Origin of the sequence: Aureimonas sp. Leaf324 (assembly GCF_001423245.1) — a bacterium.
Lineage (GTDB): Bacteria > Pseudomonadota > Alphaproteobacteria > Rhizobiales > Rhizobiaceae > Aureimonas.
This window is the reverse complement of sequence record NZ_LMOH01000006.1, coordinates 1-57,671: the sequence shown is the minus strand read 5'-3', so window position 1 is coordinate 57,671 and position 57,671 is coordinate 1. Positions and strand designations below refer to the sequence as shown.

General features: G+C 68.8%; 46 protein-coding genes, 1 pseudogene and 1 riboswitch (1 of these 48 running past the window's edge). Of the genes and pseudogenes, 29 read left to right on the top strand and 18 right to left on the bottom strand.

Annotated elements, in window-relative coordinates; translation table 11 throughout:
* Positions 1-365, top strand: partial view of a phosphotransferase gene (locus ASF65_RS05755; protein WP_055886475.1) — the end only. The gene continues 1,123 nt to the left of window position 1, outside the view; only the last 365 of its 1,488 coding nucleotides appear in the window; its start codon lies beyond the left edge, outside the window; its stop codon occupies positions 363-365.
* Positions 362-2,587, top strand: coding sequence for a 1,4-alpha-glucan branching protein GlgB (gene glgB / locus ASF65_RS05750; RefSeq protein WP_082505206.1), 2,226 nt, complete (start codon positions 362-364; stop codon positions 2,585-2,587). The genes ASF65_RS05755 and glgB overlap by 4 nt, the downstream gene beginning before the upstream one ends.
* A gap of 4 nt (positions 2,588-2,591) precedes the next feature.
* On the opposite strand, the gene ASF65_RS05745 is transcribed toward glgB, so the two are convergent.
* From ASF65_RS05745 to ASF65_RS05730, 4 genes are all read right to left on the bottom strand, one after another.
* Positions 2,592-3,728 carry a diguanylate cyclase gene (locus ASF65_RS05745; protein WP_055886473.1) on the bottom strand — a complete coding sequence of 379 codons (1,137 nt, stop codon included), beginning with the start codon at positions 3,726-3,728 and terminating at the stop codon, positions 2,592-2,594.
* Positions 3,729-3,825: 97 nt separating this feature from the next.
* A complete protein-coding gene (locus ASF65_RS05740) occupies positions 3,826-4,725 on the bottom strand; it encodes a transglutaminase family protein (protein ID WP_244486570.1) in 900 nt (299 codons plus the stop codon).
* 2 nt (positions 4,726-4,727) lie between these two features.
* Positions 4,728-7,106 carry a circularly permuted type 2 ATP-grasp protein gene (locus tag ASF65_RS05735; RefSeq protein WP_244486569.1) on the bottom strand — a complete coding sequence of 793 codons (2,379 nt, stop codon included), beginning with the start codon at positions 7,104-7,106 and terminating at the stop codon, positions 4,728-4,730.
* A complete protein-coding gene (locus tag ASF65_RS05730) occupies positions 7,096-10,416 on the bottom strand; it encodes a transglutaminase family protein (protein WP_055886466.1) in 3,321 nt (1,106 codons plus the stop codon). Before ASF65_RS05730 ends, ASF65_RS05735 begins: the two co-directional genes overlap by 11 nt.
* Positions 10,417-10,611: 195 nt before the next feature.
* Between ASF65_RS05730 and ASF65_RS05725 the strand changes: the two genes are divergently transcribed.
* From ASF65_RS05725 to ASF65_RS05675, 11 genes are all read left to right on the top strand, one after another.
* The gene (locus tag ASF65_RS05725; protein ID WP_082505205.1) at positions 10,612-11,763 is read left to right on the top strand and encodes a putative zinc-binding peptidase; all 1,152 of its coding nucleotides are present in this window, start codon (positions 10,612-10,614) and stop codon (positions 11,761-11,763) included.
* A gap of 191 nt (positions 11,764-11,954) precedes the next feature.
* The gene (gene treZ / locus ASF65_RS05720) at positions 11,955-13,832 is read left to right on the top strand and encodes a malto-oligosyltrehalose trehalohydrolase (RefSeq protein ID WP_082505204.1); all 1,878 of its coding nucleotides are present in this window, start codon (positions 11,955-11,957) and stop codon (positions 13,830-13,832) included.
* Positions 13,832-15,691, top strand: a complete 1,860-nt coding sequence (gene malQ / locus ASF65_RS05715) for a 4-alpha-glucanotransferase (protein WP_055886465.1) — start codon at positions 13,832-13,834, stop codon at positions 15,689-15,691. The genes treZ and malQ overlap by 1 nt, the downstream gene beginning before the upstream one ends.
* Complete coding sequence (gene treY / locus ASF65_RS05710) at positions 15,688-18,396, top strand: malto-oligosyltrehalose synthase (protein WP_055886462.1); 2,709 nt, start codon at positions 15,688-15,690, stop codon at positions 18,394-18,396. Before malQ ends, treY begins: the two co-directional genes overlap by 4 nt.
* Before the next feature lie 70 nt (positions 18,397-18,466).
* Entirely contained in the window at positions 18,467-19,252 is a 786-nt protein-coding gene (locus ASF65_RS05705) for a ThuA domain-containing protein (RefSeq protein WP_055886459.1), read from the top strand.
* Positions 19,249-20,307, top strand: a complete 1,059-nt coding sequence (locus tag ASF65_RS05700) for a Gfo/Idh/MocA family oxidoreductase (protein WP_055886456.1) — start codon at positions 19,249-19,251, stop codon at positions 20,305-20,307. The genes ASF65_RS05705 and ASF65_RS05700 overlap by 4 nt, the downstream gene beginning before the upstream one ends.
* A gap of 307 nt (positions 20,308-20,614) precedes the next feature.
* Complete coding sequence (locus tag ASF65_RS05695) at positions 20,615-21,505, top strand: DMT family transporter (RefSeq protein WP_055886453.1); 891 nt, start codon at positions 20,615-20,617, stop codon at positions 21,503-21,505.
* Between the two features lie 121 nt (positions 21,506-21,626).
* The gene (locus tag ASF65_RS05690; protein WP_055886450.1) at positions 21,627-22,022 is read left to right on the top strand and encodes a VOC family protein; all 396 of its coding nucleotides are present in this window, start codon (positions 21,627-21,629) and stop codon (positions 22,020-22,022) included.
* Positions 22,023-22,145: 123 nt separating this feature from the next.
* Positions 22,146-25,610: a pyruvate carboxylase gene (gene pyc, locus ASF65_RS05685; RefSeq protein WP_055886448.1), complete on the top strand. Its 3,465-nt coding sequence runs from the start codon at positions 22,146-22,148 to the stop codon at positions 25,608-25,610.
* 97 nt (positions 25,611-25,707) lie between these two features.
* A complete protein-coding gene (locus tag ASF65_RS05680; protein WP_055886445.1) occupies positions 25,708-26,523 on the top strand; it encodes a DeoR/GlpR family DNA-binding transcription regulator in 816 nt (271 codons plus the stop codon).
* The gene (locus ASF65_RS05675; RefSeq protein ID WP_055886442.1) at positions 26,520-27,731 is read left to right on the top strand and encodes an MFS transporter; all 1,212 of its coding nucleotides are present in this window, start codon (positions 26,520-26,522) and stop codon (positions 27,729-27,731) included. Before ASF65_RS05680 ends, ASF65_RS05675 begins: the two co-directional genes overlap by 4 nt.
* 28 nt (positions 27,732-27,759) lie before the next feature.
* Here the strand turns inward: ASF65_RS05675 and ASF65_RS20750 are convergent, their stop codons facing one another.
* Together ASF65_RS20750 and ASF65_RS21245 are read right to left on the bottom strand one after the other, a co-directional pair.
* Positions 27,760-27,918 (bottom strand): DUF3309 family protein, encoded by a 159-nt coding sequence (locus ASF65_RS20750; protein WP_082505214.1) that lies wholly within the window; start codon positions 27,916-27,918, stop codon positions 27,760-27,762.
* 88 nt (positions 27,919-28,006) lie between these two features.
* A complete protein-coding gene (locus ASF65_RS21245; RefSeq protein WP_139224747.1) occupies positions 28,007-28,165 on the bottom strand; it encodes a DUF3309 domain-containing protein in 159 nt (52 codons plus the stop codon).
* 198 nt (positions 28,166-28,363) lie between these two features.
* Here ASF65_RS21245 and ispG point away from each other — a divergent pair, with 198 nt between their 5' ends.
* Genes ispG through ASF65_RS05660 form a run of 3 tightly spaced genes read left to right on the top strand, consistent with a single transcriptional unit; the run spans position 28,364 to position 30,935 of the window.
* Positions 28,364-29,629: a flavodoxin-dependent (E)-4-hydroxy-3-methylbut-2-enyl-diphosphate synthase gene (gene ispG, locus ASF65_RS05670; protein ID WP_055886438.1), complete on the top strand. Its 1,266-nt coding sequence runs from the start codon at positions 28,364-28,366 to the stop codon at positions 29,627-29,629.
* Positions 29,626-30,474, top strand: coding sequence for a lytic transglycosylase domain-containing protein (locus ASF65_RS05665; RefSeq protein WP_055886436.1), 849 nt, complete (start codon positions 29,626-29,628; stop codon positions 30,472-30,474). The genes ispG and ASF65_RS05665 overlap by 4 nt, the downstream gene beginning before the upstream one ends.
* 5 nt (positions 30,475-30,479) lie before the next feature.
* The gene (locus ASF65_RS05660) at positions 30,480-30,935 is read left to right on the top strand and encodes a GNAT family N-acetyltransferase (protein ID WP_055886433.1); all 456 of its coding nucleotides are present in this window, start codon (positions 30,480-30,482) and stop codon (positions 30,933-30,935) included.
* On the opposite strand, the gene ASF65_RS05655 is transcribed toward ASF65_RS05660, so the two are convergent.
* From ASF65_RS05655 to ASF65_RS05645, 3 genes are read right to left on the bottom strand one after another with little or no spacing between them, the layout of a single operon-like run.
* Positions 30,932-31,228, bottom strand: a complete 297-nt coding sequence (locus ASF65_RS05655) for an AzlD domain-containing protein (RefSeq protein WP_055886430.1) — start codon at positions 31,226-31,228, stop codon at positions 30,932-30,934. The two genes, ASF65_RS05660 and ASF65_RS05655, sit on opposite strands and share 4 nt — an antisense overlap.
* Positions 31,225-31,926 (bottom strand): AzlC family ABC transporter permease, encoded by a 702-nt coding sequence (locus ASF65_RS05650; protein WP_055886428.1) that lies wholly within the window; start codon positions 31,924-31,926, stop codon positions 31,225-31,227. Before ASF65_RS05650 ends, ASF65_RS05655 begins: the two co-directional genes overlap by 4 nt.
* Positions 31,923-32,780, bottom strand: coding sequence for a polyprenyl synthetase family protein (locus tag ASF65_RS05645; protein WP_244486572.1), 858 nt, complete (start codon positions 32,778-32,780; stop codon positions 31,923-31,925). Before ASF65_RS05645 ends, ASF65_RS05650 begins: the two co-directional genes overlap by 4 nt.
* Before the next feature lie 214 nt (positions 32,781-32,994).
* Between ASF65_RS05645 and mtgA the strand changes: the two genes are divergently transcribed.
* Positions 32,995-33,678: a monofunctional biosynthetic peptidoglycan transglycosylase gene (gene mtgA, locus ASF65_RS05640; RefSeq protein WP_055886423.1), complete on the top strand. Its 684-nt coding sequence runs from the start codon at positions 32,995-32,997 to the stop codon at positions 33,676-33,678.
* A 230-nt stretch (positions 33,679-33,908) separates the two neighbouring features.
* The gene (gene rpmF, locus ASF65_RS05635; protein WP_055886420.1) at positions 33,909-34,094 is read left to right on the top strand and encodes a 50S ribosomal protein L32; all 186 of its coding nucleotides are present in this window, start codon (positions 33,909-33,911) and stop codon (positions 34,092-34,094) included.
* 123 nt (positions 34,095-34,217) lie between these two features.
* Here rpmF and phaR read toward each other — a convergent pair whose 3' ends face one another.
* On the bottom strand, positions 34,218-34,808 hold the full coding sequence (gene phaR, locus ASF65_RS05630) for a polyhydroxyalkanoate synthesis repressor PhaR (RefSeq protein WP_055886417.1): 591 nt from the start codon (positions 34,806-34,808) through the stop codon (positions 34,218-34,220).
* 303 nt (positions 34,809-35,111) lie between these two features.
* Here phaR and ASF65_RS05625 point away from each other — a divergent pair, with 303 nt between their 5' ends.
* From ASF65_RS05625 to ASF65_RS05585, 9 genes are all read left to right on the top strand, one after another.
* Positions 35,112-36,299, top strand: coding sequence for an acetyl-CoA C-acetyltransferase (locus ASF65_RS05625; RefSeq protein WP_055886414.1), 1,188 nt, complete (start codon positions 35,112-35,114; stop codon positions 36,297-36,299).
* Positions 36,300-36,474: 175 nt separating this feature from the next.
* The gene (gene phbB, locus ASF65_RS05620; protein ID WP_055886412.1) at positions 36,475-37,200 is read left to right on the top strand and encodes an acetoacetyl-CoA reductase; all 726 of its coding nucleotides are present in this window, start codon (positions 36,475-36,477) and stop codon (positions 37,198-37,200) included.
* 124 nt (positions 37,201-37,324) lie between these two features.
* Positions 37,325-37,666, top strand: coding sequence for a hypothetical protein (locus ASF65_RS05615; protein WP_055886409.1), 342 nt, complete (start codon positions 37,325-37,327; stop codon positions 37,664-37,666).
* A gap of 137 nt (positions 37,667-37,803) precedes the next feature.
* Entirely contained in the window at positions 37,804-38,148 is a 345-nt protein-coding gene (locus ASF65_RS05610; RefSeq protein WP_055886405.1) for a PepSY domain-containing protein, read from the top strand.
* A 61-nt stretch (positions 38,149-38,209) separates the two neighbouring features.
* Positions 38,210-41,470 (top strand): helicase-related protein, encoded by a 3,261-nt coding sequence (locus ASF65_RS05605; protein ID WP_055886399.1) that lies wholly within the window; start codon positions 38,210-38,212, stop codon positions 41,468-41,470.
* A gap of 12 nt (positions 41,471-41,482) precedes the next feature.
* On the top strand, positions 41,483-41,791 hold the full coding sequence (locus tag ASF65_RS05600) for an RNA-binding S4 domain-containing protein (RefSeq protein ID WP_055886397.1): 309 nt from the start codon (positions 41,483-41,485) through the stop codon (positions 41,789-41,791).
* Between the two features lie 183 nt (positions 41,792-41,974).
* Complete coding sequence (fdxA, locus tag ASF65_RS05595; protein WP_055886394.1) at positions 41,975-42,313, top strand: ferredoxin FdxA; 339 nt, start codon at positions 41,975-41,977, stop codon at positions 42,311-42,313.
* A gap of 421 nt (positions 42,314-42,734) precedes the next feature.
* Positions 42,735-43,337: a CarD family transcriptional regulator gene (locus tag ASF65_RS05590; RefSeq protein WP_055886391.1), complete on the top strand. Its 603-nt coding sequence runs from the start codon at positions 42,735-42,737 to the stop codon at positions 43,335-43,337.
* Between the two features lie 297 nt (positions 43,338-43,634).
* Entirely contained in the window at positions 43,635-44,501 is an 867-nt protein-coding gene (locus tag ASF65_RS05585) for an RNA polymerase factor sigma-32 (protein WP_055886390.1), read from the top strand.
* Between the two features lie 76 nt (positions 44,502-44,577).
* Here the strand turns inward: ASF65_RS05585 and ASF65_RS05580 are convergent, their stop codons facing one another.
* The 4 genes from ASF65_RS05580 to thiB form a co-directional block, all read right to left on the bottom strand.
* Complete coding sequence (locus ASF65_RS05580) at positions 44,578-46,065, bottom strand: M48 family metalloprotease (RefSeq protein ID WP_156369184.1); 1,488 nt, start codon at positions 46,063-46,065, stop codon at positions 44,578-44,580.
* 209 nt (positions 46,066-46,274) lie between these two features.
* Positions 46,275-47,000 carry a thiamine ABC transporter ATP-binding protein gene (gene thiQ / locus ASF65_RS05575; RefSeq protein ID WP_055886385.1) on the bottom strand — a complete coding sequence of 242 codons (726 nt, stop codon included), beginning with the start codon at positions 46,998-47,000 and terminating at the stop codon, positions 46,275-46,277.
* Positions 46,997-48,640: a thiamine/thiamine pyrophosphate ABC transporter permease gene (gene thiP / locus ASF65_RS05570; RefSeq protein ID WP_082505203.1), complete on the bottom strand. Its 1,644-nt coding sequence runs from the start codon at positions 48,638-48,640 to the stop codon at positions 46,997-46,999. Before thiP ends, thiQ begins: the two co-directional genes overlap by 4 nt.
* Positions 48,616-49,629 carry a thiamine ABC transporter substrate binding subunit gene (gene thiB, locus ASF65_RS05565; RefSeq protein WP_055886381.1) on the bottom strand — a complete coding sequence of 338 codons (1,014 nt, stop codon included), beginning with the start codon at positions 49,627-49,629 and terminating at the stop codon, positions 48,616-48,618. The genes thiP and thiB overlap by 25 nt, the downstream gene beginning before the upstream one ends.
* 49 nt (positions 49,630-49,678) lie before the next feature.
* A riboswitch (TPP riboswitch) is annotated at positions 49,679-49,779 on the bottom strand.
* Positions 49,780-49,876: 97 nt separating this feature from the next.
* Here thiB and ASF65_RS05560 point away from each other — a divergent pair.
* Complete coding sequence (locus ASF65_RS05560) at positions 49,877-50,509, top strand: thiamine diphosphokinase (RefSeq protein WP_055886379.1); 633 nt, start codon at positions 49,877-49,879, stop codon at positions 50,507-50,509.
* 565 nt (positions 50,510-51,074) lie between these two features.
* Here the strand turns inward: ASF65_RS05560 and ASF65_RS05555 are convergent.
* Genes ASF65_RS05555 through ASF65_RS05545 form a run of 3 tightly spaced genes read right to left on the bottom strand, consistent with a single transcriptional unit; the run spans position 51,075 to position 56,471 of the window.
* On the bottom strand, positions 51,075-51,779 hold the full coding sequence (locus ASF65_RS05555; RefSeq protein ID WP_055886377.1) for a hypothetical protein: 705 nt from the start codon (positions 51,777-51,779) through the stop codon (positions 51,075-51,077).
* Entirely contained in the window at positions 51,772-54,804 is a 3,033-nt protein-coding gene (locus ASF65_RS05550; RefSeq protein ID WP_055886375.1) for a VPA1269 family protein, read from the bottom strand. Before ASF65_RS05550 ends, ASF65_RS05555 begins: the two co-directional genes overlap by 8 nt.
* Before the next feature lie 47 nt (positions 54,805-54,851).
* The gene (locus ASF65_RS05545; RefSeq protein WP_055886373.1) at positions 54,852-56,471 is read right to left on the bottom strand and encodes a site-specific integrase; all 1,620 of its coding nucleotides are present in this window, start codon (positions 56,469-56,471) and stop codon (positions 54,852-54,854) included.
* 222 nt (positions 56,472-56,693) lie between these two features.
* Here ASF65_RS05545 and ASF65_RS21235 point away from each other — a divergent pair, with 222 nt between their 5' ends.
* On the top strand, positions 56,694-57,182 hold the full coding sequence (locus tag ASF65_RS21235) for a hypothetical protein (protein WP_156369181.1): 489 nt from the start codon (positions 56,694-56,696) through the stop codon (positions 57,180-57,182).
* Between the two features lie 152 nt (positions 57,183-57,334).
* Here the strand turns inward: ASF65_RS21235 and ASF65_RS21975 are convergent.
* Positions 57,335-57,424, bottom strand: a pseudogene (locus ASF65_RS21975) (glutaredoxin); the annotation flags it as partial.
* Positions 57,425-57,671 lie beyond the last annotated feature (247 nt).

The following is a 57,671-nucleotide window of genomic DNA, read 5'->3' as shown; positions in this document are numbered from 1 at the left end:
CGGGCCGGCCTTTGTCCGAGCGCCGCGCCAAGACCTCGCCGCTGCGCGACGTCGCCGGCATGCTGCGCTCGTTCGATTACGCCGCCTTCGCCGCGCGCGACCGCCTCGGCTCAGATGCGGGCGAGGCGGCCCGCACGGCGTCCGACGCCTGGCGCGATCGCACGAGCGCCGAGTTCCTGAAGGCTTGGGAAGCGGCGAGCGGCGTCTCGCTCTCTTCGGCCGCGAACATGAAGCTTCTCGATCTCTTCGTGTTGCAGAAGGCTTTCTACGAACTGCGCTACGAGGCGGCCATGCGGCCGGCGTGGCTGTCCATCCCCCTGCGGGGCATCGTCTCCCTTCTCGAAAAGCGTCAGGTCCTCCGATGAGCCAGACTGAAACCAACCGTTCGTCGGCCGTCGCCGGCTTCGACCACGCGCTGCACGGGGACGAGGCGCGGGCGCTCGGCGTCGGGCGGCACGAGAACCCGTTCTCCGTGCTCGGCATCCATCGCACCGAGGGCGGCGCGGTGATCCGCACCATGCGCCCCGGCGCCGAGCGCGCCGAGGTGATCGACACGCAAGGGCAGGTGATCGGCACGCTCGAGCGCGGCGAGGTCGACGGCCTGTTCTCCGGCTTCATCGCCGGCGACGTGCCGACCCATCGCTTCCGCTTCACCCATGGCGACGTGACCTGGGAGGAGGACGACGCCTACCGCTTCGGCACGCTCCTGTCCGATTTCGACGCCTATCTTCTGGCCGAGGGGCGGCACTACAAGCTCTACGAGAAGCTCGGCGCTCATCCCCGCGAGATGGACGGCGTGAAGGGCGTCGCCTTCGCGGTCTGGGCGCCCGACGCGCGCCGCGTCTCGGTGGTCGGCAACTTCAACGCCTGGGACGGCCGGCGCCACGTCATGCGCAAGCGCCTCGACACCGGCGTCTTCGAGATCTTCATCCCGGGCCTCCAGCGCGGCGAGGTCTACAAGTACGAGATCATCGGCAAGCACGGCGAGATCCTGCCGCTGAAGGCCGATCCGGTGGGCTTCCGCCAGGAACTCGCCCCCTCCACCGCCTCGATCGTCGACGGCCTCGTCGAGCACGAGTGGAAGGACGATGCCTTCCGCTCCAAGTCGCGCGACTGGCAGGACCGCGAGAAGCCGGTCTCGATCTACGAGGTGCATCTCGGCTCGTGGAAGCGAGGCGACGGCGACACGTTCCTCGACTACGACGCGCTGGCGCGCGAACTGACCGCCTATGTCAAGGACATGGGCTTCACCCATGTCGAGTTCATGCCGGTGTCCGAGCACCCGTTCTACGGCTCGTGGGGCTACCAGCCGATCGGCCTCTACGCGCCGACCGCCCGCTTCGGTGATCCGGCCGGCTTCGCGCGTCTCGTCGACGCGCTGCACCAGGCCGATATCGGCGTCCTTCTCGACTGGGTGCCCGGCCATTTCCCGACCGACGTCCACGGCCTCGGCCGCTTCGACGGCACGGCGCTCTACGAGCATGCCGACCCGAGGCGCGGCTTCCACAAGGACTGGAACACGCTGATCTACGACTACGGGCGGACCGAGGTGAAGAACTACCTCGTCGCCAACGGTCTCTACTGGCTCGACCGGTTCCACGTCGACGGCCTGCGCGTCGATGCGGTCGCCTCGATGCTCTACCTCGACTACTCGCGCAATCACGGCGAGTGGGAGCCCAACATCTACGGCGGGCGCGAGAACCTCGAGGCCATGGCCTTCCTGAAGGAGACCAACGAGCAGGTCGGCGGCCAGTATCCGAACGCCTCGACCCATGCCGAGGAATCGACCGCCTTCCCCGACGTGTCGCGCCCGACCTATGCCGGCGGCCTCGGCTTCCACTTCAAGTGGAACATGGGCTGGATGCACGACACCCTGCATTTCATGCAGGAGGACCCGATCAACCGCAAATACCACCTGCACCACATGACCTTCGGCATGGTGTATGCGTATTCCGAGAACTTCGTCCTGCCGCTGTCTCACGACGAGGTGGTCTACGGAAAGGGTTCGATCCTCGGCAAGATGCCGGGCGACTGGTGGCAGAAGTTCGCCAACCTGCGCGCCTACTACGGTTTCATGTGGACCCATCCCGGCAAGAAGCTGCTCTTCATGGGCGGCGAGTTCGGGCAGTCGGCGGAGTGGAACCACGACCAGTCGCTCGACTGGCATCTCCTGCAGTATCGCGAGCACGAGGGCGTGCAGCGCCTGATCCGCGACCTCAACGCGCTGTATCGCGGCGTTCCGGCGCTCTACGAGAACGACTGCGAGCCGGCCGGCTTCGAATGGGTCGACACGTCCGACGTCGACCAGTCGATCCTCTCGTTCCTGCGCAAGGACAAGCACGGCGGCGCGGCGCTGGTGGTCTGCAACTTCACGCCCAACGTCCATCACGGCTATCGCGTCGGCGTGCCGCATGGCGGCTTCTGGGCGGAGGCGATGAACACGGACGCGGAGATCTACGGCGGCTCGAACGTCGGTAACCTCGGTGGCCAAGACGCTGAGGAGGTCCACGCCAACGGCCGGCCGTTCTCGCTGTCGCTGAGCCTGCCGCCGCTCTCGACCATCGTGCTGGTGCCGCGCGGCGCCTGAGGCGTCAGGCCGCCAGCGCCTCCGGCTCGACCCGGTTCCGGCCGAGCCGCTTGGCGCGATAGAGGGCGCGGTCGGCGGCCGCCATGGTCTCGTCGAGGCCGCGCCCCATCGTGGAGGCGACGCCGACGCTGACGGTCACGGGGATGGCGCGCGCGCCGGCCTCGGACGCGTCCCGGAAGCGGCGGCGGAGGCGGTCGGCCATGTCGGCCCCCTCGCGCATGTCGCAGGCGGGCACGAAGGCGACGAACTCCTCGCCGCCGAGTCGCCCGATCACGGCGCTCGACTTCATTTCGCTTTCCGCCACCCGGGCGAAGAGCTTCAGCACGTCGTCGCCGGCCTGATGGCCGAACGTGTCGTTGACCTGCTTGAAATGGTCGAGATCGAAGACGAGGAGGATGCCGGCCGGCAGATCGGGTCCGATCCGCTCGTTGGCCTGCTGGGTGAAGCTGCGGCGGTTGGCGAGCCCCGTCAGGAAGTCGGTCTGGGCCGCCACCACGAGGCGGTTCTCGCCCTCCTCGCGCACCATGGCCAGCAGCGCCATCGGCGCCGCGACGGCGTAGAGGACGCCTTCGCCCATCGTCAGGATCGACAGAAGCTTGATCGCCGCCGCGTCGGTCACCGTGTCGAGAAGCGGCATGGCGATGACGCGGACCATGTAGATCGCACCATGGATGGCGAAGACGGCGACGGCGAGCGGGCGCGAGCGCATGGCACCGAGCGTCGGCGACAGGAGCGCGGCGACGCCCGCGAACTGGATGCAGGCGATCACGAGCGCCGCCATCGCATGCCAGATCGGCAGCGGCAGGTTGGGCCCCGCCCAGAGCCAGAGGCCGGCGCCACCCGCGACGGCGGCGAGCGGCGGGGCGACGTCGCGGCCGCCGATGCGGGTGATGCCGGCGACCATCAGCCCGTAGCCGGTGAAGATCAGGATGTTCGACAGACCGGACCCGATGACGGTCGGCAGTTCCTCGCGCCAGGACACGAGCATCGAGCCGGCGAGAAGAAATAGATAGGCGAGCGACCAGAGCCGCAGGACCCGCTGGTGGCGCGGGTTGAACAGGCTTTCGCCGAAGGCCATGGCGCTGGCGACGCCGAGAACGGCCGCGCAGAGGACGTAGATGGTGAACAGGTCGATCTGCATGGGCCCCGCGCCTTTCCGATCGGCGGGACTGTGTGCCTCGATCCGCGAAGGAAGTCTTATGGCCCGTGGCCGGGCGGCGTGTCGGATGCCGGTGTCGTTAAGACGCCGTTACCTCGGGCTCGACCGGCACCATGTCGACGGCGTGGTGGTGCTTCTGAGGGCCCGCCGTGATCAGGACGCCGTCGATCGGCGCGACGTCGGCATAGTCGCGGCCGAGCGCGACGAGGACGTGGTCTTCGCCGGCAAGGCAGCCGTTCGTCGGATCGAGGCCGATCCAGCCGGCGTCCGGGCCCGCCCAGGCCTCGACCCAGGCGTGCATGGCGTCGGCGCCCGCCAGACGCGGCCGGCCGGGCGGCGGCTCGGTGCGCAGGAAGCCGCTGGCATAGGCGGCGGGAACGCCGCAGCCGCGAAGGCCCGCGATCATCATGTGCGAGAAGTCTTGGCAGACGCCGCGCCGCGTCGCGAAGGTCTCCTCGACACGCGTCGCCACCGACGACACGCCGGCCTGGAAGCGGAAGTCGGACCGGATGCGCCGGGAGAGCATGAGGAGCCCGAGGCCGATCGCAGGCGCCGCCTCCAAGGTCTCGGCCACATAGGCGGCGACCTTGGCCGACGGCGAGACGAGGCGGCCGGCCCCGCCGAAATGGATCGGGCTGTCGCCCTCGCTCTCGAGAGAGGACGCGCTCCACTCGCGGACCTGTCGCAGCGTCGGCGTGTCTTCGAGGCGCGGTGCGGGGCGCTCGACGCGAACGCGGGTCTCGAGTTCGACCCGCAGCGCATCGTGCGGGCGCGCGATCAGGCCATGAGCGGTGCGGTTGCCGAAGAAGTCCGTCTCGCGCTGCAGTTCGCTCGGGGTCGGCTCGAACCGCAGCCGGCTCGCGAGGACGCTTTGTCCGCGATCCTCGCGCGGCTCGACGCGCAGGATGTGGCGGGCGTCCGCCACGAAGCCGGGATAGTGGTACGCGATCAGAAGGCGGATGTCGTAGATCACGGCCACGCCTATTCGCTGCCCGAGCGTTCGATCGACCCTTGCGGGGCGACGGCGAAGTAGCGCTCGGAGAGAAGGTCCGAAATGTCCCGCAGATCGCGCGCCACGCGGGTGAGGAAGGCAGGCGTGATCTCGGCGGGCACGGCCGTCTCGAGGCGCACGTGGAGACGGGCGATGCGCCGCGCCGCCAGATCGAGGCTCTCGCCGGCATGGGTGCCGGGCAGGTCCGCCATCGCGCGGCGCGTCGCGGCGACCTGATAGGCGACGGAGCGCGGATTGAGCGGATCGAGAAGGCAGAGATCGAGGACCGTCTCGGCATGGAGCTCGACCGAGAAGCGACGTCGGTAGGTGAGGCGGCTGTCGGTGAATTCGAGCAGAGCCTCGAAGACGCCCTCGCCGCCGGCGGCGAGAAAGTCGGCGGTCGCGGTCGCCGTCGCCTCGCCGCGCTCGATGCGGCGTCCGCACTGGAGGAAGCGCCAGCCGGAGAACTGGTACATGTTCTCTTCGACGAGACCGGAGAAGCCGGCGAGCCGCGTCAGCAGGCGACCGGCCAGCGCCGGATGATCGGCCGTCTCCTTGCGGCGTCGGGCTTCGTCGAGAAGTTCCACCACCTCGGCGAGGACGCGCCAGGCGTCGGGCGAGAAGCGGTCGCGGATGCGCGAGGCGATGTCGAAGGCCGAGCGCGCGGTGCGGTGCAGCCCGGCGAGCGGGTCGTCGTCGCGAACGCCGGAGCGCTTGAGGAGCGCGCGGCGCGCGGCATCGACGGCGGTCTCGCGCTCCTCGCCGCGACGCTCCAGCGCCGCGCGCCAGAGGCGGATCGCGACCTCGACGCGCTCGGCGCTGCGGCCGAGCCAGAACAGGTTGTCGGCCGCGCGTGCCGGAAGCGAGCCCGGCAAGCGGCGGCGGAACTCGCGGCCGGAGCCGAGCAGCGTGATCGGCGCGTCCGGTTCGTCGCCGGGAATCCAGACGTCCATCGAGCGTCCGCCGGCACCGATCGCGGGCGTCGCCTCGCCCTGATGCGCGGCCCGCGCGAAGCCGCCGGGCATAACCTCCCAGCCCTCGCCCGAGCGCGCCAGGAAGACACGCAGCGTGACGGGCTGGCCCTCCATCGCGCCGTCCGCCTCGACGGGGACGCAGGATAGGGGCGGGGAGCTGCGGGCGACGAGATGATCGGCCTCCCCGCTCGCGGGAAGCCGGGCATCGGCGGGATCGATCGCCTGTCCGGGAAAGGCGGGGCCGAGCGTCCAGCCGGGCTCGGCGGCGGCGCGCGCCCGCGAAGCGGCGTCGCCACACCAGAGCGTTTCCACCGAGCGCAGCGCCAGCGGCTCGCCGACGAGCCGCGTTGCCATGGCCTCCTCGAAGGCGGCGAAAGCCGGCGTCTCCAGGATGCCGGAGCCGAGCGCATTGACGAGTTCAAGATGACCGGCGCGCACCGCGCGAAGAAGGCCGGGCGTGCCGATGCGGGACTGCGAGAACAATTCCAGCGGATCGGCGTAGTCGGCGTCGAGGCGCCGCCAAAGAACGCCGACCGGGCGCAGGCCATCCACGGTTCGCAGCTTGGCGCGGTCGCCCTGCACGACGAGATCGCCGCCCTCCAAGAGGTGGAAGCCGAGATAGCGAGCGAGATAGGCGTGTTCGAAATAGGTCTCGTTGAAAGGGCCGGGCGTCAGCAGCCCGACGCGGGCACCGTCCTGGTCGTTCAGTCCCTCCAGCGTCTCGCGGAACCGCGCGAAGAAGCCGGCGAGGCGGCGTACGTGGAGCTGGCGCGCGAGATCGGGCAGGGCGCGCGAGGTGGCGACACGGTTTTCCAACGCGAAGCCCGCGCCCGACGGCGCCTGCGCCCGGTCGCCGAGAACGCGCCACGCGCCGTCCGGCCCGCGTCCGAGATCGACCGCGATGAAGCGGATCAGCGGACGCCCGCTCATGCCCTGCCGCGCCAGCGGTCGCAGGAACTCCGGATTGCGGCCGAGGAGGCGGCCGGGAAGGATGCCCTCGCGCACCAGCGAGCGCTCGCCGTAAAGGTCGGCGAGAAGGCGCTCCAGATAGGTCGCGCGCTGGCGCAGCGCCGCTTCGAGGTCGCGCCACTCCGCCGGGTCGATCACGAAGGGCGGAAAGGCGAGCGGCCACTGGCGCGCGCCGCCGTCCTCGCCCGCCCGGTAGTAGACGCCGGCTTCGCGCAGGTACTGCTCGGCGGCGCCGAACCGGGCCTCGCGCTCGGGTCGCGAGAGGGCGGCGAGCGCCTCGACCACCGGTCGGTAGACCGGCCGCACGCTGCCGTCCGGCGCGAGCATTTCGTCGTAGGCTCCCGCGACGGGGCGGCTCGGGGGCTCGACGGCCGCCCCGAGCCGCCCCTGCGACTGCGACTGGCGCTGGGTCCCTTCAGTGCGCAAGCGAGGCCGGCCGCCGGAGGTCGAGCGTCGTCGGAAAGCTCGGATCGGGCATCTCGGACGCGGGCCGGAACGCCCCCGGCGTGTGGCCGATGTCCTCGAAGCGCGCAAGGCGCCGCGCCTCGGCCTCGTAGGCGTTGACCGGGAACGTGTCGTAGTTGCGCCCGCCGGGATGGGCGACGTGATAGACGCAGCCCCCAAACGAGCGACCGGACCAGCGGTCGAAGATGTCGAAGGTCAGGGGCGCATGGACCGGGATCGTCGGGTGGAGGCCCGAAGCCGGCTGCCACGCCTTGAACCGCACGCCGCCGACCGCCGTACCGGCCTCGATGCCGGGCGCGAGGGGGACGGGACGCCGGTTGCAGGTGACGACGTGGCGCGACGGATCGAAGCCGGCGAGCTTCACCTGCAGCCGCTCGACCGAGGAATCGACGAAGCGCACCGTGCCGCCGATCGCCCCCGTCTCGCCCATGACGTGCCACGGCTCCAGCGCCTGACGCAGTTCCAGCGACACGCCGCCCTCGCGGGTCACCTTGCCGCAGAACGGGAAGCGGAACTCCCACTGCGCCTCGAACCATTCGGAGCGGACGGGATAGCCGGCAGCGGCGAGTTCATCGAGCACGGACAGGAAGTCGGCCCAGACGAATTCCGGCAGCATGAACCGATCGTGGAGCTGCGTTCCCCAGCGCGCGAAGCGGCCCGCCAGCGGCCGACGCCAGAAGGCGGCGATCATCGCGCGGATCAGGAGCTGCTGGGCAAGGCTCATGCGCGCGTCCGGCGGCATCTCGAAGCCGCGGAACTCGATGAGCCCGAGCCGTCCGGTCGGCCCGTCCGGCGAGTAGAGCTTGTCGATGCAGATCTCGGAGCGGTGGGTGTTGCCCGTCACGTCCACGAGGAGGTTGCGGAACAACCGGTCCACCAGCCAGGGCGGGGGCGCCGCGCCCTCGCCGGGGGCGGGCACCTCAGCCATCGCGATCTCGAGCTCGTAGAGCTGGTCGTGCCGCGCCTCGTCGATGCGCGGCGCCTGGCTGGTCGGGCCGATGAAGAGCCCGGAGAAGAGGTAGGAGAGCGACGGGTGGCGCTGCCATTGCAGCACCAGCGACTTCAGGAGGTCGGGCCGGCGCAGGAACGGCGAGTCGGCCGGCGTCGCGCCGCCGACCACCACGTGGTTGCCGCCGCCGGTGCCGGCGTGGCGGCCGTCCACCATGAACTTGTCGGTGCCGAGCCGCGACTGTCGCGCCGCGTCGTAGACGGCGGTGGTGATCTCGACCGCATCGCCCCACGATCGGGCAGGGTGGACGTTGACCTCGATGACGCCGGGATCGGGCGCGACGCGCACGACATCGAGCCGCGGGTCGAAGGGGGGCGCGTAGCCCTCGATGCGCACGGGTTGCCCGAGCGCGCGGGCCGCGTCCTCGATCGCGGCGAGAAGGTCGAGATAGGCCTCCACCGTTTCGAGCGGCGGCATGAAGACGTGGAGAATGCCGTCGCGCGGCTCGATGCCGAGCGCGGTGCGCACGGCGCCCACGATCTCGTCGTCGGCCGACGCTTCCGGGGGCGTCCAGGTCGGCGGGTCCTGCTTGTCGATGCGCGCCTGCGCTTGTCCGAGCGCTTGCGGCTCGGGCAGGGGGGCGAAGGACTGCTGCGGGTCGGCCGGGTGGGTGTAGGGGTAGCGCGCCGGCGGCAGGTGGGCGAGCGAGGAGAGGGGCAGGCGATAGCCCATCGCGCTGTCGCCCGGCACCAGGAACACGTGGCCGCGCCGCGTCGTCCAGCGCTCCGACATCCAGCGCCCGGGCAGGGCCTGCCACGCCTGCACGGGCAGCAGCACGCCGACCGGCCGGCCGAGCCCCCGGTCGAAGACCTTGGCGAGGCGCGAGCGTTCCTCGGCGTCTTCGAGGCGCGAGTCGCCGGGCGTCACGTTATCGGGCAGCTTCGCCTCTCGCGCGATCCAGTAGGACGGGTCCTCGAAGGTCTGGAGCGCGTTCTCGGGATCGATGGCCAGTCGTTCGGCGACACCGCGGATCAGCGTCTCGGCCGCCTCGACGGTGGCGCCGGCGGGCGGCGCGTCGTCGGCGGCCAGCAGCGCCGGGTCCCGCCAGATCGGCTTGCCGTCGCGCCGCCAGTAGATCGAGTAGGTCCAACGCGGCAGGGTTTCGCCGGGATACCACTTGCCCTGGCCGTGGTGCAGGAAGCCGTTCGGCGCAAAGCGCGCCTGGAGGCGGCGCAGCAGCCCATCGGCGAGCCCCGCCTTGGCCGGGCCGGTCGCGTCGGCGTTCCATTCGGCGCCCTCGAAGTCGTCGATCGACACGAAGGTCGGCTCGCCGCCCATCGTCAGCCGCACGTCCATCGCCCGCAGGTCTTCGTCGACGGCCTGCCCGAGCGCGTCGAGCGCTTCCCAGCTTTCGTCGGAGAAGGGCTTGGAGACACGCGGCGCTTCCGACACGCGCGTCACGCTCATGTCGAATTCGAATTCGACGTCGGCCGGGTCGACGCCGCCGACGATCGGGGCGGCAGAGCGGTAGTGCGGGGTCGCGGCAAGCGGCACGTGGCTCTCGCCGGTCATCAGGCCCGAGGTCGGGTCGAAGCCGATCCACCCAGCGCCCGGCACGTAGACCTCGACCCAGGCATGGAGGTCGCAGAAGTCGTGGGTCGCGCCGGCGGGGCCGTCGAGCGCCACGAGATCGGGCTTCAGCTGGATCAGGTAGCCCGACACGAAGCGCGCGGCGAGGCCGAGGTGGCGGCACGCCTGGACGAGGAGCCAGGACGAATCGCGGCAGGAGCCCGACGCCTTCTCCAGCGTGTCCTCCGGCGTCTGGACGCCCGGCTCCATGCGGATCGTGTAGTCGACCGCCGCATCGACCTTGCGGTTGAGGGCGACGAGGAAGTCGATCGTGCGCACCGGCGTCCGGTCGACGGAATGCAGGAAGGTCTGGAGCCGCGGGCCTGCCGCCTCGGTCTGGAGGTAGGGCTTGAGGTCGGTCGAAAGGTCGTCGCCATAGGCGAAGGGATAGGTCTCGGCCCATTCCTCGACGAAGAAGTCGAACGGGTTGTAGACCGTCATGTCGGCGAGGAGATCGACCTCGATGCGCAATTCGCGCGCCTTTTCGGGGAAGACGACGCGCGCCAGCCAGTTGCCGAACGGGTCCTGCTGCCAGTTGATGAAGTGATCGGCCGGCTCGATCGTCAGGGAGTAGGCCGGCGTTCTCGTGCGCGAGTGCGGCGCGGGCCGCAGCCGGATCGTCTGGGGCCCGAGCGTGACCGGCCGGTCGTAGCGATAATGGGTCAGGTGACGGAGCGCTGCGAGGATCGGCATCGGTTCCCGGACTCGACGAATGGATCGGACCGTTCGCAGTCTATGCACAAGAGGCGCCGTCTGGAACTGCTGCAATGCGGCAAGACGAGATTTCCTCGATCGATCCGGCCCTTCGGGTCGCGGGAACCGTTTGGGCACGCCCGTGTTACCGCGCCACACCCGCCGACCGGCCGGCGGGGGCGCGAGGGATCCCCGATGAAGCTGTTCTCATGCCCGTCCTGTGATCAGGTCGTCTTCTTCAACAACGTGCGCTGCGAGCGCTGCGGCCATGCGCTGGGCTACGAGCCGCGCACCAACCGCGTCCTGGCGCTGGAGCCGACCGGCACCGACTTCGTGTCGGTCGGGCGCGGCAGCGACGGGTCGCATTGGCGCTACTGCGACAACTACCAGTACGGCGTCTGCAACTGGCTGGTGCCGGCGGACAGTTCCGACCTCTACTGCCTGGCCGACCGGCACAACCTCATGGTGCCGGACCTGTCCAACCCCGACAACCAGGCGCTCTGGGCCAAGATGGAGGCGGCCAAGCACCGGCTGTTCTACACGCTCCTGCGCCTGCGCCTGCCGCTCTACACGCAGGCCGAACACCCGGAAGGGCTCGGCTTCAAGTTCCTCGCCGACGATCCGGCAAGCGGCGAGAAGGTGATGACGGGGCATGCCGACGGCGTGATCACCGTGGCGTTGGCGGAAGCCGACGACGCGGAGCGAGAGAAGCGCCGCAGCGCGATGGGCGAGCCCTATCGCACCCTTCTCGGCCATTTCCGCCACGAGGTCGGCCATTGGTACTGGGACATTTTGGTGCGCGACGGCGGCGCGCTCGACGAGTGCCGCGCGATCTTCGGCGACGACCGCCAGGACTACGGCGAGGCGCTGAAGACGCACTACGCCAACGGGCCGAAGCCGAATTGGCAGGAGGAGTACGTCTCGTCCTATGCCGCGGTGCACCCGTGGGAGGACTTCGCCGAGACCTGGGCGCACTACCTCCACATCGTGGATTCGCTGGAGGTCGCGGGGTCCTGGGGCATGACGATCCATCCGCGGCTCGACCGCGACGGCATCCTCACGACCGACCTCGACTTCAAGGTCTACGACGAGGCGACGACGATCGAACAGATCAACGACGGCTGGCTCGCCGTCAGCCAGGCGCTGAACTCGATGAACCGGGCGATGGGCCTGCAGGACCTCTACCCGTTCGTCCTGTCGCCCACGGTCATCGGCAAGCTCGGGTTCATCCACGATCTCGTGCACGGGCGGGTCGGCCACGCCGCCCGGCCGGCCGAGCGCGCGGCGTCCGTGGAGCCTGCGCCGGCGGGCGCCACCGCCTCGGCCGAGCAGCCTGTCGCGGCCTGACGGAGGGCTGCCGAAGGGCGGTGCACGATCCTCGTATCTTGCTATGCAATAAAGCGTCGCCCGGCCCCTGCCGGACGACGCCCACGCCCCACTTACCCACACGCTGGCCGGGCACCGAGGGGGATCCGGCGCGGCGTTCAGCGCGGGCGCTCGGCGTGCCCGCTCCCCCATCGACATGAGGCACAGCGGGCATGAGCGGCGGCGACACCTTCTCCTTCGACACGAGCTGGGGCGCGCGTTACGCGCCCGAGGGCAGCCGGTTCCGCCTGTGGGCGCCGAGCGCCAAGAGCGTCGAACTGGCCGTGGCGGAAGTCGATTCCACAGAGCCCGACCACTTCCATCCGCTGACGAAATCGGACGACGGCTGGTGGGAGACGGTCGCGACCTCGATCGGGCCCGGCATGTCCTACGGCTATCGCCTCGACGGCGAGACGCTGGTCGCCGATCCCGCGGCGCGCGCCCAGTCCGGCGACGTGCACTGGCTGTCGCGGCTCGTCGACCCGCGCGCCCACCAGTGGCGCACGGCCGACTGGAAGGGCCGGCCGTGGCACGAATGCGTCTTCTACGAACTGCATGTCGGCACCTTCACCGAGGAAGGCACGTTCGACGCCATCATCCCGAAGCTCGACTACCTCAGAGACGTCGGCATCACCGCGATCGAGCTGCTGCCCGTCGCCCAGTTCGGCGGCCAGCGGGGTTGGGGCTACGACGGCGTGCTCCTCTACTGCCCGCATCAGGTCTATGGCGGGCCGGAGGGCCTGAAGCGCCTCGTCGACGCGGCGCACGAGCGCGGCCTCATGGTCTTCCTCGATGTGGTCTACAATCACTTCGGACCCGACGGGAACTATATCCCCTCCTATATCCCGGAGTTCTTCCATCAGGAGATCTCGACGCCCTGGGGCGCGGCGATCGCCTATGACGAGAAGCCGGTGCGCGACTTCATGATCGAGAACGCGCTCTACTGGATGACCGAGTACCGGATCGACGGCCTGCGGCTCGACGCGATCGACTCTATCAAGGACACGACCGACACCCCGCTGGTGAAGGAACTCGCCGCGCGGGTGCGCGAGGTGATGTCGGACCGTCACGTCCACATCACCACCGAGGACGACCGCAACATCACCTGGCATATCGAGCGCGGCGAGGATGGCTCGATCCCGCTGGTCTCCGGCGAGTGGAACGACGACTTCCACCACACGGCCCACGTTCTGGCGACGGCCGAGCAGGAGTCCTACTACTCCGACTACCGGCGCGAGACCGCCGCGCAGATGGCGCGTTCGCTCGCCACCGGCTTCGTGTTCCAGGGCGACATGTCGAAGCATCGCGAGCGCGAGGTCGGCAATCCGTCGGCGCACCTGCCGCCGACGGCCTTCGTCAACTTCATCCAGAACCACGACCAGATCGGCAACCGGGCCTTCGGCGACCGCCTGCGCTCCCTGTCGTCGGCCCGGATCTACGACTGCGTGCAGGCGATCCTTCTCCTCTCGCCGCAGATCCCGCTGATGTTCCAAGGCGACGAGTTCGGCGACTGCAACTCCTTCTGCTTCTTCACCGACTTCGACGGCGAACTGGCGAGCGCGGTGTCGATGGGCCGCCGCAAGGAGTTCCGCAAGTTCGCCGCCTTCGAGGACGAGGAGGCCGCCGAGGTCTTCCCGGACCCCAACTCGGAGCGCACCTTCGAGATCTCGCGCATCGACTGGGACCTCGTCACCCGCCCGATCCAGCGCCGCCGCCTGCAGGTCACGACCAAGCTCCTGAAGCAGCGCCAGGACGTGCTGATGCCGCTGCTCGACGGCGCGCGCGGGGGCTGCGGCAAGGCGTTCGTGGACGGTCTCGGCTTCGTGGTGTCCTGGGAACTCCAGCCCGGGCGCGTCTATCACCTCTTCGCCAATCTGTCGGACGAGGCGTGGACCATTCCGGAAGGCCTCGACACGGGCAAGCTATCGGGCGCCGAGATCGTCTACGCCAACCACAAGCAGTCGCACGAGGAACTCAGCGCCGGCCGCGTGCCGGCCATGACCGTCGTCTTCGCGCTCGCCGACGGGCAACTCTTCGGCGGGGTGCAGTGATGGCCGGTGTCCCGCTCGACGATCTGGCGGAAAGCCACGGCATCCAGATCCGCTACAAGTCCGAGCTCGGCGAGGCCAAGGCGATCCCGGACGAGGCGAAGTCGGCGCTCCTGAAGGCGCTGAAGGTCGATCCGGCGTCGGGTGAGGCGGGGGCGTTCGCCGAGGCCGAGCACCGCCCGTCGCTCGCCTGCGCGCTGCCCGACGCCGCGCGCGCCAAGCGCTGGGGCGTGACGTGCCAGCTCTACGCGCTCCGCTCGGCCCGCAGCCTCGGGATCGGCGACTTCCAGGATCTCGGCCATCTCGCCGAGATCGCGGCGGCCGAGGGCGCGAGCTTCGTCGGCGTCAATCCGCTGCACGCCTTGTTCCTGTCGGATGCCGGACGATACAGCCCGTATTCGCCCTCGACCCGGCGGTTCATCAATCCCTTCTATCTCGCGGTCGACGATCTGGCGGGTGGCCCGGAGGCGATCGCGAAGGCTCGTGCGACCGATGCGGCCGCGTTCGAGGCGCTCGGCGGCGATCTCGTCGACTATCCCGCGATGGGCCTTCTGAAGCATCGGCTCCTGCGCACGGCTTTCGAGAGCGTGCGCGGCGGGCTCGATGCAGACGAAACCTTCCGAGCCTTCCAGGAAAAGGGCGGTCCGGCGCTTCGCGACTTCGCGCTGTTCGAGGCGATCTCGGCTCACATGCGCGGCGAGGGCGGCAGCGCCGGCTGGCACAACTGGCCGGACGCGTTCCACAAGCGCTCGAGCGATGCCGTGAAGGCGTTCGAGGCGAGCCACGCCGACGACGTCCTCTTCCACGAATGGCTGCAGTTCGAATGCGACCGGCAGCTCGGCGAGGCGCAGCGCCGCGCCAAGGCGGCCGGAATGGCGATCGGGCTTTATCTCGACTTCGCGGTCGGCGTGTCGCCGGACGGCGCCGAGACCTGGGCAGATCCCGAGCTGACGGTGCGCGAGGCGCGGGTCGGATCGCCGCCCGACATGTTCAACTCCGACGGGCAGGACTGGGGGCTCGCCCCGCTGTCACCGCGCGCGCTGGCCGAGCGCCACTACGCGCCGCTGACGTCCGCCTATGCGGCGCTGATGGAGCACGCGGGGGCGATCCGCATCGACCATGCGATGGGCCTCGCACGGCTCTGGTGGATCCCCGAGACCAGCCGCTCCGGCGGTGGCGGCTACGTGCGCTATCCGCTCGGCGAAATGGTCGATGCGCTGGCGCGCGTCTCGCAGGACAACCGGTGCCTCGTGATCGGCGAAGACCTCGGCACCGTGCCGGAAGGCTTCCGCGACGTGATGCACGACGCCAACATCCTCGCCTACAAGGTGCTCTACTTCGAGCGCTGGGACGACGGCCTGTTCAAGGCAACCGGCGAATATCCCGAGCGCTCGCTGGCCTGCGTCTCGACGCATGATCTGGCGACGCTTGCGGGCTGGTGGCGCGGCGCCGACATCAAGCTGCGCTCCGAGACCGGGCGGCAGGACGAGGCGGCGACGGCGCGAGACCTGAAGGGCCGGGCGCGCGAGCGCATGACGCTGCTCGCGGCGCTCCAGCACGAGAGCCTGCTGCCGCCCGAGTGGCATGCCGCGGCGCGCGGCGAGGCGGACCTGCCGGCCGAACTCGGACAGGATCTGGCGCTCGCCGTCCACCGCTTCGGCGCCCGCACCGGCTCGATGCTCTTTGCGGTGCAGGTCGAGGACATGGTTCTGGCCGAGCGCCAGCCCAACCTGCCGGGCACGATGGACGAATACCCCAACTGGCGCATTCGCTCCGACGTGGCCCTCGAGGACCTCGGCGCGGACGAACGCTTCCAGGCGATGGCGCGCGCGATGCGCCAGGAAAGACCGGAGATCGCATGAGCCGACCCCTCGTCGCCACGTACCGCCTTCAGTTCCGCGAGGGCACCGGCTTCGGGGAAGCCCGGGACCTGATCCCCTATCTCCAGACGCTCGGCGTCAGCCACCTCTACGCCTCCCCGATCTTCTCGGCTTCTCCCGGCTCGACGCATGGCTACGACGTCGTCGACTACAACCATTTCGAGGAGGATCTCGGGGGCGACAAGGGCTTCAACACGCTGTCGGACGCGCTGAGCGCCGCCGATCTCGGCCTCATCCTCGACTTCGTGCCCAACCACATGGGCGTCTCGCCGGCCAACGCCTGGTGGGAGGACGTCCTGCGCTGGGGCCAGGATAGCCATTTCGCGCAGACCTTCGACATTTCGTGGGAGGCCGAGAAGATCCTCGTGCCGACCCTCGGCAAGCCCTATGGCGAGGCGCTGAAGGATGGCGACCTGTCGGTGGTCTACAACGAGGACCGCCGCGAGCTGCGCTTTTCGGCCGGCGGCTACGAGCTGCCGCTCGACCCGCGCACGCTGAGCTATGTCTTCGCCTTCGTCGACCATGCCGAGCGCGACCGCATGGTACGCCGCTTCTCGGCCGCCGTGCCCGCCGACGGCGAGGAGCTGAACGAGCGCTTCGCCGAGCACGTCGCCGATCCTGCCTTCCTCGCCGCGCTGAAGGCCGGCGTCGCAGCGATCAACGCAGACAAGACAGCCCTTCACGCTCTGCATGAGGCGCAGGCCTGGCGCCTCGCGTGGTGGCGGCTGGCGCGCGAGAAGCTGTCCTATCGCCGCTTCTTCGAGATCGCCGACCTGATCGGCGTCCGCCAGGAGATGCGCCGCGTCTTCCGCGAGTCGCACCGCACGATCCTGCGGCTGGCCCGCGAGCGCCGGCTCGACGGCATCCGCATCGACCACGTCGACGGCGTCGCCGACCCGAAGAACTATCTGGCGGATCTCCACCGTGCCTTCGAGACGATCGGGCGCGACGTGAAGATCCACGTCGAGAAGATCCTGACGGGCCCCGAGCGCCTGCGCCGCGACTGGAACATCGCCGGCACCACTGGCTACGAGTTCATCACGGCGCTGTCGGGCCTCTATGTCGACGCCTCGAAGGAGGAGGCGATGACCAAGGCCTATGCCGACTTCATCGGCACGGAGGAGGACCTCCGCCAGATGATCGTCGAGCAGAAGCGCCTGATCTTCGGCCACAATCTCGCGGGCGAACTCGCCTTCCTCACCGACACGGCGCTGTCCGTTGCCGCGCGCGACCTCGACACGCGCGACTTCGGCCGCGACGCGATGATGCGCTCGATCGTCGAGGTCGCCGCCGCGCTGCCGGTCTATCGCACCTATGCGAGCGTCGACGGGGTGCCGGAGCCCGACATCCAGGTGATCGACGACGCCGTGGCGCTTGCCCAGTCCCGGCGCGAGGTCGAGGCCAACCGGCCTGTCGCCTTCGTCGGCCGCCTGTTGAAGCTCGATTTCGAGGATGGGCAGGACGTGACGGGCGCGCTGACCTTCGCCCGCCGCTTCCAGCAGACGACGGGCGCAGTCATGGCGAAGGCCGTCGAGGACACGACCTTCTACCGCTACAACCGCCTGATCGCCCTGAATGAGGTCGGCGGTGAGCCGGATCACTACGGCGCCGACGTGCCGGCCTTCCACCGTGAGATGGCGATCCGGCTCGAGGACCAGCCCGAAGGGCTGATGGCCTCCTCGACGCACGACACCAAGCGCGGCGAGGACGCCCGCGCGCGCCAGTACACGATCAGCGAGGCGCCGGAGCGCTGGGCCGAGATCGCGGCGAAGGCGGCCGAGACGCTGGCGCCGTGGCGCAAGGATGTCGGCGAGACCGGAGTGTCGCCCGATCCGGCGACCGAATGGGGCTTCTATCAGGCCCTCGTCGGCGTGATCCCGGCCGACTTCGATCCCGCCGACGAGGCGATGCGCCGGGAATTGTCCGAGCGGCTCSCCGCCTTCGCCGAGAAGGCGGCGCGCGAGGCTAAGCGCTTCACGACCTGGACCGCGCCGGACGAGGCCTACGAGGGGGCGCTGAAGGGCTTCGTCGAAGCGGCGCTCTCGAAGCGGGAGAGCGGCGACTTTCTCGAGCACTTCTGGCAGGATGTCCAGCCGTTCGTCGTTGCCGGCGCGCTGACGTCGCTGTCGCAGACGCTGGTGAAGCTGACCGCGCCCGGCGTGCCGGACATCTACCAGGGCACGGAGTTCTACGACCTCAGCCTTGTGGACCCCGACAACCGTCGCAAGATCGACTTCAAGGCCCGCGAAGCCGCGATGACCGACGGGCACGGCGTCGCCGAAGCGTTGCCGCACTGGCGGGACGGCCGCGTGAAGGCGAAGCTGACGGCGGCCGCCCTCAAGGCACGCATCAAGGCGCCGGAGCTCTTTACGACGGGCAAGTACATGCCGCTCGAGGTGACGGGCGAGAAGCGGGACCACGTCCTCGCCTTCGCGCGCAGCGACCGGGAAGGGCGGTTCGCCGTCACGGTGGTGCCGCGGCTGGCGCTTGGACTTCTCGGCGACCGGGCGAAGATGCCGATGCCGGATGCCGCCGCCTGGGGCGACACGGCGGTTCGGCTGCCCTCGAAACTGTCCGGCGCGCGCTTCGAGGACATCCTCAACCTCAAGCCGGTCGCGGGCGCGGCGTCGCTGCCGCTCTCGACGCTCCTCGCCGACCTGCCGGTCGCGCTGCTCGTCGCCGACTGATGGCAGCCGGCGGCCCACTGCCGCCGGCTCCGCCCATCCCTCGCGCTTCTGCCTTTGAAGGAGGCATGTCATGCCGATCCGCACCGTCGTCTGGAACGAGTTCCTACACGAGAACGAGAACGAGGCGGTGCGCTCGATCTACCCGCACGGCATTCACCGCACCATCGCCGACGCATTGGGCGAGGACCCCGAGATCGAGGCGTCGACCGCGACACTCGAGGAGCCCGAGCACGGCCTGCCGCAGTCGCGGCTCGACGAGACCGACGTTCTCGTCTGGTGGGGGCACAAGGCCCATGGCCGCGTCGCCGACGAGATCGTCGATCGCGTGCAGCAGCGGGTGAACGAGGGAATGGGGCTCGTGGTGCTCCATTCCGGGCATTTCTCCAAGATCTTCAAGCGGATGATGGGGACGCCCTGTTCCCTGCGCTGGCGCGAGGCGGGCGAGCGGGAGCGGCTCTGGGTGATCAACCCGTCGCATCCGATCGCGCGCGGCATCGACAAGGCGATCGAGCTGCCGAACTCGGAAATGTACGGCGAGCCGTTCCTGGTGCCCGAGCCGCTGGAGACGGTGTTCGTCTCCTGGTTCGAAGGGGGCGAGGTGTTCCGCTCAGGCCTGACTTACCAGCGCGGGGCGGGGCGCATCTTCTATTTCGAGCCCGGCCACGAGACCTATCCGATCTATCACGACCGGCAGGTCCAGGCCGTTTTGCGCAACGCCGTGCGCTGGGCCTACAACCCCGCGCAGCCTTGGAAGGACGTCTCGAACGCTCCGAACGTGCCGATCGAGGCGGCGCGCGAGCGGATCATGAAGAAGGGCCTCTCGCTGCACCAGGCCGGGGAGGAGGGCTTCCGGTGAGCGCCGAGAAGCGGATCCTGATCCTCGGCACGGGGTCGATCGCCCATCGCCACGCGGAGCATTTCGCCACCATTCCCGGATGCCGACTGGCGGCCGCCGTCGACACCAACGAGACGCGCGCCCGCGCCTTCGCCGAGGAGCATGCGATCCCCGAGGCTTTCGGCTCGCTCGACGCGGCGATCGCGTGGGGTGGCTTCGACGCGGCGGTGAACTCCACGCCGGACGGCGCGCACAAGGAGACGAGCCTCAAGCTCATCGCGGCCGGCAAGCCGGTCTTCTGCGAGAAGCCGCTCGCCCTGAACCACCCGGATGCGATGGAGATGACCGAGGCGGCCGAGAGCGCCGGCCTCGTCAACATGGTCAACCTCACCTATCGCAACGCGCACGCGATCCAGTTGGCGCGGCGGCTGGTCGAGGATGGCCGGATCGGCACCATCCGGCACTTCGAGGCGAGCTACCTCCAGAGCTGGCTGACGAGCCCGCACTGGGGGGACTGGCGAACCGACGAGCGTTGGCTCTGGCGCCTGTCTTCGGCCCATGGCTCGAAAGGGGTGCTCGGCGACATCGGCATCCACATCCTCGACTTCGCCTGCTTCGGCACGACGCTCAGCGTCGCGGCGCTTCAGGCGCGCATGAAGACCTACGACAAGGCCGAGGGGGGCAAGATCGGCGACTACACGCTCGACGTCAACGACAGCGTCGCGATGACGGTCGAGATGGAGAACGGCGCGCTCGGCACCGTCCATATGACGCGCTACGCCACCGGCAATCTCAACGATCTGAACCTTGCGATCTACGGCGAGACGGGTGCGCTGCGCATCTGGGCGAACCACAAGGACTCGCGGCTCGAGGCGTGCCTCGGGGAGGACATCGAGACGCAGACATGGCGCCCCGTGGAATGCCCGGTCACGCCGCGCAACGAGCATCGCTTCGCCATGGCGCTGATGACCGGCGAGAACGGCCAGCCGGACTTTCGCCACGCCGCCGAGATCCAGAAGCTTCTCGATCTCTGCTTCGTCTCGGACCGGGAAGGGCGCTGGCTCCAAGCGCTCTGAGCGGCCTTCTCCGCTCGCCTGCAACACCTGCGCATTTCTTTTGGCCGACATGCCGTTTCCATGCTTTCGCCGCAATGACGGCGGGGCTTGGAGCGTCATCACGCGTCATGCCGCTCGGTAAGAGAAGATGATCGGAATCAGGCATTTGGCGGCGTTGTCGCAGCCGAGATAAACGGACTATCAACCGACATGCGCGATGTTGCGCATGCCGACCGCCTCAACACGAAAACGCGCCCTCCGGGGCAGATGATCGCCAGATCGCGACGCCGGCTCGTCCCTGTTCCCGCACCCTCGAAGCCGCACTGCGATGCATACCGGAATCCTTCTCGCCTTCCTGGCATATCTCGCCTATTCCTGCTCGGACGCCGCCGCCAAGGCCCTCGGCTCCTCCTCGATGCCGGTCTTCGAAATCGGCTTCTTCATCTCCCTCTTCGCCCTGTTCCCGGCGCTGCTCTCCAAGCGACCCGAGGACACCTGGCGCTCGATCGTGACGCCCAAGCGTCCCTGGCTGGTGCTGGCGCGCATGGCCACCGGCACGATCGGCGGCATGACCGCGACCTACGCCTTCGTGTCGCTGCCGCTGGCCGAAGCCTACGCGTTGATCTTCCTCCTGCCGGTCTTCGTCGCGGTGCTCTCGGCGGTCTTCCTGAAGGAGGTCGTCGGGCTCGGGCGCTGGGCGTCGCTGCTCGGCGGTCTCGCCGGCGTCCTGCTCGTGGTGCGTCCGGGCTTCAATGCTCTCTCGCTCGGGCATCTGGCGGCGCTGGCCTGCGCCTTCGTCGGCGCGCTGACCGTCATCATCCTGCGCACGCTCGGACCCACCGAAAAGCGGCTGACGCTGGTCGGCGCCGTGCTTCTGGCGGCGGTCTGCGTCAACGGCCTCCTGATGATCCCGCATTTCGTCGTGCCGACGGTACGCGACATGCCGATCCTCGTGTTCGGCGGCCTGTGCGCCGGCATCGGTCACATCGCGATCGTGATGGCGGCCCGCGTCACGCAGGCGAGCCAGATCGCGCCGACGCAGTACAGCCAGATCGTCTGGGCGGCGGTGCTCGGCGCCCTGTTCTTCGGCGAGGTGCCCGATCCGATCGCGGTCGCCGGCATGGCGCTCGTCGGCTTCTGCGGCCTGTCGACGCTGGGTGGCGGTTCGTCGAGCGCGACGCCGGCCCGCAGCTGGCGAGCCCGGCTGCTGCGCGCCTGATCCCGCGCCACGCCGACACGGATCTTCGAAAGCCCGCCCGCGCCCCGCGCCGGCGGGCTTCGTCTTGCGCGCAGGCTGGCCTATCTCCCGCTGCCCAACCGGCAGCACAGGAGCCCGCATCGTGGCCAAGCTCATTCACTCGATGATCCGCGTTCGCGACGAGGCGCGCTCGGTCGACTTCTACGCCCGCGCCTTCGGGCTGGCGGTCGCCGATCGCATCGACTTCGACGCGTTCACGCTGATCTACTTGTCGAACGCGGAAACGGGTTTCGAGCTGGAGCTGACGGTCAACAAGGACCGCACCGCGCCCTACGACCTCGGCGACGGCTACGGCCATCTCGCCGTCAGCGTCGCCGACCTCGAGGCCGAGCGGGCGCGGCTGGAGGCCGAAGGTCTGGGCCCCCAGGCCATCCGCGAGCTCACGCCACCGACCGGGGGCAAGGCCCGGTTCTTCTTCATCGCGGACCCGGACGGCTACAAGATCGAGGTGTTGGAGCGCAGCTGGCGCTTCGCCTGAGCGCTCTTTGCCGAAATTTGGTCGCAAGCGATCCTTCCGCGCTGCGCTCGCTGCATTGCAACGAGCGCGGTTTCGTATTCAACTCGCGAGTTGAAGAATCTGCGCAGTCCGGGGGGAGCGTTCGTGCCCATATCCAAGATCCTTGTCGCCAATCGCTCCGAGATCGCGATCCGCGTGTTCCGTGCGGCCAACGAGTTGGGCCTGAAGACGGTGGCGATCTGGGCGGAGGAGGACAAGTATGCCCTTCATCGGTTCAAGGCGGACGAGAGCTATCAGGTCGGCCGCGGGCCCCATCTGTCCCGCGACCTCGGGCCGATCGAGAGCTACCTGTCGATCGAGGAGGTGATCCGCGTCGCGAAGGAATCGGGCGCGGACGCGATCCATCCCGGCTACGGCCTCCTGTCGGAGAGCCCGGAATTCGTCGACGCCTGTGCGGAGGCCGGCATCACCTTCATCGGCCCGACGGCCGACACGATGCGCCGCCTCGGTAACAAGGTGGCCGCGCGCAACCTCGCGGTCGAGGTCGGCGTGCCGGTGGTGCCCGCGACCGATCCGCTGCCCGACGACATGGAGGAGGTCAAGCGTCTCGCCGAGACGGTCGGCTATCCCGTGATGCTGAAGGCCTCGTGGGGCGGCGGCGGGCGCGGCATGCGCGCGATCCGGAAGCCCGAGGATCTCGCGCGCGAGGTGACGGAGGCCAAGCGCGAGGCCAAGGCCGCCTTCGGCAAGGACGAGGTCTATCTCGAAAAGCTCGTCGAGCGCGCGCGCCATGTCGAGGTGCAGATCCTCGGCGACACGCACGGCACGGTCGTCGATCTCTTCGAACGCGACTGCTCGATCCAGCGCCGCAATCAGAAGGTCGTGGAGCGCGCGCCGGCCCCTTATCTCGACGATACGAAGCGGCGCGAGCTCGCGTCTTACGCACGCGCCATCTGCGCGGCGACGAGCTATGTGGGCGCCGGCACCGTCGAGTTCCTGATGGATGCCGATACCGGCGCATTCTACTTCATCGAGGTGAACCCGCGTATCCAGGTCGAGCACACCGTCACCGAGCAGGTGACCGGCATCGACATCGTGAAGGCGCAGATCCACATCCTCGACGGCCATGCGATCGGGACCCCGGAAAGCGGCGTGCCGCGGCAGGAGGACATCCGTCTCAACGGCCACGCCCTCCAGTGCCGCATCACGACGGAAGACCCCGAGCAGAACTTCATTCCCGACTACGGCCGCATCACCGCCTATCGCGGCGCGACGGGCTTCGGCATCCGGCTCGACGGCGGCACGGCCTATTCGGGCGCCGTCATCACCCGTTTCTACGACCCGCTGCTCGAAAAAGTAACGGCCTGGGCGCCGAGCCCGGAAGAGGCGATCGCGCGCATGCACCGCGCGCTGCGCGAGTTCCGCATCCGCGGCGTCGCGACGAACCTCACCTTCCTCGAAGCGATCATCACCCACCCGGCCTTCGCCGACAACTCGTACACGACGCGCTTCATCGACACGACGCCGGAGCTCTTCGCGCAAGTGAAGCGCCGCGACCGCGCGACGAAGCTCCTGACCTATCTCGCCGACGTCACGGTCAACGGCCATCCCGAGACGCGCGGTCGCCCGAAGCCGCCGGCCGACGCCCGCAAGCCCGTCGCACCGCGCTTCGACCGGCCGATCCAGCCCGGCTCGCGCCAGCGGCTGGAGGAACTCGGCGCGAAGGGCTTTGCCGACTGGATGCTCCAGCAGCGCGAGGTGCTCGTCACCGACACGACGATGCGCGACGGCCACCAGTCGCTGCTCGCGACCCGCGTTCGGACGCACGACATCGTCGGCATCGCGGATGCCTACGCCCGCGCATTACCGCAGCTCCTCTCGCTCGAATGCTGGGGTGGGGCGACCTTCGACGTCGCCATGCGCTTCCTCACCGAGGACCCGTGGGAGCGGCTGGCGGGGATCCGCGAAAAGGCGCCCAACATCCTCCTCCAGATGCTGCTGCGCGGCTCCAACGGCGTCGGCTACACCAACTATCCCGACAACGTGGTCAAGCGCTTCGTGGCGGAGGCGGCCGCCGGCGGCGTCGATCTCTTCCGCGTCTTCGACTGCCTGAACTGGGTCGAGAACATGCGCGTCTCGATCGACGCGGTGATCGAGTCCGGCAAGCTGTGCGAGGGCGCGATCTGCTACACGGGCGACCTCTTCGATCCCGCCCGCTCGAAATACGATCTCAAGTACTACGTCAGCCTCGCCAAGGAGATGGAGCGCGCGGGCGCCCATATCCTCGGCGTCAAGGATATGGCGGGCCTCCTGAAGCCGGCGGCGGCCCGTGTTCTCATCAAGACGCTGAAGGAGGAGGTGGGCATCCCCATCCACCTCCATACGCACGACACGTCGGGCATCGCGGCGGCGACGATCCTCGCGGCGGTGGATGCCGGCGTCGACGCCGTGGACGCGGCGATGGACGCTCTGTCCGGCAACACCTCGCAGGCCTGCCTCGGCTCGCTGAACGAGGCGCTGAAGGGCTCGGAGCGCGACCCCGGCCTCGATCAGGACGCGATCCGTCGCATCTCCTTCTACTGGGAGGCCGTGCGCAACCAGTACGCCGCCTTCGAAAGCGACCTGAAAGGGCCGGCGTCCGAGGTCTATCTCCACGAGATGCCGGGTGGCCAGTTCACCAACCTGAAGGAACAGGCCCGCTCGCTCGGCCTCGACACGCGCTGGCACGAGGTCGCCAAGGCCTATTCCGAGGCGAACCTGATGTTCGGCGACATCGTGAAGGTCACGCCCTCCTCCAAGGTCGTCGGCGACATGGCGCTGATGATGGTGGCGCAGGACCTGTCCGTCGCCGATGTCGAGAACCCCACGCGCGACATCGCCTTCCCCGAGTCGGTCGTCTCCATGCTGCACGGCGATCTCGGCCAGCCACCGGGCGGCTGGCCGGAAGGGCTTCAGAAGAAGGCCTTGAAGGGCGAAGCGCCGATCACCGAGCGTCCGGGATCGCTGATCCCCGATGCCGACCTCGCGGCGGAACGCGCTAAGGTCGAGGAGAAGCTCGGCCGCAAGGTGAGCCCCCGAGAGTTCGCCTCCTATCTCATGTACCCGAAGGTCTTCACCGACTTCGCGGTTGCTGCCGACACCTACGGCCCCGTCTCGACCCTGCCGACGCCGAACTACTTCTACGGCATCGAGACGGAGGAGGAGATCCTCGTCGACCTCGAGCCCGGCAAGACGCTCGTCATCCGCTCGCTCGGCTTGGCCGATACGGACGAGAAGGGCAAGAAGACGGTGTTCTTCGAACTGAACGGCCAGCCGCGCCGCATCAAGGTGCCAGACCGCGCCAAGGGATCCGGCTCGGGTGCCGCGCGCCCGAAGGCCGAACCCGGCAACGCGGCGCATGTCGCGGCGCCGATGCCGGGCGTCGTCTCGACGCTGGCCGTGCGGCCCGGCCAGAGCGTCAAGGCGGGCGACGTCCTTCTGTCGATCGAGGCGATGAAGATGGAGACCGCGCTCCACGCGGAAGCCGACGGGACGGTGGAAGCCGTCCACGTCAAGGCCGGCGACCAGATCGACGCCAAGGACCTGCTCGTCGTGTTCGCCGCCGGGTAGCGCGTGTCCCACACGGGGCCCGGCCTTGGTGCCGGGTCTCGCGTGTTTGACGAACCGTGCATGATCGTGCATGAGGGCTCCTCGACGAGGAGGCCGCATGAACGAAGTCCTGCCGCATCTCATGGCCGAGCAGCGTCAGGCCGTGATCCGCGAATGGCTGAAGCGGGACGGGCGCGTGCTCGCCGCGCAGCTTGCGGCCAACTTCGGCGTCTCGGAAGACACGGTCCGGCGCGACCTGCGCGAGCTGGCCGCGCGTGACGAATGCCGTCGCGTCTACGGCGGCGCCCTACCGCCCGCGCCCTTGGACGGGTCGCTGACCACGCGGCGTTCGCAGGGGCAGGACCGCAAGGCGTTGCTAGGTCATGCGATCGCGCGCACGCTCCTGCCGGGTTCGTCCGTCTTCATCGATGCCGGCTCGACCAACATCGCGGTGGCCGAGGCGCTGCCGCCGGACTCGGGCATGACCGTCATCACCAACGCCCCGTCGATCGCCTGCGCCCTGCAGGACAAGTCCGGCCTGACGGTGGTGCTGCTCGGCGGACGGCTCGATCCCGGCAGCGGCGCCTGCCTTGGCAGCCAGACGTTGCGCGAGGCCGAGCGCATGCGCCCGTCCGTGCTGGTGCTCGGCGTCTGCGGCGTCGACGCGCGAGCCGGCGTGACCTCGCACGATCTGGAGGAGGCCGATCTCAAGGCGCTTCTGGCGTCGCGGGCCGGCGAGATCGTGCTGGCCGCCACCAACGAGAAGATCGGCACCGCCGCATCCTTCTTCGTCGCCCCGATCGACCGGCGCGCGCGCCTGTTCGTGGAACACGATTGTCCGGCCGAGCACCTCGCGCCCTTCGAGGCGTTGGACATCCCGATCACCCGCGCGGCAGCCGCCGGCTCGCGCATGCCGGCAAGGACCGTCCGATGACCGCCGACGCCCTGTCCCGTCCCGCCTCCTGGCGCGATGCCTGGCCGCGCGAGCGACTGGCCGTCTCCGGCGCTTTCCTTGCCAACGGGTTCGTTCTCGGCAACTGGACGCCGCAGATCCCCCTGTTCCAGCAGCGGCTCGGCCTGTCGGAGGCGCATCTCGGCTTGCTGATCCTCGCCTTCGGCATCGGCGCCGTGGTGGCGATGCCGCTTCTGGGCGCTGCCACCGCGCGCTACGGCTCGCGCCGCGCGACGCTCGCGATGCACGCGATCCTCGCTCTGTCGTTGCCCCTTCTCGTGCTGGCGCCGAACGTTCCGGTCGCGGCGCTCGCCATCCTCCTTTTCGGGGCGTCGATGGGCGGTATGGACGTTGCGATGAACGCCAATGCGGTGTCGGTCGAGCGCCAGCGTCCGCGCGCCATCATGTCGTCCTGCCACGGCTTCTGGTCGATCGGCGGCTTCATCGGTGCGGCGACGGGCGGGTTCCTGATCGTCTCGCTTGGGCCGGTCGGGCACTTCGTCTTCGTGGCGGCGGTGCTTCTCGCCGCGCTCTGGCCGATCGGCCGCGCGATGCTCGAGGACCGCGACCTCGCTGGCGTCTCGGCGCCCGCCAACGCGGAAGGGGAGGGACCTGCGGCGCCGTCCGCGGCACGCCTTGCCGTTCTCGGCATCGGCATCTGCGCCCTGTTCGGCATGGTGCCGGAGGGAGCGACGATCGACTGGAGCGCGATCTACCTGCGCTCCGAACTGGGGGCCGACGTCGCGGTCTCGGGCTTCGCCTTCGCCGCGTTCTCGGCGGTGATGGCGCTGTTCCGGTTTCTCGGCGACGGCATCCGCGACCGGCTCGGCGCCGTGCGCACCCTGCGATTGTCGGCGCTCGCCGCCATTGGCGCGCTTCTCGTCGTCGGCCTCGCGCCCAATCTCGGCGTGGCGATCCTCGGCTTCGCGCTTCTCGGGATCGGGCTTTCCAACATCGCCCCGATCGCCTTCTCGGCGGCGGGCAACGTGCCGGGCCTGAAGCCCGGCGTCGGCATCTCGATGGCCACCACCATCGGCTATTCCGGCATTCTGATCGCGCCGTCGGCGATCGGCTATCTCGCCGAACACTTCGGCTTCCAGACCGTGTTTCTCGGCCTCAGCCTTTGCCTCGTCGGCATCCTTGCCCTGTCACCGCTCACCAGAGGCGCCGACGGTCCGCCGGCGCCCTGACGGACGCCGGCGAGCATTCAGGCGTGCGTCAGATCCGCCCGAGGAGGAGCAGGATCAGGACGACCACCAGGAGGAAGCCGAGGATGCCGCTCGGCCCGTAGCCCCACGACCGGGAGTAGCCCCAACCCGGAAAGGCGCCGATGAGAAGCAGGATCAGGATGATGAGGAGGATGGTGCCGAGAGACATGTGCGACTCCATGACGCGTGACGATACGCGATCACAACGGCGTCATCGCCACGCGCGTTCCATCGTTTCGTCACGCCATCGTCACGATTCAGATCAGCACCGTCACCCAGACCATCACCGCTGCCGTGAACAGCACGCCGAAGGCGATCGCCGGACGCCAGCTCCAGCCGCGCGACCACGGCCAGACTGGAACGAGCGCGGCGAACATCAGGAGCGCGAAAAGGGCGAGCGCGGCGCCAGGCGTCATGTGGGTTCCTTCGCGGGAGGCAACTCGGCGTCGGGATACGGGGCGGCCGGCGCCATCGCAAGCCTTTGCGACGCCGCTGTCACGGTCGCGACACGATGATCCTCTTTTCATGGCTTCGCCGAACGGCGATATAGCTGTCGATCCCAGCCGAGGCGGAGACGCCCGGCTTATTCTGTCGATCCGCGAGACGAGCCCCCGATGACGCTCCAAGCCCCCGTCGAACCGGTTCTGGCCGATCCCCTGCCGCGCCGCCGCACCGTGGGCGTGTCCGTCGGCGGCGTGGTCGTCGGCGGTCCGGCCCCGGTCGTCGTGCAGTCGATGACCAACACCGACACGGCCGACATCGACGCGACGGTGGCGCAGGTGGCGCAGCTCGCCAAGGCGGGGTCCGAGATCGTGCGCATCACGGTGGACCGCAACGAGTCGGCCGCCGCCGTGCCGCGCATCCGCGACCGCCTGGAGCGGCTCGGGATCGACGTGCCGCTGGTGGGCGACTTCCATTATATCGGGCACAAGCTCCTCGCCGACCACCCGGACTGCGCGGCGGCGCTCGCCAAGTACCGCATCAATCCTGGCAATGTCGGCTTCAAGGACAAGAAGGACCGGCAGTTCGTCGAGATCATCGAGATGGCAATCCGGCACGACAAGCCGGTGCGCATCGGCGTCAACTGGGGCTCGCTCGATCAGGAACTCCTGACGCGGCTGATGGACGAGAACTCGAAGCTCGCGCAGCCGCTCGGCGCGCGCGCGGTGATGCGCGAATCGATCATCCAGTCGGCGCTCCATTCGGCCGCGCTCGCCGAGGAGACGGGCCTCGCGCGCGAGAAGATCATCCTTTCGGCCAAGGTCTCGAACGTCCAGGACCTCATCGCCGTCTATCGCGACCTGTCGCGCCGCACGACCCACGCCCTGCATCTCGGCCTGACCGAGGCCGGCATGGGCTCGAAGGGCATCGTGGCTTCGTCGGCCGCGCTCGGCATCCTCCTGCAGGAGGGCATCGGCGACACGATCCGCGTGTCGCTGACGCCAGAGCCCGGCGGCGACCGCACCAAGGAGGTCCAGGTCGCACAGGAAATCCTGCAGACCATGGGCTTCCGGCAGTTCATCCCGATCGTCGCCGCCTGTCCCGGCTGCGGGCGCACGACGTCGACCTTGTTCCAGGAACTCGCCGAGACGATCCAGACCGATATCCGCGTCAACATGCCGGTCTGGCGCGAGCGCTATCCCGGTGTCGAGGCGATGACGGTCGCGGTCATGGGCTGCATCGTCAACGGTCCTGGCGAATCCAAGCACGCCGACATCGGCATCTCGCTGCCCGGCACGGCGGAGGTCCCCTCGGCGCCGGTCTACATGGACGGCGAAAAGGTCGCGACGCTGCGCGGGCCCAACATCGCGCGTGACTTCCACGAGATGGTGCTCGCCTATATCGACCGCCGCTTCGGTCGGCCCGCCGCGGCGGAATGATCCGCCGCCTGGCCCTCGCCATCCTGGCGCTCGCGCTCGGTTTTGCCCCGGCCGAGGCGGCCGAGCCGAAGGCGGACCCCCGCGTCGGCCGCATCTGCGATCTCATCGCCGAGAACGCGGCGGCCGTCGGCATGGCGCCCGCCTTCTTCGCCCGGCTGATCTGGAAGGAGTCCCGCTTCGACGAGGGCGCGCGCTCGCCCGTCGGCGCGCAGGGCATCGCCCAGTTCATGCCCTACACCGCCCGCGAGCGGGGGCTCTCCGACCCCTATGACAAGGAGCAGGCGCTGCGGCATTCGGCCGAGTACCTGCGGGATTTGCGCGCCGAGCTGGGCTCCTGGGGCCTCGCGGCGGCCGCCTACAACGGCGGCATCAACCGCGTGAAGCGCTGGATGGTGTCGGGCGGGCGGCTGCCCTACGAGACCGAGGACTATGTGCTCTCGATCACCGCCCAGCCGGCGGCGTGGTTTCGCGAGGAGAAGCGCGAGGCGGAGGTGAAGCCGCTGGTCGCCGATCTCGAGTTCGCGCTCGCCTGCCGCCGCCTGCCGATCCTGCCGACCCGCGCCGTCTTCGCCGTGGCCGAAAGCGCGCCGATGCGCCCGTGGGGCGCGCAGGTGGCCGGCCACCCCAACGAGGCGATCGCGGTGCGCATCTATCGCAAGCTGCAGGACCAGTATCCCGGCGTCCTCGGCGGTGTCGAGCCGATCGTGATGCGGGCGCGCCCGATCTCCGGCCCGCGCCGGATTACCGCGGTGCGGATCGGCGCCGATTCGCGGCGCGAGGCGGAAAGCTTCTGCAACAGGTATCGCGGCGTCGGCGGCTCGTGCGTCGTGACGCGAAACCGGTAACCGGCGTGGAGGCGATCCGTCTGCGCGATCTCCGGCCGGACGACATCGACGGTCTCGCCGACATCTGGCACGCGAGCGCCAGCCTTCCCGGTGTCGGTCCCGCCGCGCTGCCTTCGCCCGAGGCGATGCGCTGGCGCTTCGAGCACGAACTCATGCCGGCCTGCCGCATCATCGTCGCCGAACAGGGCGGCGAGCCGGTCGGCTTTGCCGCAATGAAGCTCGGGGAGCGGGTGCTCGATCAGCTCTTCGTCCGTCCCGGTTTCCTCGGCGGCGGGGTCGGGCGAAGCCTGCTCGATGCGGTGAAGCGCGAGATGCCGGATGGCTTCACGCTCTTCACCCGGCCGACCAATCCGCGCGCCTGCCGCTTCTACGAGGCGGCCGGGTTGCGGCTCCTGCGGCACGAGACCCATCCGCGCTTCGGCGATCCGATCGTCGTCTACGGCTGGCAGCCCGCCGCCTAGAGCCCGAAATGGCGCAGGAGCGCCATCACGACGACGCCGATGGTGACGCTCGCCAGCACAGACAGGCGCAGCGACAGGAGGCCGGCCGCGACGATCACCAGACGCTCCAGCCAGCCGCCGTCGACGAAGACGGGGGTCACGATGGTGATCAGCATCGCGGGCGGCACCGCGTCGAGCGCGGCCTCGACGCGCGGGGGAATGCGCTCGAAGCGCGACAGCACCAGATGGCCGGCGACGCGCGTTCCGTAGGTGAGGAGGGCGGCCAGGAAGGCGAGGAGCCAGATGTCGCTCATGGCTCTGTCCGTTCGGACGGGGTCCGCAGGACGGCCGCGAGGATGCCGGCAAGGCCGCCGAGCGTGACGTGCCAGGGCGAGCCCAGCGTCAGGTAGACCGCGATCGAGGTGATCGCCGAAACCGCGAACACGGTGAGGAAGCCGTCGCGTCGACGGAAGCCGAGCGTCAGGGCGAGGAAGTAGATCGGCAAGAGCACGTCGAGCCCGATCGCCCGCTGGTCGCCGATCAGCTTACCGAAGACGATGCCTCCATAGGTCGACGCGAGCCAGACGACGTAGAGCACCGTGGCATAGGTGAAGTAGAAGCGCTTGGTGAGGGGGCGGTGCGCGGCGCGCTCCTCGGCGGCCGCGAAGGTCGGGTCGACCAGAAGGTAGAAGGCGAGCGCCTTCTCGCCCGTGTTGAAGCGGCCGAGCTTGCGCCCGAGCGAGGCCGAATAGAGGACATGGCGGAAGTTGAGCGCGACGACCGCGACGAGGATCGACCAGAGCGGCGTGCCGAGCGCCACGAGCTGGAGGATGACGAGCTGCGAGGCGCCGGCATAGATCGCCGCCGAAAAGCCCATCGCCTGGAAGGCCGTCAGCCCGGCGTCGATCGCCAGCGCGCCGAACACCATGCCGAACGGCACGATGGCGATGAGGACGGGCAGAACCTCGGAGAGGGCCGCCGCGACCTCTCCGCGCTGCGCCTCGATGGTCATTTGCTGCGCCGGGCGACGAAGCGCGCGGTGGCCCGCAGCGTGCCCGCCCGCTCGCCGAAGGGGGCGAGGAGGCCCTCCGCCTCCGCGACGAGCCGGTCGAGCTCGGCGCGCGTCCAGTCGATGCCGCGCAGCGCGGGCAGGGTCTTCTTGCCGCGCGCCGCGTCCTTGCCAGCCGCCTTGCCGAGCGTCGCGGCATCGGCCGTCTCGTCGAGGAGATCGTCGGCAAGCTGGAACGCGAGGCCGACGATCTCGCCGTAGCGGCGCAGCACGGCCCGGTCGGCCGGCGAGGCGCCGGCGAGGATCGCGCCGGCCTCGGTCGCAAAGGCGATCAGCGAGCCGGTCTTCATCGCCTGCATGCGGGCGATCTCGGTCTCGTCCAAGGTCGTGGTCTCGGCGGCGAGATCCAGCGCCTGGCCGCCCGCCATGCCGGCGGCCCCCGCCTCGCGCGACAGGAGGCGAATCAGCGCAAGGCGCGCGGCGGGCTCGATCCCGTCATCGCCCTCCGCCACCAGCCCGAAGGCGAGGGTCAGGAGCGCGTCGCCCGCGAGAATCGCGGTCGCCTCGTCGAAGGCCTTGTGGACGGTGGGGCGGCCGCGACGCAGGTCGTCGTCGTCCATCGCCGGAAGGTCGTCATGAACCAGCGAATAGCAGTGGATGCATTCGAGAGCCTGCGCCACCGGCGCGGCCGTCGCGGCATCCGCGCCGAAGAGCGCGGCCGATTCCTCCACAAGAAAGGGGCGAAGCCGCTTGCCGCCGTCGAGCGACCCGTGCCGCATGGCTGCCAGGAGCCGCTCGGGCGCGCCGGCGAGGAGATAGGACGTGCCGGAAAGCGCGGCGGTCAGGCCCTCTTCCATGCGGGCGGCGGCCCGGCCGAGGCGCGCCTCGAAGGCGGGGTCGACGCTCGTGCTCATTCCACATGTCTCCTGTCGCTCGCGAGGACGTGTGTGCCCATCCTCGCCCGTGGCGGCAAGGGGAAAGCGGACTTGTTGCCGCGCTTTCCCAGCCTTTGCTAAGAGGAGACGCGAGCCCAAGGGGGGATCTCGACATCGGCACCAAGACAGGACGCGAATGATCCGACGCACGCTCCATGCCGCCGCGTTCGCGATCGTGCTCCTCGCCGCCATCCCCTTGGTGCTGGTTCCGATCTACGCCCTGCCGTTCGTGCGCCCCGTCTCGACGCTGATGCTGGCCGAGCATTTCAGCTTCCAGCCTTTCGAGCGGGAGTGGACGCCGCTCGAGAAGATCTCGCCCGTCCTCGTGCGCTCGGTGATGATGTCGGAGGACGGCCAGTACTGCTTCCACGGCGGGGTCGACTGGAACGCCATGCGCAGCGTCGTCGACCAGGCGATCGGCGACGGGGAGGCCAGTCGCGGCGCCTCGACGATCCCGATGCAGACGGTGAAGAACCTCTTCCTGTGGAATGGCCGGTCCTACCTGCGGAAGGGGCTGGAGCTGCCGCTGGCCCTTTATGCCGACCTGATCTGGTCGAAGAGCCGGACGATGGAGCTCTATCTCAACATCGCGGAGTGGGGGAACGGCATCTACGGGGTGGGCGCCGCCTCGCGCTACTACTTCAACAAGCCGGCCTCCGAACTCAGCGCCCGGCAGGCGGCGCTGCTCGCCGTCGCGCTGCCCTCGCCGCTGACGCGCGACCCGGCCAATCCGTCGGCCGGACTGCGCCGGCTGGCGGGCACCGTGGAGGCGCGGGCGCGCGCGTCGGGCGACTATATCGGCTGCATCGACGGGGTGTGAGCCGCGATTTCGGCAGCCTCCCCTTTGCAAACCGGGCCGGGTTTGCTATGCGACCCTCGATTTCCCGTCAGTGCGAAGGGCAGGATCGATCCTCGTCAAGGGTCGGCCGCCGGTCGTCGGTTCGGGAAGGGCCGGGCGCACGGTGCGCCGCCGGCTCGCCACAGATGAACCACTTGAACGGCGCGACGCTCCTTCGGGAATTCGCGCCGGCGACCTGAACGGAGAGACCGATGGCCGTCCCCAAGCGAAAGACTTCCCCCTCCAAGCGCGGCATGCGCCGCTCGGCCGACGCGCTCACCGCGCCGACCTACATCGAGGACAAGAACTCCGGCGAGCTGCGCCGTCCGCACCACATCGACCTGAAGACGGGCATGTACCGCGGCAAGCAGATCCTGACGGTTAAGGACAACGCCTGAACCGTCCCGTCCGGCGCCCCTTGCGGGTGCCGCTGATATGAAAAAAGGGCCGGTCGCCTCGCGCGCCGGCCCTTTTTCGTGGGAGGTCGGCCCGACGCGCCTGAAGCGCCGGGCTGCACCGTTTCAGCCCTTCTTGGAATCCAGCGCCTCGAGACGGCGCTGCATCTCGGCCAGCTGGTCGCGCATCGCCGTCAGGTCGTCCTGCGTCGGCGCGGGCGGGGCGGTCGGCTTGGGCGCGGCGCCCTTGACCGCCTCGGCCGCCGTGCCGAGCGCATTGGCCATGAACGGGTTGAACACGGCCATCGCCTCGCGGAACATCTCGGTGTTGCGACGGACCTGCGTCTCCATCATCTGGAGGGGGTTGGCCGATGTCGCGCGGAAGCTTTCCTGCTCGCGCTGGAAGGCGGCCATCGACTGTTCGAGATAGGCGGGAACCACCATCTGCATCTGGTCGCCGTAGAAGCGGATCAGCTGGCGCAGGAAGGTGATGGGCATCAGGGTCTGCCCGCCCTTGTTCTCCTGCTCGAAGATGATCTGGGTCAGGACGGAATGGGTGATGTCCTCGCCGGTCTTGGCGTCCTGCACCACGAAGTCCTCGTTGCCCTTGACCATGGCCGCAAGGTTCTCGAGCGTGACGTACATGGACGTGCCGGTGTTGTAGAGCCGCCGGTTGGCGTACTTCTTGATCACCGTCGGTTCGTTGCTGCGTGCCATCCGCTCTCTCCCACATGCTGGCCCGGGAGCGGCCTCGCGGCCGTGCTGCCCCTGCGAAGACTTGACCACAGTTTTGCGGCGTTTCCAAACGTTCCGCAGCGCACGGAGCCGTTTGTCCGCAGACGTTTCGCCGGGATGCCACGGGGCATCCGCTTCCGTGCGCCTGCACGCGACGCGGACGAGGCGCCGGCTGCAACGCAATCTCCGGCTGCAACGTTTGACAGCCGGTAAACCCGTCTGCGAGATAGCGACGGCTGACGCGGCGGCAGAGCCGCCAGCATCCTGCGGGAGGAAAGGCATTCCATGAGCTCTTCTGGACAGTCCATCGTCATCGTCGGTGCGGCGCGCACCCCCGTGGGTGCCTTCAACGGGGCCTTCGCCACCGTGCCGGCGCATGAACTGGGGGCTGCCGCCATCACCGCCGCCCTGCAGCGCGCCGGCGTCGAGCCGGGCGAGGTCGACGAGGTGATCCTCGGCCAGGTTCTCAGCGCCGGCGAGGGCCAGAACCCCGCCCGCCAGGCCGCGATGGCGGCGGGCGTGCCGAAGGAGGCCACCGCCTGGGGCCTCAACCAGCTCTGCGGATCGGGCCTGCGCGCCGTGGCCCTCGGCCTGCAGCAGATCGCGGGCGGCGACGCGCGCGTCGTCGTGGCCGGCGGCCAGGAATCCATGTCGATGGCGCCGCACGTCGCGCACATGCGCTCGGGCACCAAGATGGGCGACATGAAGCTCGTCGATTCGATGCTGAAGGACGGCCTGATCGACGCTTTCCACGGCTACCACATGGGCAACACGGCCGAGAATGTCGCGCGCCAGTGGCAGATCACGCGTGACGAGCAGGACGAGTTCGCCGTGCGCTCCCAGAATAAGGCGGAGGAGGCCCAGAAGGCCGGCCGCTTCAAGGACGAGATCGCGCCCTTCACCGTGAAGGGCCGCAAGGGCGACGTGACCGTCGCCGACGACGAGTACATCAAGGCCGGCACGACGCTCGACAAGGTGCAGAAGCTGAAGCCCGCCTTCGACAAGGAAGGCACCGTGACTGCCGCCAACGCCTCCGGCATCAACGACGGCGCGGCCGTGGCGGTCCTGATGAGCGAGGCGGAAGCCTCGCGCCGCGGCCTGACACCGCTCGCCCGCATCGTGTCCTGGGCGACCGTCGGCGTCGATCCGGCCGTGATGGGCACCGGGCCGATCCCGGCCTCGCGAAAGGCGCTGGAGAAGGCCGGCTGGTCGATCGTCGACCTCGACCTCGTGGAAGCCAACGAGGCCTTCGCGGCGCAGGCCTGCGCGGTGAACAAGGACCTCGGCTGGAACCCCGACATCGTCAACGTCAACGGCGGCGCCATCGCGATCGGTCACCCGATCGGCGCGTCGGGCGCGCGCGTCCTCAACACGCTCCTCTTCGAGATGGCGCGCCGCGACGCCAAGCGGGGCCTTGCCACGCTCTGCATCGGCGGCGGCATGGGCGTCGCCATGTGCTTCGAGCGCGGCTGAGGCCCGCTCCCGCATCGGCCGGCTTGCCGCGGGCAGGCTGGCGTCTCTTCGACAACCGCATCCGACGATCGGCACGCGCCCTCCATAAAGAGCGCGAAGGGTCGTCGTGCGTTCGCCGTCCGGCCTGTCCGGGCGGTGGGAGGCTGTTTCAGGATCACGCAAAGGGAGGAATGGCATGAGCAGGGTTGCGATCGTCACGGGAGGCTCGCGCGGCATCGGCGCGGCGGTGTCCAGGGCGCTGAAGGCGGCGGGCTACAAGGTGGCCGCCAACTACGCGGGCAACGACGAGGCGGCGAACGCCTTCAAGGCCGAGACCGGCATCGACGTCTTCAAGTGGGATGTCTCGGACTACGCCTCCTGCGGCGAGGGCATCGCGGCGGTGGAAGCCGCGCTTGGGCCGGTCGACATCCTCGTCAACAATGCCGGCATCACGCGCGATGCCATGTTCCACAAGATGACGCCGGAACAGTGGAACCAGGTCATCGGCACCAACCTCACCGGCGTCTTCAACATGACGCGTCAGGTCTGGGACGGCATGCGGTCGCGCAAGTTCGGCCGGGTCGTCAACATCTCCTCGATCAACGGCCAGAAGGGGCAGGCGGGGCAGGCGAACTACTCCGCCGCCAAGGCCGGCGACATCGGCTTCACCAAGGCGCTGGCGCAGGAGGGCGCACGCGCCGGCATCACGGTCAACGCGATCTGTCCCGGCTACATCGGCACCGAGATGGTCCGTGCGATCGACGAGAAGGTGCTGGCCGAGCGCATTCTGCCGCACATCCCGGTCGGCCGGCTCGGGGAGCCGGAGGAGGTCGCCCGCAGCGTTCTCTACCTCGTGGCCGAGGACGCCGGGTTCATCACCGGATCGACCCTGACGATCAACGGCGGCCAGTACTTTCACTGACGGCCGATTTCCGTTGACGGCAACACGGGAGGAACCGATCCGGCTCTCCCGTGTTCTCCACCGCGATACCGGGCGCGCGATTGTTTCGAACCCATGGCGCCCTCCTGTTCGTGGAGGATTACTGATGATCCGCAAGCATCTGACCATCGCCGTCCTGGCGGCCGCTACCATCGCCAGCGCCGTGCCGGCCATGGCCCAGGGCATCGAGATCGGTCGTGACGGCGTTCGTCTCGTCGACCCCAACCGTGACGACATGCGCCGCGACGACATGCGTCGCGATGATCGCCGCGGCCGCGAGATCGGCGAGCGCGACGCGGTGCGCATCGCCCGCGCCGAGGGCGTTCGCGAGGTGGACGACGTTCGTCGCACCAGCCGTTCCTACCGTGTGATCGGCACCGATCGCCGCGGCGACGACATCCAGGTCGACATCGACCGCCGCAGCGGCGACGTGATCGGCGTCCGCTGACACCGGCGCTAATGGAATAAGAAAGGCGGGTCGCTCCGGCGGCCCGCCTTTTTTTCGTGTGGCTCGTCGCCGGTCTTGAAGCCGCCACGGGTTCCCGCAATTTTGCCGGCTAGGGACATCTCTCTCACGGAATCGCCATGTCGAAGCCCCTGCGTTTCTCGCTTGCCTTCGCCGCCACGCTTCTGGCGGCAACCGCGCCTGCCCTGTCGCAGACGCTGGAGTTCGGGCCGAACGGCCTGCAGATCGTGCCCAACGAGCGTCGCGGACCCGACGACGGCTACGACCGTCCGCCCGAGCGCCGCGGACCGCCGGGCATCAGCGAGCGCCAGGCCGCGCGCATCGCGCGCTCGGAAGGCATGCGCGAGATCGACGACGTGTTCCGGCAGCGCCGGACGTTTCGTGTCGAGGGCGCCGATCGGCGCGGCGACGACATGACCGTGATCATCGATGCCAGAACCGGCGACGTGATCGACGTCCGCTGAGATCATCGCGGCGGGGGCCTTTGCGTTTCGTCCATTTCGACCCACCTATGGTGCGATCATGATGGACAGCCATTTCCCCGCCCAGCCGACGCGCCGCTCCGAAGCCGGAGCGGGCGGGCGTGGCGTCACCGCCGTTCTCGGACCCACCAACACCGGCAAGACCTTTCTGGCGATCGAGCGGATGGTCGCCCATTCGTCGGGGGTCATCGGTCTGCCGCTGCGCCTTTTGGCGCGCGAGGTCTACCAGCGCGTCGTCGAGCGGGTCGGCGTCGGCGCCGTCTCGCTGATCACCGGCGAGGAGAAGATCAAGCCGCCGAACGCGCGCTACCAGGTCTGCACCGTCGAGGCGATGCCGCGCGAGCCGGGCGCGGCCTTCGTCGCGATCGACGAGGTGCAGCTGGCCGCCGATCTCGAGCGCGGCCACGTCTTCACCGACCGCATCCTTCATGCGCGGGGGCGCGAGGAGACGCTGCTTCTCGGCTCCTCGACGATGCGCGGCGCGCTGGAGCGGCTCCTGCCGGGCATCCAGTGCGTCACCCGGCCGCGCATGTCGCAGCTTCTCTACGCCGGATCGAAGAAGATCACCCGCCTGCCGCGGCGCTCGGCGATCGTCGCCTTCTCGACCGAGGAGGTCTATGCGATCGCCGAACTCATCCGCCGCCAGCGCGGCGGGGCGGCGGTGGTTCTCGGCGCGCTCAGCCCGCGCACCCGCAACGCGCAGGTCGAGCTCTACCAGAACGGCGAGGTCGAGTTCCTGGTGGCGACCGACGCGATCGGCATGGGGTTGAACCTCGACGTCGATCACGTCGCCTTCGCGCAGGACTGGAAGTACGACGGGTTCCAGTATCGCCAGCTGACCCCGTCCGAATACGGCCAGATCGCGGGGCGCGCCGGGCGCCACGTGCGCGACGGCACGTTCGGCGTGACGGGCCGTGTCGATCCGCTCGACCAGGATCTCGCCGAGGCGATCGAGGCCCACGACTTCGCGTCCGTAAAGGTCCTTCAGTGGCGCTCGCGCAAGCTCGACTTCGCATCCGTCGACGCCCTGAAGGCGAGCCTCGACGCGCTTCCGCCGAGCCCCGAACTCGCGCGCTCGCTGCCGGCCGTCGACCAGCGCGCGCTGGAGTTCCTGTCGCGCGACGACGCGGTGATGGCGCGGGCGAACGGCGCCCGAAACGTCGAGCTCCTGTGGGAAGCCTGCAAGCTGCCGGACTACCGGCGCATCGCGCCGGCCCAGCACGCTGAGATCATCGCCTCGATCTACGGCGATCTCGTGCGGCGCGGCCATGTCGCCGAGGACTACATGGCCGAGCAGGTGCGGCGGGCCGACCTGACCGAAGGCGATATCGATACCCTGTCCCAACGCATCGCCGAAATCCGCACCTGGACGTATATTTCCCATCGTCCCGGTTGGCTGGCCGATCCGACACACTGGCAGGAAAAGACCAAGGCAATCGAGGACCGTCTGTCCGACGCGCTACACGAGCGGTTGACGAAACGCTTCGTAGATCGCAGGACAAGCGTCCTTATGAGGCGGCTGAGAGAGAGCGCATTCATGGAAGCTGAAATCGGCAGCGACGGCACCGTGCGCGTTGAAGGCCACGAGGTCGGGGAGCTGCAGGGCTTCAGGTTCACGCCGGACACCAAGTCCGACGGCCCGGATGCCAAGGCCGTTCGCGCCGCCGCCCAGAAGGCGCTCGGTGGCGAATACGACAAGCGCGCCGAACGCTATGCGAACGCCCCGAACGGCGATCTGGCGATCGGCTCGGATGCGCTGGTGCGCTGGCTGGGGGCGCCCGTAGCCTCGCTCCTTGCGGGCGACGATCCGCTGAAGCCGCGCGTCGTGCTCCTGGCCGACGAGCAGCTCGCCGGCCCGGCCCGCGACAAGGTGGTCCAGCGCACCGAGCGCTTCGTGACCTATCAGGTCTCGACGATCCTGAAGCCGCTCGCCGACCTGCGGGATGCCGAGGGTGTCGACGGCCAGGCGCGGGGCATCGCCTACCGCCTCTACGAGAACTTCGGCTTGCTGCAGCGCCGCGACATCGCGGACGAGGTTCGCGGCCTCGACCAGGACGCCCGCGCGGCGCTCCGCCGTCTCGGCGTGCGCTTCGGCGCCTACCACATCTTCGTGCCGGCACTGGTGAAGCCGGCGCCCGCCGCCCTCATGACCCTTCTCTGGGGCATCGCCAAGGACGGGCGCGACAAGCCGGGCTTCGGCGAGGTCACGCAGCTTCTGGCGACCGGACGCACCTCGGTCGCGCCCGATCCGACCTTCGACCCGGTGTTCTATGCGCTGTCCGGCTACCGTCCGCTCGGGCGCCGCGCGGTGCGCGTCGACATTCTGGAGCGTCTGGCCGACCTCATCCGCCCGGCGCTCGCCTGGGCTCCGGGTGCCGCCAAGCGGCCGGACGGCGCCTTCAACGGGCGCGAGTTCATCGTGACCCCGGCGATGATGTCGATCCTCGGCGCCACCGCCGACGACATGGACGAGATCCTGAAGGGCCTCGGCTATCGCTCGCACGCCGTGCCGCAGCCCGAGGTCGACGCCGAACTGCGCCGCCAGGACGAGGCGCAGGCGGCCAAGGCGGCGGGCGAGGCGGCGTCTGCGAATCAGCCAGCCTCAGGCGGTGTCGACGATGGCGCTGCCGCGGACGCCGACGGCGCTTCGGCCGAGGCCGACGCTGTCGAGGATACGGCGGATGCCGACCAGCCGGTCGTCGAGATCAACGCCGACGCGGCCGACGAGCCGGTCGCGGCGGATGTCGCCGCACCGAGCGCCGAAGAGGCGCCTGCCGTCGAGGCGGCGACCGCCGAAACGTCCGTCTCGGATGCGCCGTCGACCGACGCGCCGGCTGGCGAGACCGTCGAGGCCGAGCCGGTCAAGATGGTGCTCCTGTGGAAGCCCTCGCGCGGCGAAGGCCGCGGTCGGCCGCAGCAGGGACGGGGCAACAATCGGCCGCAGGGACGCGGGCAAAGCGCCCGCAATGGTGACGCACCGTCCGCGGCCGAGCCCGGCGGCGAGCGCCCGCCCGGCCGTCAGGGACGCGGCGGTGGCCGGCGCGAGGACGGCGAGGGCGGCGAGCGCCGCTTCCCGCGACGCGACGGGGGCAAGCCGGGTCAGGGACGGCGCGACGGACAGGGCGAGGAGCGGCGCGAGGATCGCGGCGGTCCCGGCCGGAGCGGTCGTCCCGCCTTCGGCAAGGAGCGCGAGACGTCGCGCCCCGTCGCCGACGCGCGGCGGCCCGAGCGCGCGAACAAGCCGATCGATCCCGATTCGCCGTTCGCCAAGCTCGCCGCGCTCAAGGACAAGCTGGGCAAGTAGGGGCGGGCAGGCATGGCGGCAGGCGAGCAGCGCATCGACAAGTGGCTGTTCTTCGCGCGTGTCGTCAAATCGCGCAGCCTCGCCCAGAAGCTGGCCGTTTCCGGTGCGGTCCGGGTCAACCGCGAGAAGATCTCGCACGCCGCCCGGCTGGTCCGGCCGGGCGACGTGCTGACGATCTCGATCCATGATCGCATACGGATCCTCAAGATCCTCGATTCCGGCGACCGCCGGGGACCCGCCCCCGAGGCTGCCCTCCTGTTCCAGGACCTGACGTCCGCAAGGGCTGACGCCAAGCCCGCCGTGTCTCAGGACGAGGGCTGACGGCGGGGAAGGACATTCCGTCGCCAGGGCCGCCAGCGGAACGGCTCGCTCTTGCAAGCGGCGAAGCGAGACGGTACCTCCGCCGATGGAGCGCTTCGCGACCCGAACGGGTCGTGCGACCACTCCGATCCGCAACGATCCGTCCGTTCCGGCGTTGCGGACCCACTGTTCCGGGAATTCGCCATGACCTACGTCGTCACCGACAATTGCATCCGCTGCAAGTATATGGACTGCGTCGAAGTGTGTCCGGTGGACTGCTTCTACGAGGGTGACAACATGCTCGTCATCCATCCGGACGAGTGCATCGACTGCGGCGTGTGCGAGCCGGAGTGCCCGGCCGAGGCGATCAAGCCCGACACCGAGCCGAATCTCGACAACTGGCTGAAGATCAATGCCGAGTATGCCGAGAAGTGGCCGAACATCACCGTGAAGCGCGACGCGCCCGCCGACGCCAAGGCGATGGACGGGGTCGAGGGCAAGTTCGAGAAGTTCTTCTCGGCGGAGCCCGGCCAGGGCGACTGAGCCCGAGGATCTCCCCGCTTATGCCCTTGCGCGCGCAGGGAAATCCTGTCGCGCGCCGAGCCGTGGCCGCGTCGCCGATGGCCGCAACCCGTTGCGATGCAGGGGTTGCACGGCCGGGTGCGCCATATGCGCAAGTCGGTTGAAATTTCCAGACTGATAGGGTATTATTTGTGCAACAGTCGGACGTCGGATGAAAGGTCATGAGACCCGTTCCGGCGTCCAGGTGCTTCTGAAAGGCTTTCCTCCCGTTCGTCCCACCACCTGAGCGTCCGTTCCGGGCGCCGTTGGGGCTTGCGAAGGAGTTTCCCGAAGTTCCGGACTGCGGCCGGCCACTGAACCGGGATGCTCAATCCGCGGCCCTCGGGTCGTTTCGTGCATAGCGATGTTCCCCGCTCTGCACAACAGGGAGTTTATGAAGCGTATGAGCAGTCAGAAGAAGACCTCCCAGCGTCAGGGTTTCAAGACCGGCGAGAGCATCGTCTATCCGGCCCACGGTGTCGGCCAGATCGTTGCGATCGAGGAGCAGGTGGTCGCGGGCATGAAGCTCGAACTCTTCGTCATCGACTTCGAGAAGGACAAGATGCGCCTGAAGGTGCCGGTCGCGAAGGCGGAAGCCGTCGGCATGCGCAAGCTGTCCGAGACGGACTTCGTCGAGCGTGCCCTCAAGGTGGTCCAGGGTCGCGCCCGCGTGAAGCGGACGATGTGGAGCCGCCGTGCGCAGGAATACGACGCGAAGATCAACTCCGGCGACCTGATCTCGATCGCCGAGGTGGTTCGCGACCTCTACCGTGCCGATTCGCAGCCCGAGCAGTCCTATTCCGAGCGCCAGCTCTATGAAGCCGCCCTCGGCCGCATGGCGCGCGAGCTCGCCGCCGTCAACGAGATCAGCGAGACCGAGGCGGTCCAGCTGATCGAGGTGAACCTGAACAAGGGCCCGAAGCGCGGGGCCAAGGTCGTCGACGAGGCCGATGCGGACGCTGAGGACGAGGACGACGTGGAGGTCGAGGCCGAACAGGCCGCCTGACCGCAAACCGCACCCAAGGAACGAGCCAGCCGGCCGCTGACACCAGCGGCCGGCTTTTCTTTACGCTGCGGCAGTGCTAGGGAAGATCAAGCGGTCGAGGCCTATCTCCCGCCAATTCCTCACTTTTTTCCGCTAGCCCTTCCCTCTTTGCCGCATCCCGCTATTTCGCGAAAAAAACTTTCCCTTGGCGGGAACGTTCTGCGATCGGGCCCGTTTTGACCTGAGTAGCGCAGTGTCCAACCGGCACGACGCGCCGAGTTCATCGCGTTTCCAGCGTGACATGGAAGGTCCGGGCCCATGAAATCCCAATCGACGCGTCGTCACCTCATCCAAGCCGCCATGGCCGCCCCCTACCTGCAGCGGGAAGAGGAGTACGAACTGGCGGTGCGTTGGAAGGAGCATCAGGACCAGGCCGCCCTCCACAAGATCACCTCGGCGCACATGCGCCTCGTCATCTCGATGGCCTCGAAGTTCCGCCATTTCGGCCTCGCGATGAACGACCTAATCCAGGAGGGCCATGTCGGTCTTCTGGAGGCCGCGGCGCGCTTCGAGCCGGAGCGCGAGGTCCGCTTCTCGACCTATGCCACGTGGTGGATCCGCGCTTCGATCCAGGACTATATCCTGCGCAACTGGTCGATCGTGCGCGGCGGCACCTCGTCGGCGCAGAAGGCTCTGTTCTTCAACCTCCGTCGTCTGCGCGCGCGCCTCAACCAGGGCACCGAGAAGATTTCCAGCACCGAGATGTATCGCGAGATCGCGACGGCGCTGAAGGTGTCGGAGGGCGACGTGGCGCTGATGGACTCGCGCCTGTCGGGTCCCGACAGCTCGCTCAACGCGCCGCTGATGGAAGACGAGTCGGGCTCCGCCGACCGTCAGGATTTCCTCGTGTCGAACGATCCGCTGCCGGACGAGATGGTCTCCGCCTCGATCGACGACGAGCGCCGCGTGATCTGGCTTCGCTCGGCTCTCGGCGTCCTGTCCGAGCGCGAACTCAAGATCATCCGCGAGCGCCGGCTGCAGGACGATGGCGCGACGCTGGAGGCGCTCGGCTCCAAGCTCGGCATTTCCAAGGAGCGTGTGCGCCAGATCGAGACGCGCGCCATGGAAAAGCTGCGCGTGGCGCTCCTTCAGGCCAATCCGGACGAGGCGGCGTTCATCGCCTGATCCCCTCGGAAGCCCCACCTGAAACCAAGAAGGCCGCCCTCAAGGCGGCCTTCTTCGTTCCCGAAGCCCCTTCGGCCTATTCCGCGATGATCTTGTAGCGCTCGCCCGTGCGCACGCCCGAACCATCCTCCAGATCGTTCAGGAGACGGAACATCTCGACCTTGCGATCGACGCCCTGGATGCGGTCGGCGATCGACCGTTCGGTGTCGCCGGCCCGGGCGGTGACGATGCGAACGCGCAAGGGTTTCAACTGCTCCCGCTCCTCCGGCCGCAGCACCCGGAACGAGCCGGCGACGCTGTCGGCGATCTGGGGAAGACGCGCGGCGGCATCGGCCGGAAGCGCGGTCAGGAACCGGTAGACCTGGCTGCCGACGCGGATCACCGTAACGTTGAAGACATAGGAGCCGCCGACGGCCTGGGCCGATACGGCTTCGAGATCGCCGATACGGATCGGCCGGATGGTCGTGGCGTCGAGGCCGCCGACCCATCCGCTCTGAATGTAGTCGGAGAGCGTCGTCGAAGGCGGCAGGGCCACGCCGTCGAAGCGGATGGCCGTGTCGCCGGGACCGGTCGCCAGCACCGCTTCGGCCGTGTTGTCGATCACGAACCCGTCCGGCACGCCGAAGGTGATGCCGAGGCCGGGATGGTAGAACGAGCGCCCGCGCACGTAGCCTTCCGAGGCCGTGTCGCCGAACAGCATCCCGTCGATCCCGGCAAGATACCGGTCGCGGTCGGTGACGCCGGTGCCGGGGGGACCGAACGCGCTGGCGTGGCGACGCGCAAGTTCGACGCGCTGGGGTGCGGCGGGGTGCGAGGCGAGGAAGTCGAGGTTCGGATTGCTCGCCTGGAAGGCGTTGCGGAACGAGGAGAACGAATCCATCGCCTTCAGGAAACGCGCGGCGGCATAGGGGTCATAGCCGGCGTCGCCGGTCTGCTTGATGCCCATCGCGTCGGCCTGGAGCTCTTGGTTGCGCGAGAAGCTGGCAAGGTTCAGGCGTCCGCGCGCCAGCGCGGCGCGCGCCGCCGTGGTGTCGGTCGCCAGGACCTCGGTCACCACGCGACCCGCGAGTTCGGCCGCCTCCTCGCGCTGCTGGCGCTCGATGCCGTGGTTCGCCTTCACGTGCCCCATCTCGTGGGCGAGCACCGCAGCGACCTCGGCCGAATCGTTGGCGAGCGCGAGAAGACCGCGCGTCACATAGAGGAAGCCGCCGGGCAGCGCGAAGGCGTTGATGTTGGGCGAATTGAGGACCGTGATCGAGTAGGCGCGGCCGGGATCGCTCGACACGGCGTTCAGCTTGCCGACGATGCCGGCGAGCATGCGCTCGAGCTTGGGGTCGGAATAGGCCCCGCCATAGGCCGCGAGGATCCGCGGATGCTGCGACTTGCCGATCGGCGACTGGGGATCGTTGGATTGCACCGCATCGAACGACACGGGGGCGCGGTTGACGGGACCGACGAGGCTCGATTCCGTGCCCGCACCGCTCGCCACGTCCTCCAGGCCGCCGGTCAGCGTGGTGCAGCCGGCAAGCCACAGCGCGAAAGGCAGTGCGAAACCTGTGCGCATGGCCCGGCCCATGCCGTTCCTCGCCCGCTCCGTTCCCGCTGGCCGCGCCCGTTGCCGCATTCCAGAATGTCCCCACAGATGCCGATCCGTCCGGACCGTCTTCCGGTCTAGCCGATGAAGGCCGAGCCGTGAAAGGGCCGGCGCGTCACAGGATGCCATGAAACGCCTCGTCCGACCGTTCGCCCCCATGATCGAGGAAAGGGACCAAATTAGGGTTCGACGCCCCGCGTCGCGCCGAGATAAGCGGCGACGCGGGGATGTCGCCCCGAGAGGATCTCGTTCGGCGTGCCGCTGAGGACGATCCTCCCCGCCTCCAGAAACGCCACACGGTCGGCGTGTCCGATGGCGTCGCCCGGATGATGCGTGACCATGATGATCGCAGGCGGCCGAGGGGCGTCGGCGCGCAGGCGGTCGACGAGGGCCAGCATCTCCGTGCGCAAGGCCGGCCCGAGGGCGGCGAACGGTTCGTCGAGGGCGAGGATCGGCCGCTCGCGCAGGAACGCACGGGCGAGCGCCACACGCTGGCGCTCGCCGCCGGACAATTCGCCGGGCAACCGTCCGGCGAGGGCGCCGAGCCCGACGCGGGTCAGCGCTTCGCGCGCCCGGGCGAGGGCGGCTTGGGGTATCCGCCATGTCGGGCTGATGCCGAGCGCGACGTTCCGCTCGGCCGTCAGGTGGGGGAAGAGGTTGTCGTCCTGGAACACCATGCTGATCGGGCGCTCGGCCGGCGAGCGGCCCGTCATGTCGCGGCCTTCGAGGCGCACCGTGCCGGAATCGGGCTTCAGGAAGCCGGCGACGATGTCGAGAAGGGTCGATTTCCCAGCGCCCGACGGACCGATCACCGCCAGCCATTCGCCCGGCGCGACCTCGAGATCGAAGCGCATCTCGCTCGTCTCGTGCGCGAAGGTGACGGCGTCGAGTTCGATGGCGTTCATTCGGATGCCTTTCGGCCGCCGAGGCCGCGCTCGGCGAGGAGAATCAGTCCAAGGCACAGGAGCGCCAGAAGAAGCGCAATGCCTTGCGCATCGGTCGAGCGGTAGCTGCCCATGCGCTGGAGCAGGAGATAGGGGAGGGTGACGAGGTCGGAATTGCCGAAGAGGGCCACCACCCCGAGATCGCCGAGCGAAACCGCCATGCCGAAGGCGCCGGCGAGCGCCAGCGGACGGCGCAGCGCCGGCCACTCGACATGCCGCAGTCGAGCGAGGCCGGAGAGGCCGAGCCCGTCGGCGAGCCGGCCGTGGCGCCGCGCGATGGCGGCGACCTCGGGCGACAGGATGCGCGTCGCATAGGGCACGACGAGGATGGCGTTGCCGATGACGACGACCGCCGGAGCGAGCCGCGCGACATCGCCGACCTCGCGAAGGGCGAGGAACCAGCCGGCTCCGACGACGATGGGAGGCACGACGAGGACGAGGCTGCCCGACAATGCGAGGAGCCGGCCGCCGCCACGCCCCGCCCCGCTGGCGCCGAGCGCGAGGCAGGTGGAGAGGACGAGGCCGATCAGCGCGGCACCGAGCGCAATGACGAGGCTGCGCAGGAGCGCGGCCAGAAACGCGGGGTCCGCGAGGATGCGTCCGAGATCGGCCTGAAGGCCCGCTGCGAGGATGGCGAGGAGCGGCGCGAGGAGGAAGGCCGTCGCCACCGCCGCGATCGCGATGTCGAGGACCCGCGCGATGGGGGATGGGCGGTCGAAGCGCCGGCTGGCCTGCGCGAGGCCGAACCCTGCGTCCGCCGATCCGGTCCAGCCGGTCGTCGGCAGGAGCAGCAGCGCCACCAGCCCGATCTGGACGAGCGACAGCGTGAGGGCGCGTGCGGGATCGAAGTCGTAGCGCAGCGATTGGTAGATCGCGACCTCGAGCGTCGTCGCGCCCGGCCCGCCGCCGAGCACGAGGACGAGCGTGAAGCTCGTGATGCAGAGCATGAACACGAGACCGGCGGCGGGACCGAGCGTGCGCCGGATCACCGGCCATTCGACGATCCGGAACGTCGCCCAGCGCGACAGCGAGAGTTGCCCGGCGATCTTCCAGCTTTCCGCGGGCACACCCGACAGGCCGCCGAGCGTCAGCCGGGCGACGAGCGGCATGTTGAAGAAGACGTGCGCGACGAGGATGCCGGTGAGGCCGTAGATCGAGGGGCGCGGCAGGCCCGCGAGCACGAAGGCGTCGGCGACGACCCCGTTGCGGCCGAACACGGTGATGAGGCCGAGCGCGCCGACGAGGACGGGCAGCGCCTGCGGCAGGAAGAACAGGCGCAGGAGCAGCGCGCGGCCGGGGAAGCGGAGGCGATCCAGCGCCAGCGCCAAGGGAACGCCGAAGGCGACCGAGAGGAGGGTCGACAGCACGGCCTGAAGAAGGGTGAAGCCGAGCACCGAGCGCAGATAGGGATCGGCAAGAACGGCAAACGGCGAGGCCGGGAGGATGCCGGCGAGGAGCGGCAGGAGGGCGAAGGGCAGGAGGCAGAAGCCGAGCACGAACACCGCCGCCAGCACCCCGGCGCGGCGCCGGCGCCGGGCGTCCGCCCCGATCCGCGCGCCCGGTCGATCGCCCGGTCTCAGCGGCCGAGGCCCCGGAGCCATTCCGCCGTCCACTCCGCGCGGTGGGCGGCCACGTCGGCGGCCGGTATCTCCAGCGGGCGCGCCGGCTGGACGAGGGTCTCGAATGCGGCGGGCAGGGGCTCGCCGGTCGGGGCGGCGGGCAGCGACCAGTTGCCGGTCGGGATGATCGACTGGAACGCCGGCGTCAGCATGAAGGCGAGGAAGCGACGCGCGAGCTCGGGCTGCCGCGAGGTCCGCAGCATGCCCGCGAGCTCCACCTGGAGGTAATGCCCTTCCGAGAAGGCGGCGGCCTTGTAGCGGTCCGTTCCCTCCTCGATCTGATGGTAGGCCGGCGATGTCGTGTAGGAGAGGACGATCGGCACCTCGCCCTTGGTGAAGAGGCCATAGGCCTCGCTCCAGCCGGGCGTCACGGTGAGGATGCGGCGCGAGAGCTCGGCCCACTTCGCCTCCGCCTGGTCGCCGAAGACGGCCTTCATCCAGAGGAGGAGGCCGAGGCCAGGCGTCGAGGTGCGGGCGTCCTGGATGGCGATCTTCTGGTCGGGGTCGACGGCCACCAGTTCGGCAAGGCTCGCGGGCGGGTTGGCGATGCTCTCGGAATCGTAGACGAAGGCGAGATAGGAATAGTCGAAGGGCACGAACGTATCGTCGGAGAAGCCGCCGGGGATCGTCAGCGGCGCGAGGTCGACAGCGGACGGCGCGAACAGACCCGTCGCCTTGAGTTCCGGCACGAGTTCGGCGGTCATCCCGAGCGCGACGTCGGCCTCTGTACGCTCGCCCTCGAGCTTCAGGCGGTTGAGGATCGCAACGCCGTCCTCGAGGCCGACGAAGCGCAGATCGCAGCCGCACTCGGCCTCGAACGCCTTCTCGATGCGCGGCCCCGGCCCCCAGTCCGGCGTGAAACTCTCGTAGGTATAGACGGTCAGGACCGGCCGTGCGGCATCCTCAGCCACCGCGACGGACGGCAGAATCAAAGCGATCGCGGCGCAGAGGGCGGAAACGCCGGGGCGCATGGGCGGAACTCCTCTTGCCGGAGTTCGAAGCGCGCCCCCTCGACGGCCCGTCGCGGACGCTCCCCATCCCTCCGCCGGTACGAGCCGGATCAGGTTCAGCGGGTTGGCGCGATGCCTCTCAGCCCGAAATGGGCACCCCGTGTGAGCGGCGTTCACGTTGCCCGGATCGGGCGGCGAGGGCAAGAGGGCTGCACGCCTCGTGCCCCGCTCTCCCCAGCCCGTCGGCGATGCGCTATGCGCTGGAGCGATGAGCCGCTTCACGATCCTCCTCGCCGGACCGATCCACGTCACGCCGCGCCTCCTGTCCGAGGTGCGCGGCACGCGCACGATCGCGGCCGACGCGGGGATCGCGCATGCCGCGACGCTCGGCCTTCGGCCGGAGCTTTGGGTCGGCGATTTCGATTCGCACCGGGGCGAGGCGCCCGAGGGCGTGCCGCGCCACGAATGGCCGCGCGACAAGGACCGGACCGATGGCGAGATCGCGATCGCCGAGGCCTTCGCGCGCGGCGCTGGCTCCGTACTCCTCGTCGGCGCCTTCGGCGGGCGCACCGACCACGTCTTCTCCCATCTGGTCGTGGCGCTGCGGGAAAGCGCCGCCGGGCGGTCCGTGGTCCTCTTCGACGGATGCGAGTGGGCCTATCCGCTCACCGAACCGCGGCAGCGCTTTGCGACCGAGCCCGGCGCGCAGTTCTCGATCCTGAAATTCTCCGACCTCCGCGGCCTGACGATCGAAGGCGCGCGCTTTCCGTTGCAGGAGGCCGACATTCCGTTCGCCTCGATCCTCACGCAGAGCAACGAGGCCGCGGGCCCCGAGGTCACCGTCGAATTGGCGGACGGTCGCGCCGTCCTGCTCCTCCAGGCCGACCCGACGCGGACGTGAGCCGAGACTGGCCCTCCGCGGGGCGATCGTATAAAGTGAGGCCGGTCGGTCTCATAGCTCAGCAGGATAGAGCGCCTTTCCGAGGTTACCATTTACCGATGCCCGCAACTCGTGGGTTTGGTGGTGGTAAGTTTACCAGTTCTCCGACCGCAGTGGCCGGAGGTGCATGAGGCCGCCGTGAGCGTTGGCTTGATAGGGTCGATGCGATCGGGTAACGTTTGAACGCTCGCCTGGGCCGTGAGGTCCGGGCGTGCCGCGATGTCCGCGTAGCTCAGCAGGATAGAGCACAGGATTCCTGGTGCAAATTGGGCGGCGCGCAACGAAAGTGCGCGTCGGATCTGCTCAAAGTCGGGGAACGCTTCTCGCTCTCGCGAGGTGCCGATCCCGAGCCAAGCCGGAGAAGTCCGGAAGGTGTAGAGACTGGTAGGGCAGCACCTACGGGCTTCGGCCTAGGGTGAAGGGACAGTCCAGACCACGAACGCCGAGAGGCGGCGGCGAAAGCCGAAGTGGTATGAATCCTGGGGTCGTGGGTTCGAATCCCGCCGCGGACACCAAACGGCCGGCGTCACCTGCCGCCAGCAACCTTCCTGAGGACTGCCAGCACGCGGATCGGCATGATCCTCGGCGTCGGCCCGGCCCCGCGCGTGACGCTCACCCCGAGGTCGTCGACCGTGAACCGAAGGCTGCCGTCGTCCACGGCAGCCAGCCACTGCCGGAGTGCGTCGAGATCGAGGTCCGGCTGCGCCAGCAGCGCCGTACCCGGCGTCTTGGGGTCGATGTCGGGTGCCGGGATGTTGCTCGATATGAACGACCGGAGCGTCCGGATCTCCGCCGCTTGGTCACGTATGCGACGGTTCATGAGGTTGAGCCTTTCGGCGGTGCCTACGTCCAAGCGGTCGCCTTCGCGGAACTCTTCGAGCTCGTGCCGCTCGACCACCCGGGTCTTCGGGGCCTGGACCGAGACAAGGTCGTCGTAGGCTGACATCCAGACGTTGGCCCAGGCCGCGTAGTGATTGTAGATCGTCTGGCCGGCGGGAAATGCGTCCCCGTAAGTCAACCGCCCCATCTCGACCAAGGTTGGCACCGACGGCCTTAGCGGCGGGCGCAGGGTCAGGCATCGCTCCCCGACCTCGACGATCCGCGTGATCGTGGTGCCCTTTCGTCCCGTTTCGGCGATCGACCGTTCTTCCATCAACTTACGACACTTGGTTCGCGCTTCCTCGATGACGGCCTTGCCCAGGCGAACAATGGCCCCGCCGGAACTAGCCATCTGCCGAAAGCCGTCCCGAGACGATGGTCCCGTGTTCCAGCAGGGGCGACGCCCTCCTCTCGAGCGGCGCCCCGATCTGGGCCATCGCCGCGCGCAGCTCATCGATCTCCGGCATTTCCGTCAGGCGCATGGCGCCCTCCTGGAGGGCGAGCAACTCCTCCCGCTCCATGCGCTGGAGGAGGACGGCGTTGAAGCGCTCCAGGGCTTTCGACTTCTCCGACCTGGTGAGGGGTGCCATGCTGATCGGAGTGCAGTCGCTGTGGAAACAGATCAGGTCGGCGAAGCGCATCGAGGCGGCCTCGCTCTCCGGGTCGTAGAGGGAAGGGTAGATCCGTCCAATCCTCTGGATGAACGCCACCTGTTCGAACTCCGAGATTTCGATCCACTCGACGTGCGACGAATTCGGTTGCGTCACGATGCCCGTGTCGTCCGCGCTGCTCTCCGGGCCGCCTTCCTGCACCCGGGCGATCTGCTCAAGCAGGCGATTCAGGTTCGCCAGTGCCTTCGCCAGCAGTTCGAGACCGTCGCCGATCGCCTCGTGCGCCTGCTCGAGGCGCATGATGTCGATCCTCAAGCGACTGAGCTGTGTCGGCGTGGCACCGACCGAGTCGCGGTTCAGGGCATCGATCTGTTGATTGATCTCCCTGAACCTCCCGGTTTCGGAATACAGCCTGCGCAGCAACGTGGTGCCCTTGATCCACAGCGGCACCTGCCACGCCGGCCCGGTCACGAAATGCCGGCAAAGAAGGCAGTTGCGCGAACCGCCCTCCACTGGCGCGTAACTGCTGTTGTCCTTCCCTCCGGAACTGGACTTCCGTACCTGCGGCCCTCCGTCGTGGCATCGGGTCTGCTCCCAAGGGCACATCCCGTAGTCCATGTCCGTGAACAGCAGGCGGCTGGGAGGATCGAACCGGGAAAGCATGGTGGAGGCGGCCAAGGGGCCGGCCGCCATGAACGACGTCATCGCGTGTGCCGAACCAGCCCTAGCCTCGACCACGATCCGCCTCGCCTCGGCCTTCTGGTTCTCGAGTTCTGCGGCCTCGAGCATTCTGTGCAGATCGGCGGGAGAAACATTGCCGTAATGGATCGTCATCGGCAGGCTGGCATGGCAGAGCACATACTTGCTGATGATATGAAGGGGAACGCCCGCTTCCATCAATCGCGTAGCCCCGTCCGACCTCACTCCGTGTGGCTTGTACCTGGCGCCCGAAGGCTGTGAGGTTCCGCTCTCCTTCTCTTCGAACAGGGATATGGGCTTGTCGGGATTGGCCAGGTTGAACCGTCTTTCGGTCTCGAGCATCAACCATTGCCAGAACTGGTAGGTGTCCCGTTCCGTCGGGACCCGGAAGCGCGTCGCCGCCCCGTCCTTGATCGCAGGCAGCCTGAACAAGGGGAATATGTCCGGATACGGCTCCAACGCGGCCTCCGCGATCGCCTCCCCCTCCTTGAGATACTCGCGCGGTGACAGCGGTGCGCCGATCGGAATGTTTCGATCCTGCCACGCCCGGAGATCGCGAAGCAGTCGGTGGACATACATGTTCTGCCACGGCAGCGTGTACGGGCGTCCCGTCTTGTTCGTGTTCACGAAAATGCCCGTGACGTCGAACCCTTCGAACTTTCTCGCATAGCCGCGCTCCGTGTCGTTCTTCCCCTGCCTCCTCCAATACCCGGCGAGCGGCCCGGTGTTCCGGGTCCACGACCCCGTTTCGCAGTCGAAGACCAGTTCGTCGCCCTCGCCGCTGTCCAGTCGCTTTATCTGCGCGACGCGGAGCGGCATGATGAACATCATCAGATACATCGTGGGGTATACGGGGCAGTATACGTTCTTTCCGTCGATCTTCAGACGGCACATCTTGAGGCTGCCCGGCCAGCCGTTCTCCCCCTCCTCCAAGATTCCCTTGGCTATCTCGCGAAGGTCCTTCGGGAGCGGCAGCGACGCCGTGTGGCTTCGCTGGCCGAGCTTTCCCTGCCGCTTGAGGGCGGTTTCGATCTTCCTCACTTCGCGCTTGGTCGCGATCGGGAAGACCGGCGCGCGCGTCCCCTCCGAGACGCGGGCTTCGACGAATTCGGAGAAGCGCACCGCCGTCCTGACAACGGTGAGGAGACCCTCGCCGAATGCGTCTTCGCCCTCCTCGTCTCCCTTCATCCGCCTGGCGAACTCGAAGAATGGCCGTTCGTTGTGGGGCCGGGTCATGAAGCTGGCCGGGTCCTCGACCTCCTCCGCGTGCATGAGTGTCGACAGCCAAAGGATGAAAACCGTGAGGAACATCCTGTAGCGGACGTCGACGGTCGGGTTCTCCTCGCGCCATTCGTCGAACAACCCGATCCACTCGGCGGCGAACGGGGGCGTGTCGCCCAGGGTCTCGTCGATCAGTGCCGCCGTCGTCCCGTACCGGAGATTACCCGAGATGTGCCTGAACCCCGCGCCGGGGAAGATGACCTCTAGGGCGCGGCAGATGTGCCTCAGGCATGAGTCGAAATGGATCCGGCTCTTGTCCCACAGGTCGTCCCGCCACCGTTTCCCGTCCGCGGTCCTGAACACCCCGATCCAGTCCTTCAGGTTCTCGGGGCCGACGTCCGCAAGGGTCCTGGCCCCACGGGTCGATACGCAAAGGCTCGCCAGCAGCGACCTGACGCGGGCCTCGAACTGGGGAACCGCCTCGGGCGTCAACCCGCGGTTCGAGATGAGGCCGGCCGCATACAGCTCCTCGACCGCCGCCGGGCCGAGTTCGGATTCCCTCAGGATCTGCTCGACCGTGTCCTTGGTGGGCGCGCCGTACCTGAGGGTGAAACGGAGCGGCGACAGGAGGCATCGACCGTCCCGCACGGCTTGCAGGATCGCGCCCGTGGACTGTTCGTGGGACAGGATCTCCGTCGCGTACCTGTCGGGAGACCTCGAGTATTTTCTGCGGGTGGATGGGTCGACCTTCGCGACATGCGCGATGTGGCCCGACAGGATTTCCCTTTCCCCGTCCGGGACCGAGAAGAAATCGTCGGGGAGGTAGTTCGTCTTCAGGTTTGCCATGGTCGCGGATCGCCTCTCGGGGATGGGGCAGGCTGGAGGGCGCCGGATCACCTCCGGTACAGGCGCGTTGGGTCGAAGGTCGCGTCGATGACGTCGCCCAAGGTCGGAAAGGCCGGCCCCACCAGCCCCGTGCCCCCGGCGGCGAGCCGTTCCTCGGCAGTCTCGAGCAGCGCGTGCACCTCGCCGGGCTCGGCCATCGTGTAGACGCGGGAGCTCCGGATGCTGCGGTGGTGCATGAGCCTCTTGATTGTGGCCTCGTCGAATCCGGCCTCGTGCAGCGTGCGGCCATACAGGTGGCGGAGCGAGTGGATCGAGGTTCCCGCATCCTTCTCGACCTTGAGGTCCTCGCCGATGCGGCGGCCCAGCCGCCGGATCGCGGACTCCCACGAGGACCGCGCCGCCGCCGCGGTGTAGGGCTGGCCGACCTCCATGCGCTCCTCGACCATTGTCGGCGACGTGCACACCAGGAGGTATGGGTGGTCCCCGAAGCCGAGCGCCTTGCGCTGGAGCATCGCCTCGGGGCGCACCACCGTGACGTAGTGGTACAGCGCCGACGCCAGGTATTCCCGGAAGCCTGGGTAGGGAGCCCAGTAAATCTCCGCGCTGTATCGGTCCTCCATCAGCGGCGATTTCCAACCTGCGGCGAACCTCGACATGCCCGACCGGCGGACGGCAAGACCGTACCGTTCCAGCAGGATCTGCTCGCGCGTCTGGGGTCCGTTCCCCATGTCCTGGACGAAGAACGAAGGATGGCGGAGGAAACCCTTCACCTGGCCGCCGCCCACCAGCGTGACGTCGCCGACCCACATCTGGCGCGACTCGCTCTCCCGTATCCCCCCGCCGCCTAGGATCAACCGCTGGAGGGCTCCCGTCGGGTCCACGTCGGACCTCGCGGTGACGACTTGTTCGGGCGAACCCTCGGTCAGGAAATTCACCAGGTGCGGCTTCGCGAACCTTTTGGTAGAGCCTCGGAAGGCCCCATGGGGGTCGCTGCCGACGATCCCCCGGCCCATCGCCACGGCCTTCCTCGGCACGGAAGGCTTCAGGTGCGCCATCATCCCGAATGCCCTGGCATGGGCGTTGCGCAGGCGATCGTCCCCCATCGGCAGGCCGAGCTCGCCCGGCATGTCCCGATAGGGCTCCGTAACCTCGGCAACGTAGTTGAGGAAGGTACCGAACCCGTTGATCAGGTTGCGCGCCGCCCCCTGCGAGGTCGGCTGCCACCCCAGGGCCGCCGTACCCGTCTGCGGGCCCGTACCATTCACCGTCCCCGTCCTGAGGTGTACGCAGAACTCCCGGAAGATGCGCCGCACGTCGGTCCTGCGCAGCGAACTCGCGATCTCGGCGAGCCGAGGCCAGCGATGGTCGACGTACTCGATGAAGAGGCGCACCGCCCGCGCGATGTGCCGCTTCGACGTGATCGACGAGAGCGTTTCCTCGCGAAACAGGCGGAGCAACGGCTCGAAGGGGGCGAAGTCGATACCGCCGTCCGCGTTTGGTTCCCCGATATGGAGCACCGGGATCCGGTAGCCGGGGATGTCGGCAACATCCTGCATGAGGATGAGGAATTGGCGACCGCGGGGCGCCACGGCAGTGTCGCCGGTCCACGCGGCGTCGGCCAGGGTGGGGCCTTTCGGAGGTCCTGGAAGCTGGAAGGCGAAGGTCATGTTCCCTCACGTCAGGTTTTTCACCAGGTACCAGTTCGGGCGCCGTTTTCCAAGAGAGGGGGTCGTGTTCCCGCTGGCAATGAGGGCGGCACGAAGCGACGACCCGCTTCCCGTGCTGTCGTACCCGCCGGAAAGCACCCCTGCGGTCGGCCGGGTTCGCCCTCATGACATATGGGAGGCGCCGATATACCCTGGCCGGGCTTTCGGTTGCGGGGGAATGACTTGGACAATTCCGGTGATGGGGCGTTGCCCGAAGGTCGCGACTGGCGCGACGCGGCCCTGCGAGGCGTCCAGGCCGAGATCGACGCGTGCCTCGACGATCTAGCGAAGCTCCAAGCCCATCTTGCCGCCCTGAAGGAGTTCCAGCGCTCGCTGATGCGGGTCGTCGAGGCACCCAAGCCCGTTGCCTCGGTGTCTTCGGACCATCGGCGAGCCGACCCGGCGACGGGGGTGACGGCCAGTCAGGCGCGGCCCGCCACGACATCCGCGCTGATTCGCGAGGGAGCGCGCAAGGTGTTGCGAGAAACCGGGCGACCGATGAACCGGGCTGAGCTGCTTGAGGCCCTGCGCGGGAGAGGTGTCGAGGTCAAGGCAACCGACCCTGCCCGCGCCGTCGGGAGGGTCCTGTGGCGCTCGGAGGAGTTCGTCCATCTGGACGACGGGTACTGGCTTGCGGCGGTTCCCGTTCCCGACGGTGGGGTCGATGCATGACCGGGCTGCCGGAACGTGTCCCTGCGGGGCCGTAGACCTTGCAGCTTCCGGCCTTCGGAGGCCGGGCATCCGTCGCCGGCACGCAAGCGGCATCGCGGACCCGGTAGCCGGCGGCGACCGGACCGGGTATCGCGCCGGGGCATCCGCCCCGTCATCCAGAGCGCCATGCCGACCGTCATGAGGCTTTCGGTCAGGCTCAGGAAACCGAGCGGCACGCTGGAGTCCCCGCCGACGGCGGAACGTGGTGTTCGCGCGTCGCTTCACCTCGCGCAAGCCACGCGGGTTCGGGCGTCGCAGGCAGGCGGGCTGGTCGAACCGCGGCGCAAGCGGTCCCCTGGCCGAACGGTGCCGAAGCAGCGTTCCCGCCGTCTAGGCGGTGACCGCGTCCGCCTGTCATTCGGCGTGCAACTTTGACCCCGTAGCGGGGGGTATCGGCGTCCAAAATTGACCCCCATCCGATGGACCTGAAGAGTTCGCTTTTCCTTCACG

What these genes read in the sequence shown, in the direction of transcription:
- glgB (WP_082505206.1), top strand. Translation starts at nt 362, where the DNA reads ATGAGCCAGACTGAAACCAACCGTTCGTCGGCCGTCGCCGGCTTCGAC.
- ASF65_RS05745 (WP_055886473.1), bottom strand. Translation starts at nt 3,728, where the DNA reads ATGCAGATCGACCTGTTCACCATCTACGTCCTCTGCGCGGCCGTTCTC.
- ASF65_RS05730 (WP_055886466.1), bottom strand. Translation starts at nt 10,416, where the DNA reads ATGCCGATCCTCGCAGCGCTCCGTCACCTGACCCATTATCGCTACGAC.
- ASF65_RS05725 (WP_082505205.1), top strand. Translation starts at nt 10,612, where the DNA reads ATGAAGCTGTTCTCATGCCCGTCCTGTGATCAGGTCGTCTTCTTCAAC.
- treZ (WP_082505204.1), top strand. Translation starts at nt 11,955, where the DNA reads ATGAGCGGCGGCGACACCTTCTCCTTCGACACGAGCTGGGGCGCGCGT.
- malQ (WP_055886465.1), top strand. Translation starts at nt 13,832, where the DNA reads ATGGCCGGTGTCCCGCTCGACGATCTGGCGGAAAGCCACGGCATCCAG.
- ASF65_RS05705 (WP_055886459.1), top strand. Translation starts at nt 18,467, where the DNA reads ATGCCGATCCGCACCGTCGTCTGGAACGAGTTCCTACACGAGAACGAG.
- ASF65_RS05695 (WP_055886453.1), top strand. Translation starts at nt 20,615, where the DNA reads ATGCATACCGGAATCCTTCTCGCCTTCCTGGCATATCTCGCCTATTCC.
- ASF65_RS05680 (WP_055886445.1), top strand. Translation starts at nt 25,708, where the DNA reads ATGAACGAAGTCCTGCCGCATCTCATGGCCGAGCAGCGTCAGGCCGTG.
- ASF65_RS05675 (WP_055886442.1), top strand. Translation starts at nt 26,520, where the DNA reads ATGACCGCCGACGCCCTGTCCCGTCCCGCCTCCTGGCGCGATGCCTGG.
- ASF65_RS20750 (WP_082505214.1), bottom strand. Translation starts at nt 27,918, where the DNA reads ATGTCTCTCGGCACCATCCTCCTCATCATCCTGATCCTGCTTCTCATC.
- ASF65_RS21245 (WP_139224747.1), bottom strand. Translation starts at nt 28,165, where the DNA reads ATGACGCCTGGCGCCGCGCTCGCCCTTTTCGCGCTCCTGATGTTCGCC.
- ispG (WP_055886438.1), top strand. Translation starts at nt 28,364, where the DNA reads ATGACGCTCCAAGCCCCCGTCGAACCGGTTCTGGCCGATCCCCTGCCG.
- ASF65_RS05665 (WP_055886436.1), top strand. Translation starts at nt 29,626, where the DNA reads ATGATCCGCCGCCTGGCCCTCGCCATCCTGGCGCTCGCGCTCGGTTTT.
- ASF65_RS05655 (WP_055886430.1), bottom strand. Translation starts at nt 31,228, where the DNA reads ATGAGCGACATCTGGCTCCTCGCCTTCCTGGCCGCCCTCCTCACCTAC.
- ASF65_RS05650 (WP_055886428.1), bottom strand. Translation starts at nt 31,926, where the DNA reads ATGACCATCGAGGCGCAGCGCGGAGAGGTCGCGGCGGCCCTCTCCGAG.
- ASF65_RS05645 (WP_244486572.1), bottom strand. Translation starts at nt 32,780, where the DNA reads ATGGAAGAGGGCCTGACCGCCGCGCTTTCCGGCACGTCCTATCTCCTC.
- mtgA (WP_055886423.1), top strand. Translation starts at nt 32,995, where the DNA reads ATGATCCGACGCACGCTCCATGCCGCCGCGTTCGCGATCGTGCTCCTC.
- rpmF (WP_055886420.1), top strand. Translation starts at nt 33,909, where the DNA reads ATGGCCGTCCCCAAGCGAAAGACTTCCCCCTCCAAGCGCGGCATGCGC.
- phaR (WP_055886417.1), bottom strand. Translation starts at nt 34,808, where the DNA reads ATGGCACGCAGCAACGAACCGACGGTGATCAAGAAGTACGCCAACCGG.
- ASF65_RS05625 (WP_055886414.1), top strand. Translation starts at nt 35,112, where the DNA reads ATGAGCTCTTCTGGACAGTCCATCGTCATCGTCGGTGCGGCGCGCACC.
- phbB (WP_055886412.1), top strand. Translation starts at nt 36,475, where the DNA reads ATGAGCAGGGTTGCGATCGTCACGGGAGGCTCGCGCGGCATCGGCGCG.
- ASF65_RS05615 (WP_055886409.1), top strand. Translation starts at nt 37,325, where the DNA reads ATGATCCGCAAGCATCTGACCATCGCCGTCCTGGCGGCCGCTACCATC.
- ASF65_RS05610 (WP_055886405.1), top strand. Translation starts at nt 37,804, where the DNA reads ATGTCGAAGCCCCTGCGTTTCTCGCTTGCCTTCGCCGCCACGCTTCTG.
- ASF65_RS05605 (WP_055886399.1), top strand. Translation starts at nt 38,210, where the DNA reads ATGGACAGCCATTTCCCCGCCCAGCCGACGCGCCGCTCCGAAGCCGGA.
- ASF65_RS05600 (WP_055886397.1), top strand. Translation starts at nt 41,483, where the DNA reads ATGGCGGCAGGCGAGCAGCGCATCGACAAGTGGCTGTTCTTCGCGCGT.
- fdxA (WP_055886394.1), top strand. Translation starts at nt 41,975, where the DNA reads ATGACCTACGTCGTCACCGACAATTGCATCCGCTGCAAGTATATGGAC.
- ASF65_RS05590 (WP_055886391.1), top strand. Translation starts at nt 42,735, where the DNA reads ATGAGCAGTCAGAAGAAGACCTCCCAGCGTCAGGGTTTCAAGACCGGC.
- ASF65_RS05585 (WP_055886390.1), top strand. Translation starts at nt 43,635, where the DNA reads ATGAAATCCCAATCGACGCGTCGTCACCTCATCCAAGCCGCCATGGCC.
- ASF65_RS05580 (WP_156369184.1), bottom strand. Translation starts at nt 46,065, where the DNA reads ATGCGCACAGGTTTCGCACTGCCTTTCGCGCTGTGGCTTGCCGGCTGC.
- thiQ (WP_055886385.1), bottom strand. Translation starts at nt 47,000, where the DNA reads ATGAACGCCATCGAACTCGACGCCGTCACCTTCGCGCACGAGACGAGC.
- thiP (WP_082505203.1), bottom strand. Translation starts at nt 48,640, where the DNA reads ATGGCTCCGGGGCCTCGGCCGCTGAGACCGGGCGATCGACCGGGCGCG.
- thiB (WP_055886381.1), bottom strand. Translation starts at nt 49,629, where the DNA reads ATGCGCCCCGGCGTTTCCGCCCTCTGCGCCGCGATCGCTTTGATTCTG.
- ASF65_RS05560 (WP_055886379.1), top strand. Translation starts at nt 49,877, where the DNA reads ATGAGCCGCTTCACGATCCTCCTCGCCGGACCGATCCACGTCACGCCG.
- ASF65_RS05555 (WP_055886377.1), bottom strand. Translation starts at nt 51,779, where the DNA reads ATGGCTAGTTCCGGCGGGGCCATTGTTCGCCTGGGCAAGGCCGTCATC.
- ASF65_RS05550 (WP_055886375.1), bottom strand. Translation starts at nt 54,804, where the DNA reads ATGGCAAACCTGAAGACGAACTACCTCCCCGACGATTTCTTCTCGGTC.
- ASF65_RS05545 (WP_055886373.1), bottom strand. Translation starts at nt 56,471, where the DNA reads ATGACCTTCGCCTTCCAGCTTCCAGGACCTCCGAAAGGCCCCACCCTG.